This window comes from Oceanisphaera sp. W20_SRM_FM3, from assembly GCF_052119705.1.
Lineage (GTDB): Bacteria > Pseudomonadota > Gammaproteobacteria > Enterobacterales > Aeromonadaceae > Oceanimonas.
This window is the reverse complement of the sequence record NZ_JBGQOP010000019.1, coordinates 1-57,671: the sequence shown is the minus strand read 5'-3', so window position 1 is coordinate 57,671 and position 57,671 is coordinate 1. Positions and strand designations below refer to the sequence as shown.

Annotated in this window: 49 protein-coding genes, 3 tRNA genes and 1 other RNA gene (1 of these 53 running past the window's edge); 16 read left to right on the top strand and 37 right to left on the bottom strand. The window is 50.6% G+C overall.

Annotated elements, in window-relative coordinates; translation table 11 throughout:
• A protein-coding gene (locus ACEN2G_RS10815) for a cold-shock protein (RefSeq protein WP_086964892.1) crosses the window boundary here: on the top strand, window positions 1–46 show its end. It extends 164 nt beyond the left edge of the window; only the last 46 of its 210 coding nucleotides appear in the window; the start codon falls outside the window, past its left edge; its stop codon occupies window positions 44–46.
• A 291-nt stretch (window positions 47–337) separates the two neighbouring features.
• Here ACEN2G_RS10815 and ACEN2G_RS10810 read toward each other — a convergent pair whose 3' ends face one another.
• The gene (locus ACEN2G_RS10810) at window positions 338–1,510 is read right to left on the bottom strand and encodes a multidrug effflux MFS transporter (protein WP_442021500.1); all 1,173 of its coding nucleotides are present in this window, start codon (window positions 1,508–1,510) and stop codon (window positions 338–340) included.
• A 116-nt stretch (window positions 1,511–1,626) separates the two neighbouring features.
• Here ACEN2G_RS10810 and hfq point away from each other — a divergent pair, with 116 nt between their 5' ends.
• Window positions 1,627–2,007, top strand: a complete 381-nt coding sequence (hfq, locus tag ACEN2G_RS10805) for an RNA chaperone Hfq (protein ID WP_442021499.1) — start codon at window positions 1,627–1,629, stop codon at window positions 2,005–2,007.
• 201 nt (window positions 2,008–2,208) lie between these two features.
• Here the strand turns inward: hfq and dapA are convergent, their stop codons facing one another.
• The gene (gene dapA, locus ACEN2G_RS10800; RefSeq protein ID WP_442021498.1) at window positions 2,209–3,081 is read right to left on the bottom strand and encodes a 4-hydroxy-tetrahydrodipicolinate synthase; all 873 of its coding nucleotides are present in this window, start codon (window positions 3,079–3,081) and stop codon (window positions 2,209–2,211) included.
• 291 nt (window positions 3,082–3,372) lie between these two features.
• On the opposite strand from dapA, the gene rsmC reads away from it, so the two are divergent.
• The 3 genes from rsmC (at window position 3,373) to ACEN2G_RS10785 (ending at window position 4,768) form a co-directional block, all read left to right on the top strand.
• Window positions 3,373–4,395: a 16S rRNA (guanine(1207)-N(2))-methyltransferase RsmC gene (gene rsmC, locus ACEN2G_RS10795; protein ID WP_442021497.1), complete on the top strand. Its 1,023-nt coding sequence runs from the start codon at window positions 3,373–3,375 to the stop codon at window positions 4,393–4,395.
• Between the two features lie 116 nt (window positions 4,396–4,511).
• Window positions 4,512–4,596 (top strand) — tRNA-Leu (locus ACEN2G_RS10790).
• A gap of 87 nt (window positions 4,597–4,683) precedes the next feature.
• A tRNA-Leu gene (locus ACEN2G_RS10785) sits at window positions 4,684–4,768 on the top strand.
• A 107-nt stretch (window positions 4,769–4,875) separates the two neighbouring features.
• Here the strand turns inward: ACEN2G_RS10785 and ACEN2G_RS10780 are convergent.
• The 3 genes from ACEN2G_RS10780 to mscL form a co-directional block, all read right to left on the bottom strand.
• Complete coding sequence (locus ACEN2G_RS10780; protein ID WP_442021496.1) at window positions 4,876–5,085, bottom strand: hypothetical protein; 210 nt, start codon at window positions 5,083–5,085, stop codon at window positions 4,876–4,878.
• An 83-nt stretch (window positions 5,086–5,168) separates the two neighbouring features.
• Window positions 5,169–6,524 (bottom strand): 23S rRNA (uracil(1939)-C(5))-methyltransferase RlmD, encoded by a 1,356-nt coding sequence (gene rlmD / locus ACEN2G_RS10775; RefSeq protein WP_442021495.1) that lies wholly within the window; start codon window positions 6,522–6,524, stop codon window positions 5,169–5,171.
• A 260-nt stretch (window positions 6,525–6,784) separates the two neighbouring features.
• A complete protein-coding gene (mscL, locus tag ACEN2G_RS10770; protein ID WP_442021494.1) occupies window positions 6,785–7,264 on the bottom strand; it encodes a large conductance mechanosensitive channel protein MscL in 480 nt (159 codons plus the stop codon).
• Between the two features lie 355 nt (window positions 7,265–7,619).
• On the opposite strand from mscL, the gene ACEN2G_RS10765 reads away from it, so the two are divergent.
• Window positions 7,620–8,090 carry a hypothetical protein gene (locus ACEN2G_RS10765; RefSeq protein WP_442021493.1) on the top strand — a complete coding sequence of 157 codons (471 nt, stop codon included), beginning with the start codon at window positions 7,620–7,622 and terminating at the stop codon, window positions 8,088–8,090.
• A gap of 177 nt (window positions 8,091–8,267) precedes the next feature.
• Here ACEN2G_RS10765 and ACEN2G_RS10760 read toward each other — a convergent pair whose 3' ends face one another.
• Entirely contained in the window at window positions 8,268–9,428 is a 1,161-nt protein-coding gene (locus tag ACEN2G_RS10760) for a PEGA domain-containing protein (protein ID WP_442021492.1), read from the bottom strand.
• A gap of 749 nt (window positions 9,429–10,177) precedes the next feature.
• Window positions 10,178–10,262, bottom strand: a tRNA-Leu gene (locus ACEN2G_RS10755).
• Window positions 10,263–10,514: 252 nt separating this feature from the next.
• On the opposite strand from ACEN2G_RS10755, the gene ACEN2G_RS10750 reads away from it, so the two are divergent.
• Window positions 10,515–11,030, top strand: a complete 516-nt coding sequence (locus tag ACEN2G_RS10750) for an RDD family protein (RefSeq protein WP_442021491.1) — start codon at window positions 10,515–10,517, stop codon at window positions 11,028–11,030.
• 70 nt (window positions 11,031–11,100) lie between these two features.
• Here ACEN2G_RS10750 and lptG read toward each other — a convergent pair whose 3' ends face one another.
• Together lptG and lptF are read right to left on the bottom strand one after the other, a co-directional pair.
• Window positions 11,101–12,171 (bottom strand): LPS export ABC transporter permease LptG, encoded by a 1,071-nt coding sequence (gene lptG, locus ACEN2G_RS10745; protein WP_442021490.1) that lies wholly within the window; start codon window positions 12,169–12,171, stop codon window positions 11,101–11,103.
• Window positions 12,171–13,280 carry an LPS export ABC transporter permease LptF gene (lptF, locus tag ACEN2G_RS10740; protein WP_442021489.1) on the bottom strand — a complete coding sequence of 370 codons (1,110 nt, stop codon included), beginning with the start codon at window positions 13,278–13,280 and terminating at the stop codon, window positions 12,171–12,173. Before lptF ends, lptG begins: the two co-directional genes overlap by 1 nt.
• A gap of 161 nt (window positions 13,281–13,441) precedes the next feature.
• Between lptF and pepA the strand changes: the two genes are divergently transcribed.
• From pepA to ACEN2G_RS10725, 3 genes are read left to right on the top strand one after another with little or no spacing between them, the layout of a single operon-like run.
• The gene (gene pepA, locus ACEN2G_RS10735) at window positions 13,442–14,953 is read left to right on the top strand and encodes a leucyl aminopeptidase (RefSeq protein ID WP_442021488.1); all 1,512 of its coding nucleotides are present in this window, start codon (window positions 13,442–13,444) and stop codon (window positions 14,951–14,953) included.
• A 2-nt stretch (window positions 14,954–14,955) separates the two neighbouring features.
• Window positions 14,956–15,402, top strand: coding sequence for a DNA polymerase III subunit chi (locus ACEN2G_RS10730; RefSeq protein WP_442021487.1), 447 nt, complete (start codon window positions 14,956–14,958; stop codon window positions 15,400–15,402).
• Between the two features lie 4 nt (window positions 15,403–15,406).
• Window positions 15,407–18,271, top strand: coding sequence for a valine--tRNA ligase (locus ACEN2G_RS10725; protein WP_442021486.1), 2,865 nt, complete (start codon window positions 15,407–15,409; stop codon window positions 18,269–18,271).
• Window positions 18,272–18,493: 222 nt separating this feature from the next.
• Here ACEN2G_RS10725 and ACEN2G_RS10720 read toward each other — a convergent pair whose 3' ends face one another.
• From ACEN2G_RS10720 to ACEN2G_RS10710, 3 genes are all read right to left on the bottom strand, one after another.
• A complete protein-coding gene (locus ACEN2G_RS10720) occupies window positions 18,494–19,804 on the bottom strand; it encodes a methyl-accepting chemotaxis protein (RefSeq protein ID WP_442021485.1) in 1,311 nt (436 codons plus the stop codon).
• 396 nt (window positions 19,805–20,200) lie between these two features.
• Entirely contained in the window at window positions 20,201–20,422 is a 222-nt protein-coding gene (gene osmB / locus ACEN2G_RS10715; RefSeq protein WP_442021484.1) for an osmotically-inducible lipoprotein OsmB, read from the bottom strand.
• Between the two features lie 121 nt (window positions 20,423–20,543).
• On the bottom strand, window positions 20,544–20,957 hold the full coding sequence (locus ACEN2G_RS10710; protein ID WP_442021483.1) for a hypothetical protein: 414 nt from the start codon (window positions 20,955–20,957) through the stop codon (window positions 20,544–20,546).
• A gap of 129 nt (window positions 20,958–21,086) precedes the next feature.
• Here ACEN2G_RS10710 and ACEN2G_RS10705 point away from each other — a divergent pair, with 129 nt between their 5' ends.
• Window positions 21,087–21,608 (top strand): GNAT family N-acetyltransferase, encoded by a 522-nt coding sequence (locus ACEN2G_RS10705; protein ID WP_442021482.1) that lies wholly within the window; start codon window positions 21,087–21,089, stop codon window positions 21,606–21,608.
• Between the two features lie 166 nt (window positions 21,609–21,774).
• Here the strand turns inward: ACEN2G_RS10705 and rraB are convergent, their stop codons facing one another.
• The 25 genes from rraB to rsmI form a co-directional block, all read right to left on the bottom strand.
• Complete coding sequence (gene rraB / locus ACEN2G_RS10700; RefSeq protein ID WP_442021481.1) at window positions 21,775–22,119, bottom strand: ribonuclease E inhibitor RraB; 345 nt, start codon at window positions 22,117–22,119, stop codon at window positions 21,775–21,777.
• Between the two features lie 127 nt (window positions 22,120–22,246).
• Window positions 22,247–22,966 (bottom strand): 1-acylglycerol-3-phosphate O-acyltransferase, encoded by a 720-nt coding sequence (locus ACEN2G_RS10695; protein ID WP_442021480.1) that lies wholly within the window; start codon window positions 22,964–22,966, stop codon window positions 22,247–22,249.
• A 135-nt stretch (window positions 22,967–23,101) separates the two neighbouring features.
• A complete protein-coding gene (locus ACEN2G_RS10690; protein WP_442021479.1) occupies window positions 23,102–24,778 on the bottom strand; it encodes a methyl-accepting chemotaxis protein in 1,677 nt (558 codons plus the stop codon).
• 313 nt (window positions 24,779–25,091) lie between these two features.
• Window positions 25,092–26,753, bottom strand: a complete 1,662-nt coding sequence (locus ACEN2G_RS10685) for a methyl-accepting chemotaxis protein (protein WP_442021478.1) — start codon at window positions 26,751–26,753, stop codon at window positions 25,092–25,094.
• A gap of 268 nt (window positions 26,754–27,021) precedes the next feature.
• Entirely contained in the window at window positions 27,022–28,689 is a 1,668-nt protein-coding gene (locus tag ACEN2G_RS10680) for a methyl-accepting chemotaxis protein (protein ID WP_442021477.1), read from the bottom strand.
• Between the two features lie 191 nt (window positions 28,690–28,880).
• Entirely contained in the window at window positions 28,881–31,607 is a 2,727-nt protein-coding gene (gene secA, locus ACEN2G_RS10675) for a preprotein translocase subunit SecA (protein WP_442021476.1), read from the bottom strand.
• Between the two features lie 50 nt (window positions 31,608–31,657).
• The gene (locus ACEN2G_RS10670) at window positions 31,658–32,533 is read right to left on the bottom strand and encodes a M23 family metallopeptidase (protein ID WP_442021475.1); all 876 of its coding nucleotides are present in this window, start codon (window positions 32,531–32,533) and stop codon (window positions 31,658–31,660) included.
• A 94-nt stretch (window positions 32,534–32,627) separates the two neighbouring features.
• A complete protein-coding gene (lpxC, locus tag ACEN2G_RS10665; protein WP_442021474.1) occupies window positions 32,628–33,551 on the bottom strand; it encodes a UDP-3-O-acyl-N-acetylglucosamine deacetylase in 924 nt (307 codons plus the stop codon).
• A 163-nt stretch (window positions 33,552–33,714) separates the two neighbouring features.
• Window positions 33,715–34,857, bottom strand: a complete 1,143-nt coding sequence (gene ftsZ / locus ACEN2G_RS10660; RefSeq protein ID WP_442021473.1) for a cell division protein FtsZ — start codon at window positions 34,855–34,857, stop codon at window positions 33,715–33,717.
• A gap of 54 nt (window positions 34,858–34,911) precedes the next feature.
• Complete coding sequence (ftsA, locus tag ACEN2G_RS10655) at window positions 34,912–36,168, bottom strand: cell division protein FtsA (RefSeq protein ID WP_442021472.1); 1,257 nt, start codon at window positions 36,166–36,168, stop codon at window positions 34,912–34,914.
• A complete protein-coding gene (locus ACEN2G_RS10650) occupies window positions 36,128–36,895 on the bottom strand; it encodes a cell division protein FtsQ/DivIB (protein ID WP_442021471.1) in 768 nt (255 codons plus the stop codon). Before ACEN2G_RS10650 ends, ftsA begins: the two co-directional genes overlap by 41 nt.
• 1 nt (window position 36,896) lies before the next feature.
• Window positions 36,897–37,814, bottom strand: a complete 918-nt coding sequence (locus ACEN2G_RS10645; protein WP_442021470.1) for a D-alanine--D-alanine ligase — start codon at window positions 37,812–37,814, stop codon at window positions 36,897–36,899.
• Window positions 37,811–39,271 carry a UDP-N-acetylmuramate--L-alanine ligase gene (gene murC / locus ACEN2G_RS10640; RefSeq protein ID WP_442021469.1) on the bottom strand — a complete coding sequence of 487 codons (1,461 nt, stop codon included), beginning with the start codon at window positions 39,269–39,271 and terminating at the stop codon, window positions 37,811–37,813. Before murC ends, ACEN2G_RS10645 begins: the two co-directional genes overlap by 4 nt.
• A 17-nt stretch (window positions 39,272–39,288) precedes the next feature.
• Window positions 39,289–40,377, bottom strand: a complete 1,089-nt coding sequence (gene murG / locus ACEN2G_RS10635; protein WP_442021468.1) for an undecaprenyldiphospho-muramoylpentapeptide beta-N-acetylglucosaminyltransferase — start codon at window positions 40,375–40,377, stop codon at window positions 39,289–39,291.
• The gene (gene ftsW, locus ACEN2G_RS10630) at window positions 40,377–41,549 is read right to left on the bottom strand and encodes a cell division protein FtsW (RefSeq protein WP_442021467.1); all 1,173 of its coding nucleotides are present in this window, start codon (window positions 41,547–41,549) and stop codon (window positions 40,377–40,379) included. The genes murG and ftsW overlap by 1 nt, the downstream gene beginning before the upstream one ends.
• A complete protein-coding gene (gene murD, locus ACEN2G_RS10625; RefSeq protein ID WP_442021466.1) occupies window positions 41,546–42,907 on the bottom strand; it encodes a UDP-N-acetylmuramoyl-L-alanine--D-glutamate ligase in 1,362 nt (453 codons plus the stop codon). The genes ftsW and murD overlap by 4 nt, the downstream gene beginning before the upstream one ends.
• 3 nt (window positions 42,908–42,910) lie before the next feature.
• Window positions 42,911–43,993, bottom strand: a complete 1,083-nt coding sequence (gene mraY / locus ACEN2G_RS10620; RefSeq protein ID WP_442021465.1) for a phospho-N-acetylmuramoyl-pentapeptide-transferase — start codon at window positions 43,991–43,993, stop codon at window positions 42,911–42,913.
• The gene (locus tag ACEN2G_RS10615; RefSeq protein WP_442021464.1) at window positions 43,987–45,339 is read right to left on the bottom strand and encodes a UDP-N-acetylmuramoyl-tripeptide--D-alanyl-D-alanine ligase; all 1,353 of its coding nucleotides are present in this window, start codon (window positions 45,337–45,339) and stop codon (window positions 43,987–43,989) included. Before ACEN2G_RS10615 ends, mraY begins: the two co-directional genes overlap by 7 nt.
• Window positions 45,336–46,811, bottom strand: a complete 1,476-nt coding sequence (gene murE, locus ACEN2G_RS10610) for a UDP-N-acetylmuramoyl-L-alanyl-D-glutamate--2,6-diaminopimelate ligase (protein ID WP_442021504.1) — start codon at window positions 46,809–46,811, stop codon at window positions 45,336–45,338. The genes ACEN2G_RS10615 and murE overlap by 4 nt, the downstream gene beginning before the upstream one ends.
• Entirely contained in the window at window positions 46,792–48,537 is a 1,746-nt protein-coding gene (locus tag ACEN2G_RS10605) for a penicillin-binding transpeptidase domain-containing protein (RefSeq protein ID WP_442021463.1), read from the bottom strand. The genes murE and ACEN2G_RS10605 overlap by 20 nt, the downstream gene beginning before the upstream one ends.
• A complete protein-coding gene (gene ftsL, locus ACEN2G_RS10600; protein ID WP_442021462.1) occupies window positions 48,534–48,848 on the bottom strand; it encodes a cell division protein FtsL in 315 nt (104 codons plus the stop codon). The genes ACEN2G_RS10605 and ftsL overlap by 4 nt, the downstream gene beginning before the upstream one ends.
• A complete protein-coding gene (gene rsmH / locus ACEN2G_RS10595; RefSeq protein ID WP_442021461.1) occupies window positions 48,845–49,837 on the bottom strand; it encodes a 16S rRNA (cytosine(1402)-N(4))-methyltransferase RsmH in 993 nt (330 codons plus the stop codon). Before rsmH ends, ftsL begins: the two co-directional genes overlap by 4 nt.
• 1 nt (window position 49,838) lies before the next feature.
• Window positions 49,839–50,297, bottom strand: coding sequence for a division/cell wall cluster transcriptional repressor MraZ (gene mraZ / locus ACEN2G_RS10590; RefSeq protein WP_442021460.1), 459 nt, complete (start codon window positions 50,295–50,297; stop codon window positions 49,839–49,841).
• A gap of 227 nt (window positions 50,298–50,524) precedes the next feature.
• Window positions 50,525–50,907: RNase P RNA component class A (rnpB, locus tag ACEN2G_RS10585), an RNA gene on the bottom strand.
• Window positions 50,908–51,271: 364 nt separating this feature from the next.
• Window positions 51,272–52,114 carry a 16S rRNA (cytidine(1402)-2'-O)-methyltransferase gene (gene rsmI / locus ACEN2G_RS10580; RefSeq protein ID WP_442021459.1) on the bottom strand — a complete coding sequence of 281 codons (843 nt, stop codon included), beginning with the start codon at window positions 52,112–52,114 and terminating at the stop codon, window positions 51,272–51,274.
• Window positions 52,115–52,287: 173 nt separating this feature from the next.
• On the opposite strand from rsmI, the gene ACEN2G_RS10575 reads away from it, so the two are divergent.
• The 5 genes from ACEN2G_RS10575 to ACEN2G_RS10555 all read left to right on the top strand — a co-directional run bounded on the left by ACEN2G_RS10575 (window position 52,288) and on the right by ACEN2G_RS10555 (window position 57,521).
• Window positions 52,288–54,036: a penicillin-binding protein activator gene (locus ACEN2G_RS10575; RefSeq protein ID WP_442021458.1), complete on the top strand. Its 1,749-nt coding sequence runs from the start codon at window positions 52,288–52,290 to the stop codon at window positions 54,034–54,036.
• Window positions 54,029–54,415, top strand: coding sequence for a YraN family protein (locus ACEN2G_RS10570; protein WP_442021457.1), 387 nt, complete (start codon window positions 54,029–54,031; stop codon window positions 54,413–54,415). The genes ACEN2G_RS10575 and ACEN2G_RS10570 overlap by 8 nt, the downstream gene beginning before the upstream one ends.
• A gap of 9 nt (window positions 54,416–54,424) precedes the next feature.
• On the top strand, window positions 54,425–55,018 hold the full coding sequence (locus ACEN2G_RS10565; protein ID WP_442021456.1) for a D-sedoheptulose-7-phosphate isomerase: 594 nt from the start codon (window positions 54,425–54,427) through the stop codon (window positions 55,016–55,018).
• Window positions 55,018–55,596, top strand: coding sequence for a division/outer membrane stress-associated lipid-binding lipoprotein (gene dolP / locus ACEN2G_RS10560; RefSeq protein WP_442021455.1), 579 nt, complete (start codon window positions 55,018–55,020; stop codon window positions 55,594–55,596). The genes ACEN2G_RS10565 and dolP overlap by 1 nt, the downstream gene beginning before the upstream one ends.
• A gap of 326 nt (window positions 55,597–55,922) precedes the next feature.
• Window positions 55,923–57,521, top strand: a complete 1,599-nt coding sequence (locus ACEN2G_RS10555; protein ID WP_442021454.1) for a methyl-accepting chemotaxis protein — start codon at window positions 55,923–55,925, stop codon at window positions 57,519–57,521.
• The last annotated feature ends 150 nt before the right edge of the window (window positions 57,522–57,671 follow it).

The following is a 57,671-nucleotide window of genomic DNA, read 5'->3' as shown; positions in this document are numbered from 1 at the left end:
TCAAGGTCAGAAAGGTCCTCAAGCTGAGAACGTTGTAGCTCTGTAAGAGTTTACCTCAGCTAAAGAATCTATAAGCCGTGCCCTAGGGCGCGGCTTTTTTTGGCTAAAATTTATTGGCCGTGAGGAGAGAGGCGTAAGGAGTGAGGTGTAAACACACCAACCTGAAGGTTTATCGTCCATCTTCAGCCTTATACTTCCCTTGGTTGTCTTTATACCTAGATCACTCCTTAACAGCGCACTTTCACCTTCACGCCTTTGTTTCGCTTGGCGCTTTAATCTCGCCCCTCTCACGCCTCACTCTTCCCCCTCACGTTTAACCCTCACCCTTAACGAATGCTCACCAGCGCCCTACTGCGCACCATGACAAACCTTTAAGCACCACTGCACCCAGCAAGATACACAAACCTAAGCTATAAGCGGTACTTACACCTAGATAGACCAAAAGTGCGGTTAATAGACCGGCGCTTAACATCTGCAAGGCTCCCGATAAAGCAGCCGCAGCGCCAGCCAATGTATGGTAAGGCTCTAATAAGCGACTCATGGCATTAGGGAACGCCATGCCATTGCCTAATGCTTGAATGAAAATACCGGCAACCAGCCATGCTGGCTGTAACGGCACCAATAATAACCAAGCGCCTGCCGCCAGCTGTAGGTAGGGACTAAAGCGTAACACCTGTTCGGCAGCCACTCTGTGCTGAATACGATTGTTAATCACGCCGCCAAGCAAGAGTCCGAGCGCAGGTAGCAGGGCCCAAGTGCCATATTGTGCTGCCGTCATGCCTATTTGTTGTTGCATGATATAAGGCATCACTGAGATAGAGACAGTCATCAGCGCAAACTGCCCCCATAGCATGCCACCATGGCCTAAGAAATGCCGCAAACTCAGTAAGTGCCGATAGTTAGCGACAATGCTTGCCAGCTGCATCGGTTGACGAACGCCAGAATGAGTCTCTTTAAAGCTGACAAATAACAGCAGCCATAAGGTCAATAGATACAGCAACATGGCCACAAACACGCTACGCCAACCAAAATGATAGCCAATGAGCCCGCTAATGGCAGGCGCGACTATCGGCGTAAACGCCGCCGCCATAGCCACGTAAGACAGCGCATTACGCAGCGCAGGCCCGGCAAAGCTATCGCGAAGCATGGCACGAGACACCACGGCGCCACAGCCCGCTCCTAGCCCTTGTAAGAAACGCCCTAGCAGTAACCATTCAAAAGAAGCATTAGGCACTAAACATAAACCCACACCTAAAATGGCTAAGGCGAGGCCCGCAATCAGCACAGGCCTTCGCCCCTTAGCATCGCTAAGCGGTCCATATAATAATTGCACCGGACCAAAGGCAAATAAATACCCAGAAATAAGCCACTGCACTCGGTTAGGATCTTCAGCCAAACTCTGGCTGATAGCAGGTAATACTGGCAGCAGCAAACCCACACTTAATTGCCCTATGCTGACGATCAAACAGGCAAAGATAAGCCGAGTGTTATTAGTGGTTTTGATAGGCACTGATTTTCCTTTGCTAATCATCCATTGCCTCGCGTATTAAAGTGCGCTTTACTTTGACAAGTCGGGTGCTCATTGAGCACAATCAAACTTGAATAATAACAAACAGGACTGCCTATATGACTGCCCAAACAGCGAATCCCCAATCGCTTCAACAAGCGTTTTCCTTGGGTAACGGACAGGATGCGGCACTGAATTGGCTGCGTAAAAATCAAACGCATTGCGCCATCTTTCTCACCAACGGCATTAAGCTCGAAGGGATGATCAGTGCCTTCGACCAATACAGCATCTTGCTCTCTGATCCTAGAGGCCAGCAACAGCTGATCTATAAAGCGAAGATCTCGACTATATCACCGGCCACTCGCAGACCACCGCGTACCGGCCCTATCATTAGTAAACCGCGCCGTCCGCGTTATGAAAGCCATCAAACACCTCGTGAAGATAGTTATCAGCGCCACGAGGATGAATTTGATACGCCTATTGATGACGAGCAAGGCTAAATTAACGGTCACAGTGCATAAACGTCGATAATAAAAAAGGTCAGCTGCTGCTGACCTTTTTTTATTCAGTGAATAGTGAGGAGTGAATAGTAAGGAGTAAGGTGGATGAGATAAACCACACATAGTACGGCCTTTGCCCTCTCACTCTTTATCTGACTATTAGTCTTCAGCTTCTAGCTTTCAGCTGTCTCTCCCCCCAGTCTAAATTAGACCTAGCTCTGTCATTACGCGGCGAATTTCAGCCTTGCTTGATTCTTGTAGTGGTACCACAGGAATGCGGCAAAACTCACTGGCCAAGCCAAGTAAAGACAGCGCATATTTAGGACCTGCTGGATTTGGCTCTAAAAACAACACCTGATGCAGCGGTAATAACTTGTCTTGTAAGTCTCGGGCTTCTGCCCATTTACCCGCCATCATCAGCTCTTGCAGCTCAGCACACAGACGCGGGGCTATGTTGGCAGTAACCGAGATACAGCCTTGACCGCCACCTACGTTATAAGCCACGGCAGTGCCATCTTCACCCGATAACCAAGCGAATGGCTTATTGATGTGCTTACGCTCAACCCAAGGGCGCAACAGATCACCGGTGGCGTCTTTCACGCCCACTATGCGCGGCAGTTCAGCCATGCGTGCCAAGGTCTCTGGCTTAATATCGACCACGGCGCGTGGGGGAATATTATAGACAATGATCGGCAGCTTAGTGGCGTCGTGCAACATCTTGAAGTGCTCGAATAAACCATCTTGATTAGGGCGATTGTAATAACCGGCCACATGCAAGGTAGCATCGGCACCCACACGCTCGGCGCAGTTGCTGTACTCAATAGCTTCGAGTGGATTATTAGAGCCGGCACCCGCAATCACAGGCACACGACCCGCCGCTTGCTCGACCACAATTTCAATGACTCGGCAATGTTCAGCTGGGGTCAAGGTAGGGCTTTCACCGGTAGTGCCTACGGGCACCAAGCCATGAGTTCCCTCTGCAATGTGCCAATCAACCAAGCGACGCAATGCCGGCTCATCGATACCAGCACCGTCAAAGGGGGTTAATAGGGCAACTAAAGAACCGCGAAACATGGAAACTCCTTCTCCTGGTTAGAGGATGATAAATTTTAAATAAAAACCCCGGCTGCTGTTGCATCACCGGGGTTTGAAAACATCTTGTCTTAAAGAAGATCAGGCATCGGTTACGCAACTGTGGCTAGCGCTTTTCGTTTCAGCGGTTTACCCTGTTTACGTTTCACTATAAAAAGCATGTGCTGCACCTGAAAAGACCTTGAACAGCATCTTTTGCTAATGACCGACAAATGTCAAGAGCACCTTAGGTATGTATAATACCAGATCAAATAATTTACTGTGGAGCCCAAGATGTTTGAGGCCTTAACGCCGGTCAGCGAAATGCTGGCACGTAATTTGGATGTACTTACTGAACAGCCGCTGTTGGTGTGTGGTCTACTCGAAGATAACTTGCCCGGCATGTTGGCTCAAGCCGGTCCGGCGCCGCGCATTTTCACCACCGACTTTAGTTACTTTCAGTGGCAAGAAAAGCAAGGCACCAGCCAAGTTGAGTTTGGCATTCAGCCGACCCAAGCCGCCGCCGGCTTATTATTATTGATGCCTAAAGCCAAAGCCGAAGCCGAATACCTATTGGCTGCCTGTTTACCGCTGCTCGCCCCAGGCGCCCAGCTGTTTATGGCCGGAGACAACAAAGGTGGCGTAAAGTCAGCACCTAAGCTGCTTGCTCCTTATGCGGATCAAGTGAACAAGCTCGACAGCGCGCGCCGTGCCAGCTTGTACCAAGCAGAGCTAGTGCGCCCAGCCGCCCCCTTTAAATTGGCCAACTGGATCAAAGGTTACTATCTAGAGCAAGAGCAATTGCAGATTTGCACCCTGCCTGGGGTGTTTAGCGCTGGTCACTTGGACTCAGGCACCCGTTTATTGCTGGATAATTTAGGCAAGCTGAAAGGCCGCGTACTCGACTTTGGTTGTGGTGCCGGTGTGCTTGGCGCCACCTTGCTTAAGCGCCAGCCTGAATTAGAGTTAGAGTGCATCGACATTAACGCGCTTGCTTTAGAAGCCACGCGTCTGACCTTGGCTGAAAATCAGCTGCAGGCTAAGGTGTATGCCTCGAATGGCTTAAGCCAAGTAAGCGGCACCTTTAATCACATAGTGGCTAACCCGCCGTTTCATGCGGGGCTAAAAACCTTCTTTCACACCACTGAAGCTTTACTGACCTCGGCGAAGGAATACTTAGTGCATGGCGGCTCACTCACCTTAGTGGCGAATGCCTTTTTGCCCTACCCTGAGCTAATTGAAAGAAGTTTTGGTCAGTGCGAAACCCTAGCGGTGAACGGTAAGTTTAAGATTTATCGCGCCGTGCGTCGTTCATAGCGCCTGCGGATCAAAGAACGATAAAAAACCGGCCGCTTACGCCGGTTTTTTTATATTCAGGCGCAGGTTTTATTGACGTTGAGCGAAAAATCTATAGAATTCGCTGGCTTGAGTACGCGAGGGTGGCGGAATTGGTAGACGCGCTAGCTTCAGGTGTTAGTGTCTTAGGATGTGGGGGTTCAAGTCCCCCCCTTCGCACCACTCAGTTACTGAGTGAGAGTGACTCAAAGCAATAAAATGGTGGCTCATTTAAAATAGCTGAATAGTAAAGAATACACAGTTAGATGTGCGAGGGTGGCGGAATTGGTAGACGCGCTAGCTTCAGGTGTTAGTGCCTTCGGGTGTGGGGGTTCAAGTCCCCCCCTTCGCACCATTTATTGTGAATACGCTTAGTAATACTTCCTCTGTTCTGTATACCTCAACACTCGCTCGCCCTTTGCTCACCAATTTCAACTCTTGGTACTTCGCAATGACTATCTATTAAATCGCCTGCTCACTCAGCATCACTGTCATGGCCATGCCTAAACCCGCCAAGCCGCCTACGGGCAACCAATACCAGTGACGACTAACCGACGGCAACACTAATAGCAGTGCGAACAAAGCGAAGCCTGCACTGAGCCAGAGCGTTAATGCCGAACTGGGTACCCACAACACCATCAATAACCAAGTTATTACCAACAGCATCACCATAGCTATTCCTCCTCATCCGTGACGCGAATGATAATAACTATCATTAATAATAGATTCAAGCTTTTCTTCTTCGCCTTCTAAACTTACTCACCCCGCCACGTTAGTAACACCACGGCTTCGACATGCATGGTGTGCGGAAACATATCTACAGGCGTGGCCTGCTCTAATTGAAAGCCGCGCGCCGTTAACCAAGCTAAATCCCGAGCCAAGCTTTTAGGGTTACAAGACACATACACTAAACGGCTCGGCTGCATCTGTATTAACGTCTCAAGCAAGGCCTGATCACAGCCTTTACGCGGCGGATCCACCACCACCAGATCGGCACTTACTCCTTGGGCATAAAGCTTGGGCACCACTTGCTCGGCTGCGCCTTCAAGAAACTCGACATTCGTTAAGTCATTTAACTGAGCGTTAATGCGCGCATCAAGGACCGCCTCGGGCACGATTTCGATGCCATAAACCTGACGAGCATGGCGCGCCAAAAACAGACTTATAGTGCCAATACCACAATAAAGATCGAACGCTACCTCATCAGCTTTGGGTGCCGCTAAACGCAGTGCTTCTTGATATAAGGCTTCGGTCTGCTTGGGGTTGATCTGATAAAAAGACTGCGCAGAAATAGCAAACTGTAAACCAGCTAACGTGTCCATTATGACTTCTTTGCCCCACAGCAAGCGAGTATCTGGCCCCAACACTCGATTACCTTGATAGCTGTTGATATTTAGCATAATGCTGGTTAGGCCCTCAATAACACTGAGATCCTTCACCAAATGCACTAAATCTTCTGCGGCGGGCTCTGCAGCCACCACCAACACCACCATCAGCTCACTGGTATTAACGCCATTGCGCACCATAAGGTGGCGAACACTGCCTTGCTGGCTGAGTTCGTTATAAGCCGTGATCTTATGCGCTTGCATCCAAGTGCGTACTTGCGCCACTACCTCTGTGGTAACCGGCGCTTGTGCCCGACACTCTTTAACCTCGACCAACTGATGGCTGTATTTGGCATAAAAGCCAAGCTGGGGCTCAGCGTGTTCCCCTGGGCGCACCGCATACTGCGCCTTATTGCGATAGTGAAAAGGGTCGCTCATGCCTAAGGTGTCGGCCACCGCACACTCAAGGCCTTTGGCTTGCAATGCCTCCTGCAATAGCTGGCGTTTAAGCCGCAACTGCTCTGCATAATCCATCACCCGTAACTGGCAGCCACCACAGGCGGTATAGACACAAAAGTCAGCGCGTCTGGCGGCAGAGGGCTCTCGCACCTGTAGCAGCTTACCTTGGGCGAAATGGGGCTTAACCACAGTCAGCAACACCTCTACCTGCTCGCCAGGTAAGGTGCCTTCCACGTACAAGGGTTTGCCATTAAGGCGGCCAATGCCGTCCCCTTTATCGGTGAGTTCTTCTATGGTGGCACTGATCTGCTGACCGAGTTTAAACATGCAATACACTCTACGGATAAGGCTAAACAGCGCGATCAATACCACATACAGAAGTACTCAAGACGCCATCAGCTAACGAGGACAATAATGGCCACAGCTTCGCGGCCAAAAACACAACAAGTGGCCATTCTACTTGATAGTAGGGTCGACACCAATAACGCAAACTTGGGCTTTCTGCTCAGGCGACGGCCCAACTCTTGCCCATAAAAAATCCCGCAACGGCGGGATCTTTAAGCAACACTAATTGGCTTGTGCGTGTATTACGCCTTAGGCTGTTCAGGATCCTTATTTAGTGCATCACGGATTTCTCGCAGCAACTGAATATCTTCTGGCGTAGCCGTAGGTGTAACTGTGGCCGTCTCTGCTTCGCGTTGTAATGACTCGCGCATGCGGTTGATCATCTTCACCATGATAAACACCACCAACGCCAGCAACACGAAGTTAATAAACACAGTCACAAAACTACCCCAATACAAGACCACGGCGCCCACGGCACTCAGTGCCTCTTGCGTGTGTGGCCCGCTGTAACCTTCAGGCGCGCGCAGCACCAGCAACTTGTTAGAGAAATCAACATCGCCGCCCAAGATAAAGTTAATGACCGGCATAAACACATCACGCACTAAAGAGTCGATGATCTTACTGAAAGCTCCGCCTATGATCACACCCACCGCCAGATCAATCATGTTGCCCTTTACTGCAAACTGACGAAATTCAGTAATAAAACCCGTTTTTTTAGTCATTACAGTCTTCCTGTGTAAAATAACCATATAAATCGGGCTAATGTAGCACCGAATAGCGTTAAGGCGGCTCGTATATTCACCAAGGTTAAGGCTAGAGCCTTACCAATCCCCTCATATAAACCGCGCCACACCTGAGTTTGAGAGCAGTAGTGGAAAGAAACGACGAAACTCTACTGTGGTACTGCGTAACTTAGAAAATTTCCTATCCCTAGGCACAATGCGGTCTCAGCTGATTTTGGGGGTTAGTGCATATTTAGATTGTGCAGCTAACATGACGCGATCTGCTATTAAAATGAGGGGATTACTAAGGGCTAGAGCATAATGTATATCTGGCAATTAGCGTCAAGGAACAGCCATGACTTTTGATATTATCAGCTGGGTAAACGAGACTAATCTCGCACACCAAAAACAACGCCATAGCTGCCAACAACTGAGCGCACACTTTACCGGTTTTTTTAGCATTGAGTTACTTAAGCAGGCGAGCTTTGTGATCACGAATGAGCTGCCCTGCCCACCGGCAACCGTGGTCTCACAACTGGGTTTAAGCCAGTTGTTGAGCCCAACTGCGGTAGGCATCACGCTTAATGATATCTATTATTTAAAACCTCAGGTGGCAGGTCAGCTTAGGGTGCACTTTCATGAACTAATTCACGTTTTACAATGGCAAGCTTTAGGGCCAGAATTTTTTATTAAACGTTACATGAGCGAAGTTATAAAGTACAGTTATCGCCAGGCGCCATTAGAAGTAACGGCTTACAATTTTGAAGATAAATTTATCGCCGATCCTAACAGTCCGTTTTTGATCGTGGCAAAAGATACCATTTAATGATGGACTTTAATTTCAATATGTTATTTTTCACTTATTAACAACGTTAATTAATAATTTTAAATAATAATGAAGCATATATAAATTATTAGCTTTATCACTTTGTTAAAAGTAATTTTTAAATGTGCGAGATGAACATACGGCACACTAATGTGTGCCGTATTTAATTAATAAATATTAGAATACAAAATTAAGCTGGCGGTTTTCATCAAGCGTAAGCGTACGATTTTGCGTCAACTCTTGATACTTAATTTTCACGTTATACACTCCTGGATCTAGCATTATCGATAAAGGCGTAGACCCATAAGGCTTATTATTGATATAAACCTGATCACCATATTTATTACTACGCACAATCAAAGATGTTGACTGGGCCTCGCATAGATCAGCTGATGCTTTTAGCAATGAACAAGCCATCATTTTGCGCGAAACGATACTGGCACGAATCTCAACCTCAGCTGAGACAGAGCCATCTAAGTTCATGCTGGCTCCAGTAAAATTATGATTCGTCTGTGTTGAATACCAATCTGAACTTAATCTTATTGCACCTATTTTTTCAGCGAGTTCATTAGACAAAGCGATTTGGTAATGCTCTCGTACCCCATTTTGGATTATGGAGTCGAGCGGATAGTCATTTAAACAGGCAGCAAGACTCTTAGTCGTTGAGCACTTAAAAGAAATGTGTTCACTGAAACTCAGGTCACGGTCAAGAAAACGAGTAATTTCTTGTACACGCAGAATATCTTGTTCGCGCTGCTGCGCAGCATAGAGTGTGCGCATTCTTTCCAAGTCACGATTGGCTTGAATTAATAACGATTTATGTGCGGACAGCTTTTCTTCAAGTTGAGTGACTTGTTTAACGACTTCTTTTTCGTTTTTAGACAGACTTTCATGTTGGCTAAGTAGCTCATCTAAACGTTCGCGCGGTGAACCATTTAACAGAACCTCATCCATTTCTAAACGAATCGTTTTTTTACTGTCATCAATGCGAATTTTCATCGCATCATATTTGTTACGTTCGATGCGCCATGCATTATCTAGTTGTGACTTCTTTTCATCCAACTCCCCAACACGACTAACTAGCTCCTCAATACCCTCGTTACTGATCAAGCCTAGCCTAGCTGTTGAGGTGTAATTTTGGGCAGATAATGCCTTATCGTCTGTTAAGGGTGCACTACTTACTACGTCTTGGGCGAAGGCATATTGAAAAGCAAGCAGGCTCGCAATAAAAAAAACACTCGTTACTACATAGGTTATTGGGCGTCTTAAGATACCTAACAAGCTTTTTATGCGCATGTGGCTCTCTATGCCTTCCCAATAATTTATTTGAATTCCCATATTCGAACTCGCCTATTCATGTATTGATGTGTGAGTTTGACATGCTTAAAAGCACAAGTGCTCAAGAGATGTAATGTCGTTTTATTTGTTATTCATTTTGCTGAGAACACTCTATGTATCCTAAGTGCTTAGCACTACGCCGAGAGCCGTAAATAGCTATATTAGCCTTAGTCAATAGGGCATTATCATGTATACCCAATGCCAAAGCAAACCACTTATTAGCCTCTGATAATGAGTCTTGATACTAAGTAATGATGCGCCGGCATCCTAGCCACGCAGCTACCCGACTGCAAACCTTCTAATATTGCCTCTAATAGAGGTTGAATACACATGCTGTGTCGGCAACAAGCAACTCAAATTTTGTACCACTACTTGCCAGATTTGTGATGAAATAATGACCTGACCTAGTTGTTAGATAATGATGCCCATGACTTTATTCACCAGGTATTTAATCGTTCACCGCCCTGCTCTGCCATTATGAGCCCGACCCAATCTAGCTGCAGATATAGTCATCACTATGTCTAGGGTTTGCTACTGAGGAGGAAACTTATCCCAAGGAGTGACGGGAAAAATAAGAGGTGTAAAGTCTATTTATATCCGTTCCAGAATACAGAATGTTGCACGCTATAAAATAAATTATGCGGATACCTTATGTACCGGAGAATACAGTTGTAACAGGGAATAGGGCAGGGAACGCTTCATACACCAGAAACGAAAAAACCGCCCATAAGGCGGTTTTCTCTATAATTTGGTAGCGGTGGGCGGACTTGAACCGCCACGCCCGAAGGCAACGGATTTTGAATCCGTCGTGTATACCAATTTCACCACACCGCCAAATTCTACTTCTTATCTTTTGCTGCCTAGGTAAGCTACTTAGATAAGTAAGTTACTTCGCCTTGGGAACGAGTGGAATTATACGTATCCACAGCCGCACCGCAAGTAGATTATTAACTTAACGACACCGACTGCGCAAAAATTACTCAATCGCCCATTACTTAACCGTAATGCGTACAAAAATAACCATGCGCCTTAGGGTTTGCTAGAATGAGCCACCTTAACAATTAGTAACATGGCGGTAATCTAGTAGTGGCTTCTTATTCTGATTATGTAGGTTTAGAGCGAGCAGGATTGATGCGTCGCTTCGCGGCTTGGTTGTATGACCTGCTGGTCGTGGTGTCATTGCTGATGGTGGCCGGCTTTATCTACTTTAGTTTAACGGCATTGGCGTTGGAGCTGGGCTGGATAAGCTTAGGCGAGCATCAAGACATGGCAGCTATGTTAGGCGCCAGTTACTGGTATCAACTGTGCTTGCTAGCTGTAGCCTTGTTTTTTTATTGTTGGTTTTGGCGTACCAGTGGCCAAACCATCGGCATGCGCGCTTGGCGGTTGCGGGTACAAAATACCGATGGCAGTCGCTTACGCTTGGCGCAATGCGTAATGCGTGCCGCCAGCGCCTTGCTCGGCTTAGGTAATCTATGGTTGCTGTTTAACCCACGCACTAAGTTAGCGCTGCAAGATAAGATTGCCGATTGTGAGGTGATAGTAATGAGCAAACAGCTCAATAAGCAGTTGTTGGACAAAAAACCAGCGCCGAGCGCCTAGCACCCGGCGCCAAGCACAACATAAAACACCACACTATGTTTAGCTGGGCGCCGGGCGCTTGCCGCTGTATTTAAGCTCTACGATTGAGCAGCACCAGCGCAATACCAATAAACAATAAACTGGGGCCCAGCGCCCCTATAATTGGCGGCACTTGGTAGACCAAACTAATGGGACCAAACACTTGATTAGAAACATAAAAACCAAAGCCAAATAGAATCCCCAATAGCAAGCGGGCCCCCATACTCACGCTACGCAAGGCACCAAACACAAACGAAGACGCTAACAGTACCATGGCAATCACCATAATGGGCTGCAGTGCTTTGCGCCAAAACTCCAACGCATAGTTACCTGCGTCTTGACCGTTATCCGCTAAATAACCCTGATATTCCCATAAGCCGCGCATCGACAGCTCATCCGGATCTATGGCAACCACACCAAGCTTCTCCGGCGTTAGGCTAGTTTGCCAATCCCGAGTGTCTTGATGCTGGGTTTCAATAGATACACCTGCATTAAATACGGTGTCGGTAACGTTAGTTAAACGCCAATAATGCTCTTGGTAAATAGCACTTTCGGCCTGACTAATACGCTTAAGGCGAGTGTTATCGTCAAAGTAATAGAGCGTAACATCCCCTAAAGTGCCGTCACGCTTTGCTTGTCCGATATTAATGTACGCCTCATTATCTTTAGCCCACACCCCATAGATAGATTGCACCACTTGGCCGCCAGATTTAGCTTGGCTACGCAAGTCATCGGAAGCAAGCTTGGTAGCTGGTGCTACGTATTCCCCGACCAACATAACCAGCAACATTAAAGGCAAGGTGGTTTTCAGAGCGCTTACCACAATATTAAACCGCGAACGCCCTGCAGCTTGCATCACCACCAGCTCGCTGTTGCTGGCCATTTGTCCTAAGCCAATTAACCCACCGAGTAAGGCAGCAATCGGGAAGAACAGCACCACTTCTTGTGGCATCGACAGCAACACAAAATAAAACGCCGACAGCAGCGTATAGGTTCCCTCACCCACGCTTCTAAGTTGCTCCACGTAGCGGATAACCGCCGACAAGCCCACCAAGGTCAGTTCGCACAGCAAGATGGCCATTAACACGGTACGGCCAATATAACGATCAAAAATAGTGAACATTAGGCAGCCTTGTTACGTTTAAATTTTTCGCGAGTCTGACTCCACCATGCCGTTTCTCGTAAATTGAGCGGGACCCCCACCAACAACAAGAAGACAATAGGTACGGTATACAACCCAGGATAAAGGGGCAGGCTGCCGGACTCAACGGCAGAACGCGAAGCACTGAGCAATAGAAAGTACGCCAGATAAAGCAAGATAGCCGGTAATAATTTTGCGTACCGCCCCTGGCGTGGATTAATCACCGCCAGCGGTACCACTAACAGCACCAATACCAACATGGATAACGGCAAAGCCAACCGCCATTGCAACTCAACTCTATCTAACAAATCGGTTGAATGACTCAAGGTGCGCGTTTCGACTGCCGACTCTTTGCGCTCCACTTCACCGAGTTCGCTGGGGCGAATAAAAGCGCTATATTCCTTAAATTCGGCCACATCAAAAGCACGAGAACCGGGCACACCGCTATAGCGGCGGCCCTCATCCAGCGTCAACCACTGGCCGCCATCGCGCTCGTTAAGGTAGCCACTATCGGCCACCACTATACTGGGAGCCTGCTGAGTTTTACCCCGTTGCACCACGAAGACGCGATTAAGATTACTATTGTCACCGTCACTATTGAGTCGCTCTATGTAAGCGACGACGCGCCCGCCATCTAGACTCATAAAACGCGCCTGACGTAAGAGCGCAAGACCGGGGTCTGCCTTGACCTCTTCTCTAATCTGATGCACTTGGGCTTTTGACCAAGGCGTCAGCCATAAAGAGTTAGCCAAGGCGACTAGGGTCCACAAGAGGGCTAACACCAAAGTTATACCCATTATTTTGCTAGGACCTATGCCCACAGCCCGCATCACCGTCATCTCGCTATCGGCATAAAGCTTGCCATGCGCAAACAATATGCCCAAAAAAAGACTGATAGGTAGCATCAAGGTGCCCATATCTGGCATGTTAAGCAGCAACAATTTGCCAACTAAGCCGACGGGTATGGTGCCGCTGGCGGCACCGGCTAATACCTCAATAAAATTCTGGCTGACAAAAATCAGCAACAGCACGAATAACACAGCAAGCTGCGTTTTGAAGGTTTCCCAAAACAAATAACGAAATGCAATCACCGTAAATCCCAGTGTTAACTTGTCTTTTCAATGGAAACGCTTAAGAATAAGCGTAAAATCACGATTTTCGCACCTAAAGTGTACGAAAATCTGCATGTTTTTGCGACGATCATCATTATCCTTGATCTAACGCTCATTGTCTTCAAGCGGTAGGAGAATCCATGGAGTTCAGTGTTAAAAGTGGTAGCCCCGAGAAACAGCGTAGTGCCTGTATCGTGGTCGGCGTGTTTGAACCCCGTCGTCTGTCTCCGGTCGCCGAGCAGCTGGATAAAATCAGCGACGGTTACTTGAGTGCCCTGCTGCGCCGCGGCGATTTGGAAGGCAAAGCCGGCCAAATGTTATTGCTGCATCAAGTCCCTGGCGTGCTCAGCGAGCGCGTATTGCTGGTCGGTTGTGGCAAAGAGCGTGAGCTTGATGAACGTCAGTATAAACAAATTATTCGCAACACTATCAATACACTCAACGACACAGGCTCAATGGAAGCAGTGTGCTTTTTAACTGAGTTGCACGTCAAGGGCCGTGACACCTATTGGAAAGTCCGCCAAGCGGTTGAAACTACCAAAGCCAGTCTGTATAGCTTCGATCAGTTTAAGACTAATAAGGCCGAACCGCGCCGTCCGTTGCGCAAAATGGTATTCAATGTGCCCACACGTCGCGAGCTGCCCATTGGCGAGCGCGCCGTGGTGCACGGCTTGGCGGTGGCCCGTGGCGTAAGAGTGTGTCGTGATGTGGCGAATATGCCGCCTAACGTCTGTAACCCTGCCTATCTTGCTTCACAGGCACGTCAGCTGGCCGATGCCTGGGACAATATCAGCACTCGCGTGATTGGCGAAGAAGAAATGGCTGAGCTCGGCATGAACTCCTATCTGGCCGTGGCCCGGGGCTCTCGCAACGAAGCCATGATGGCGGTGATTGAATATAAAGGTCATCCCGACGCCGATGCACGCCCAATCGTCTTGGTAGGCAAGGGCCTCACCTTCGATGCTGGCGGTATTTCACTCAAGCCTGGTGAGGGCATGGATGAAATGAAATACGACATGGGCGGTGCCGCTGCCGTGCTAGGCACAATGCGAGCACTGGCCGAGCTGCAACTGCCGATCAACGTGGTGGCTGTGTTAGCTGGCTGTGAAAATATGCCCGACGGTAATGCCTATCGTCCGGGTGATATTCTGACCAGCATGTCTGGCCAAACCATAGAAGTATTAAATACAGACGCCGAAGGCCGTTTGGTATTGTGCGACGCCCTGACCTTTGTCGAGCGCTACGACCCAGAAGTAGTGGTGGATATTGCGACGTTAACCGGCGCCAGTATTATTGCGCTGGGCCACCATACCTCAGCCTTGATGGCCAACCATAACCCGCTGGCTCATGAACTGCTGAATGCCTCCGAGCAAGCCGGCGATCGTGCTTGGCGTCTGCCGATGGGTGATGAATATAACGAGCAACTGGAAAGCCCGTTTGCCGATATGGCGAACATTGGCGGTCGCCCTGCAGGTGCCATTACTGCGGCTTGTTTCTTGGCTCGCTTTACCAAAAAGTACCAGTGGGCACACTTAGATGTGGCGGGTACGGCTTGGATAAGTGGCAAGAATAAAGGCGCTACCGGCCGTCCGGTGCCCTTGTTGACCCAGTTTTTACTGAACCGGGCCGGCGTTAATAATATCGAAGAGTGAGCATGAGCCAAGGCTGTTTTTATTTGCTGCCAGCATCCGCGACGCCCGAGTCGACGGTGGCGTGGGTGTGTGAACTCACCACCGACTTCTACCGCCAAGGGTTGGGTGTGTTTATTCACGCTCAAGATAAGATCCAAGCAGAGGCACTTGACGAGGCGCTTTGGCAACTGCCCAGTGACGGTTTTATTGCCCATAACCTGCAAGGCGAAGGCCCCCCGCAAGGCGCACAAGTCGTCATCGGCTGGCAGCCCCCTAAAAATGGCCGTGCGGTATTAATCAATCTGGCGCCCACGGCGCCGGACTTTGCGCGCCGTTTTAAGCAACTAGTGGATTTTGTGCCCTCGGATGACGAGGGCAAGCAAGCAGCTCGCGAGCGCTTTAAAGTGTATCGTCAGGCCGGTTTTACGCTTATTACCGCCCCCGTCCCTTCCCAAACTCAAGACGAATAACATCATGGAAAAAACATTTAATCCCACGGCTATCGAACAAGCCATGTATCAGCAATGGGAAAACAAGGGCTATTTTAAGCCTCATGGCGACACCACTAAACCCGCTTACAGCATTATGATACCGCCACCGAACGTGACCGGTAGCCTGCACATGGGCCATGCGTTTCAAGACACCATAATGGACACCCTGATTCGTTATCAGCGTATGCAGGGCAAAAACACCTTATGGCAGGTGGGCACCGACCACGCAGGCATCGCCACGCAAATGGTAGTTGAGCGCAAGATTGCCGCAGAAGAAGACAAAACCCGCCACGATTACGGCCGTGAAGCCTTTATCGAAAAGATTTGGGACTGGAAAAAAGAGTCTGGCGGCACCATTACTCAGCAGCTGCGCCGCCTTGGTACCTCTGTGGATTGGGAGCGTGAGCGCTTCACCATGGATGACGGCCTGTCGAACGCGGTAAAAGAAGTGTTCGTGCAGTTATATGAAGAAGATCTGATTTATCGCGGTAAGCGCCTGGTGAACTGGGATCCAAAACTCAATACTGCCATCTCAGACCTCGAAGTTGAAAACCGCGAAATGAAAGGCCATATGTGGCACTTTCGCTATCCATTAGCCGATGGCGCTACCACTGCTGACGGTAAAAACTACTTGGTGGTGGCCACTACTCGTCCGGAAACCATGCTCGGCGATACCGCCGTGGCGGTGAATCCGAAAGACTCGCGCTATCAGAGCCTGATTGGTAAGTTTATCGACTTACCGCTGGTGGGCCGTCGTATTCCGATTGTAGGCGACGATCACGCCGACATGGAAAAAGGCACGGGTTGCGTAAAAATCACCCCCGCGCACGATTTTAATGATGCGGAAGTGGGCAAGCGCCATCAGCTGCCGCTGATCAATATTCTGACCTTAGATGCTCATATCCGCGACTTGGCAGAAGTGTTCACTACCAAAGGCGAAGTGAGTAATGTTTACTCCGATGCACTGCCTGCTGAGTTTCACGGTCTTGAGCGCTATGCGGCCCGTAAAGCCATCGTTAGCGCGTTAGACGAGTTAGGTTTGCTGGATAGCGTAAAAGATCACGACTTAACCGTGCCTTACGGCGATCGCGGTGGCGTGCCTATCGAGCCGATGCTGACCGACCAATGGTATGTACGCGCGGCTCCTTTAGCCAAAGTCGCCACGCAGGCGGTAGAAGACGGTGAAATTGAATTTGTGCCTAAGCAATACGAGAACATGTATTTCTCGTGGATGCGTGATGTACAAGATTGGTGTATATCTCGCCAACTGTGGTGGGGCCACCGCATTCCCGCTTGGTACGATGCCGATGGCAAAGTCTATGTGGGCCGCGACGAAAAAGAGGTGCGCGCCACTTATAAGCTGGGCGCTGAGGTTGCACTGAATCAAGATGAAGACGTGCTCGATACTTGGTTTAGCTCGGCACTGTGGACCTTCTCTACTCAGGGCTGGCCAGAAAAGACGCCTGACTTGGCCACCTTCCATCCAAGTAGCGTGTTAGTTACCGGCTTTGATATTATTTTCTTCTGGGTGGCGCGCATGATCATGATGACCATGCACTTCATTAAAGATGAAAACGGCAAGCCGCAGGTGCCCTTTAAAACCGTGTACGTGACGGGTCTGATCCGTGATGAAAACGGCGATAAAATGTCAAAGTCTAAGGGTAACGTGCTAGATCCGTTAGATATGATTGACGGTATCGATCTTGAGTCTTTGGTGACCAAGCGCACCGGCAATATGATGCAGCCTAAGCTTGCCGCCAAGATTGAAAAAGATACCCGCACTACCTTCGCCGATGGCATTGAAGCCCACGGTACCGATGCACTGCGCTTTACGCTGGCAGCCATGGCCTCCACCGGTCGTGACATTAACTGGGACATGCGCCGCTTAGACGGTTATCGCAGCTTCTGTAATAAGCTGTGGAACGCCTCCCGCTACGTGCTGATGAACACAGAAGAACAAGATTGTGGTCAGAATGCCGGTGAGAGTGCCGATGAGCTCAGCTACTCGTTGGCGGATCGTTGGATCCAAGCCCAGCTGCAAGTGACCATCAAGGATGTGCGCGAAGCGCTGGACGGCTATCGCTTCGACCGTGCCGCCAACGCCTTGTATGAATTCATTTGGAATCAGTTCTGTGACTGGTATCTCGAGCTGACCAAGCCAGTACTGTGGCACGGCTCAGAGTCTGAGCAGCGCGCAACCCGCAAAACCTTGATTGAAGTGTTAGAAACCCTGCTGCGCTTAGCGCACCCGATTATGCCCTACATCACCGAAGAAATTTGGCAGCGTGTGGCACCTCTGGCTAACCGTGCCGGTGACAGCATTATGCTGGCCGCTTATCCAGAAGCCGATGCGTCCTTGGAAGATGCAGATGCCATGGCAGATCTGGAATGGGTGAAGCGCTTTATTACCTCGATTCGTAACCTGCGTACCGAGATGAATATAGCGCCGAGCAAGGCTTTGTCAGTCTTAATACGCCCAGCCGGTGACGATGGCCGCCGTGCCCACGACAACGAAGCCTTCTTAAAGGCCATGGCTAAGCTCGATGCCATTACGCACTTAAGCGCGGACGAAGAAGCCCCAACCTCTACCAAGCAGTTGATTGGTGAGACAGAATTACTGCTGCCCATGGCCGGCTTAATCGATAAAGACGCCGAATTAGCCCGCTTAGCCAAAGAGTTAGATAAGACTCAAGGCGAAATTAAGCGTATCGAGGGCAAGCTGAATAACGCAGGCTTCGTGGCTAAAGCACCGGCCGCCGTAGTCGCGGTTGAGCAAGGCAAACTGGACGATTACCAAGCCGCCTTGGCTAAGCTAATCGCCCAGCAAGAGCAGATTGCGAGCCTGTAATGAGTGAGGCGTAAGATGTGAGGAGTGAGGTGTAAACCTCAAAGGCTTTACGGCACCAAGAACAACGCCCATAAAAAAACCGACCTGTGAAGGTCGGTTTTTTTATGGCTGCGCTAGCCGGTGTTCGGTTGAGATATTGTCTTAATTTACAGATCAAAGCTTACTGCTTCCCAAAGGGGCTTATTTTACCCCTCACACTTACCACCTCACTCCTTACAGAGCTTAAGAAAGTTCGGCTACCGCATCTTGTACCGCCAATGCCCCTTGCTGAATTTCCGCCATTATGGCTTCAACGTCTAACACCTGCTGTTTGCCCTGCTCGGCCACTACCGTCACAGCACCAATGGCCGTCGATACCTGCACGGTCAAGGCGCGGTTTTGAGCTACCACTTGCCCAATCTCTGTGGTGGCAAGGCTAGTGCGCCCCGCCAGCTTTCGCACCTCATCGGCAACCACCGCAAAGCCACGACCTTGCTCACCGGCACGAGCCGCTTCTATTGCAGCATTCAAGGCTAACAGGTTGGTTTGATCGGCCACACTGCTGATAGTGGCCACTATCTCTTCTATCTGGCGCGCTTGTTCATTCAAACTCTGAATAACTGTCATCGATTGCTCAAGATCATCAGCAATTTGGCTCGAAATTGATACAGAGTCTTCAAGCAAACAGTAACCACGGTCGGCAATGCTGGCGGTTTGAATAGCGGTCACGCTGGCCACTTCAGCTGCCGCTCTGGCTTGCTGAGCCTTTTGTACTCGCGCCGTTATATCACTGGCAAACTTCATTACCCGTACTACCTTGCCCGATGCATCGAGTATCGGGTTGTAGCTGGCTTCTAACCAGACTTCTTGGCCCTGAGCACCCAAGCGTTTAAAACGTCCGGCCTTATACTCACCCTTGGCCAGCTCCTGCCAAAAATAGGGTTGCTGTTGATAAAACTCCGGCTCACAAAATAACTTGTGCGCCTGGCCGTTAAGCTGCTCTTGGCGATAACCCATAGTGCTTAAAAAATTGCTATTGGCGGTAATAATATCGCCATCGGGCGTAAATTCGATAATAGCCGATGATAACTGCAAGGCATTAAGCACGGCTTGCTGGCTAGCTGACTGTTGCTCAGTGGCAGTTACATCTTTCACCAGGCTCAGTACCTTTACTACTCGGCCTTGTTCATCAAGCACGGGCATAAAATCCGTTGCCAGCCAAACCGACTCGCCTTGGCCATTAATACTTAAATAAGTGCCACTCTGCGCTTGGCCTTGTTTTAAGTCGGCCCACAGCATTTGATACGCTCGCGATTTAACCCATTCGGCCGCACCAAGCACACTGTGTTGTTCACCTTGGAGTTTTGCTGCTAGCTCAGCATCATTAAAGCCCATTACAGCCAACCAAGTCGCATTGGCGGTAATAATGTGGCCATCAGGTGTTAACTCGAGCACCGCAAGATGTGCACGCAGCGCCTGCTGCTCGGCTTGCATTGATTGGTATTGCTGGCGAGCGATGTCAAGTTCACGCTGTAATTTGCGGTTAAAGAGCATGCAGTTTTCTCCTGCTTGGGAGCTAAGATTGATATCACGGATAGAAGACCGTAAGCCGATTATTTACTTTCATTTTAAATTGAATTTTTGCTCTAATTTTGAAAATAATTTTTTATTCGGCTCAAAAGTGTAACGGCTACAGGATGGATGTTAGGAAGAAAAGCAGTAAAGATAAGTGTAACTAGCAATGAGAATGAATAGCAATTAAGCAATTTAAAACAAGGCTCACCTGTTAATTAAAAAACTACTTCATTATGATTTCTATAAAAAATAAAAGTCAAAAGATGACTTATAAAAAACAATGTAGCCGGAAAATAATTAATAAACTAAAAAGGCACATTTAAATAAACATGCCTTTTCTATCACTAATAAACTATCGCTAATAAAAGTTAGCGGTTATTTATTTTTACCCACTTGGTTACCAATTACACCACCCACTACGGCTCCACCTACGGTACCCATAGTGCTACCGCCGGTTAATACAGAACCTGCCACACCACCCGCACCGGCACCAATGGCCGTGTTACGGTCTCGGTCCGACATATTGCTACACGCAGTTAAGCCAAGCACTAAGGTGGAAGCCAGTATCATGGTTGATATCTTTTTGCTGTTAGTCATAGTGATTACCTCTGTGCAGTGAACGTTACATTAACGCTATCTTAAGCAGTTTACTCCCTTTAACACAAAACCACTGCCTTTATGGTGTTCCTTGTGTCTGGGCCTGTCGTGGTGTGATCGTTTACGCTAACGCGTCCAGCCATAGCCTGTGGATCACGAGTACGTTTGCTATGCTGACCAACAACAAAAAGCTTACGTAAGTCATTACCATATATCGAAAATAATTATGCTTGCTGTGATTCAGTAAGCCTTGTAGTTCTTGATGTTGGCGATGGGCCGCGGCAATCTTGGCAAATAAAGTCAGTTCAAAATGCATCAGCACTAAGGTAATCAGCGTCAGCATGCTACCCAGTAAAGGGGCTATCAGGATCCAACTGCCTAATACTTGGCTAATTTCTGGTTTAAGGTAAGGCACAGCACCCAATACCACCACGGCGATAGTAATTTGAAATAATTTTTGCCAGATGTGATCGTGACGATATTTATATTCATCCCACAGCAAGACGTAGGGATCGGGATTATGAGGGGGATACATGTAAGCGTTCCTTGGCTCTAATTTTATTCACTATAGCATGAGTTATGTATCGTCAGACTAGTGGCCAAAGCACGCTTAGCTCATAATTGTAGCCTTATTTGCTTACCCTTATTTTTAGGAGAAAGTCCTATGACTCTCTATGCTCAGTCGATTGATATATACCCGCCCCTTTCTTGTCGCTTGCGCGCACTGACTGGCGAGTATGATGCGCCGCTGGCGAGCGTCATTCGTACCGTATCTGCTGAATATGGCTTAACCGCAGACAAGGGCTACAGCGTAGCCGACCCGCAATTAGACGGCTTAAGTCAACTGTATCAAACGCCAGACACCGGATATTTTCTATTAATAACTGAAGATGGCGAGCTAATGGGCGGAGCAGGCTTTGCACCTGTGCCAGAGCATGAAGGAGTCTGTGAGCTACAAAAGATGTATTTACTGGCCAGCGCCCGCGGCAAAGGGTTAGGCCGACAGTTGGCAGAAAAAATATTTGCAGAGGCACGCTTACGGGGTTATCAACACTGTTACCTTGAAACTACGCCGCTCTTGCCCGAGGCGCTACATTTGTATCGGAAACTGGGTTTCACACCCTGCCCCCGCTTAGGCAACTCGGGGCATGATGATTGCGAGATTACGCTAATGTTGGGATTGTGAAGGGTCAAGTGGACAACACAAAAACCAAATATAACGCTATTTCTTACCACGGCATACACGGAAGTAAAACCGAAACTTCGCCTTTTTTAATACCAGATCAAGCATAAATTAGTCTTAAGTGAGCACTTTTCCGTGCAATTCCGTGTATTCCGTGGCGAAGAAGTTTTTATTCTTCGAAGTAAGTGCCCCAACCGTCGTATTCGAGGCCGTATTTTTGAGCGATAGGCAGTAACTCTTTGATCTGCTCCATAATGGCTTCAACTTCAAGCGGGCCGTCTGTGATGGCATCAAAGCTCAATAAGGTCTGCCCTGTTTCCAGTTCTATCTCTTCTGCATCCGTCACTTCATATTCTAATTTAAAGCAATCAAGCGCGGCTTTTTCGAGCTTATCGAAGTCTTGGCCAGAAAAATGATGCTCTAAGGTATATAAAGCGTCGGGCTTACTGCCATCTTCTAATAGCGAGGCAATAATCTCATTCGTTTCATCTTGCCACTGTTGTAACTCACTCATAGCAGGCTCCTTGGCCAGTAAAAATTGTAAGGGGTGAGGCGTAAAGTGGGAGGCGTAGATATAAGCTCCCAACGTTTGGCGCTATGGGGTAACCCTTCACGCCTCACTCTTCACTCCTCACTATAATTCAGGGACGTCGTGCTTCCAGATCCAGTTCGGCAATGCGTTCGCTCAAAATACGGCGGCTGTGTTTGAGCAGATCTCTAATTTCCTTAGGCTCATAGCCCTCCACCGAAATCGGCGGCATAATCTCGACGATCAACTCACCGTTATCCCAACGATTTAAATCTACCTGGCCAAAGTAGCTGGAGCAGGCAATGGGCACGAGCGGCACCTGAGCTTGTAAGGCAATATGAAAGGCGCCAGTTTTAAAGGGCAATAAGCCTTTGCCTTTACTGCGTGTGCCTTCAGGAAACATCCAGATCGACATATTACGCTGGCGGATCTTATCCACCACAGTACCGATAGTGCTGGCCGCCTTGGCCTTGTTTTCACGATTGATCAACAAGTTACCACTCAACCAAAATAATTGCCCGAACAGGGGGATCCAAAACAAGCTGCTCTTGCCGATAGCCACGGTGCGCGGCATCACGGCACCTGTCAGCGCAATAATGTCCCAGTTACTTTGGTGATTCGCGATATAAACCGCCGATTGTAAACCGTTAACATGCTCATAGCCGCGAAAGGTGACCTTCAAGCCCACCAAAATACAAGCCTTGTTAAATAAGCGGCCTAGCACATAGACATTATTAGGATGGCGTGGGCGCAATACGCAAACTAGCGTACCTAGGATAAACACCAATACCATGGCCAGTGCCAGTAAGATGATTCGCAACAGCTTTAACATCGGAAAACCTCGTATTTTCAGAGTCGGCAGTATACTGAGCAGCCCTGATCTGAACAAGCCCAGTGGTGAATGTTCACGACTGGGCTTGATTTTATGGCTGACTAAAGTGCTTAAGTACCGGACAAAAACGCGCGTTTAGCGCCGATATCGCGCACCTGGACTCTCTGACTCTAATTTAAAGCCTTGCACCAGTTGCTGTAAGCCTGACGCCAACTCGGTAAGCTCGCGGCTGGCGCTGGCGGTTTGAGTGGCACCGGCGGCGGTTTCATCACCCATCTCATGAATACCGGTCAAGTTACGGCTGATGTCTTCGGTGACGGTCGCTTGCTCTTCCACCGCAGTGGCTATTTGGGTGTTCATGTCATGAATCGTGTGCACCGCCTCACTGATCAACTCTAAGGCTTGTTCGGCCTCTTGGGCCTGACCCACCGTCAGCTCTGCCTGCTGACGACCACCGGCCATGGCCGCCATGGCCTGTTTGGCATCTTCCTGCAACTTGGCAATAGTAGTCACTATCTCTTGTGATGAATGCTGGGTTTGCTCGGCCAGATTTCGCACCTCTGAAGCCACGACCGCAAAACCACGACCTTGCTCACCGGCGCGGGCCGCTTCAATGGCGGCGTTCAATGCTAGTAGGTTAGTACGATCGGCAATGTCTTGGATCACTTGTACCACTGAGCTAATTTGAGTACTGCTGTCGGCGAGCGATTGCACCACTCTGCCCGTCGCAGTTACGTCGTCAGCCAAACGGCTAATAGAGGTAACCGTTTGCTGGACCACCAGTTTACCTTGCTCGGCGGCCTCATTCGCAGAGCGCGCAGAAGAGGCGGCTAAGCTGGTGTTCTGTGACACTTCTTGCACGGTAGCCGACATTTGGTTAATGGCCGCGGCTACTTGATCTGTGTCTTGTTGCTGGCGGCTAAGGTTGGCGCTGGTTTGCAATGACACGGCTGACGTTTCTTCTGCTGCCGCCGATAAGCTGTTGCTCGACTCATGGATGTGACCAATCAGCTCGCGCAGATTGTTATTCATATACTGTAACTTACCGTATACGCCGGTGGCATTAGCGGCAAACTGTGAGCTTAAATCACCGTTGGCAATGGCGTTGGCGACCCGCTCCATTTCACTGGGCTCAGCACCCAAGGGCATCAAGACCATGCGCTGTAATGCCCAGCCGAGTAATAAGCTAAAGGCCACTAACAACACCACTATCAACACCATAATGGTCACCATAGTGCTATTACGCTGTTCTTCTTGAGCCAGAGTGCCAAACAGGCGTTCTAGAAGCAGGGTAATAAATTCATCCGCTGTGGCCACATTTTCTAAACGCGCGCTGTCGTATTCCGCACTGAGCACCAGCTTCTGTGCCTGCTCTTGACGGCCCGACTGCATCAATTCAATGGCTCGCTTTTCCAGCTCATCCATCACTCCGACTGCTTTTTGCCCTCTGTCTAAGGTATTACGCTCGGCGGGCGTCATATTCATACCCGCTAACATTTCTTTATCAGACATAGTGCTGCCATCAACGCGAATCGCACGTCCCTCGGTAACGTCGTTAACTTTTTTATAAACACTCAGCTGCGCTGCATTGCCGGTCACCACATAGTCACGAATAGCGGTAGATTTTTCCGTAGAATAAAGACGCACCATGCCTGCTTTATTAAAATAATCGAAGCGATCATTTTGCGCTTGATGCACAGCAGCTTGTGATTGCAACAGCAAATACAAACTACCACCTAAGATCAGTGCCAACGTCAGCACCACCAGAAATACCAGACGGATCACCGTCTTTAAGGTTAAATTTTTATACATTGCAGGGCTCAATTTATCTAGGAGGGGGTTATATTCGGGGCTGGCATTATATCAATGATTCATTATCTAATAGAGCTAAATTTGAGTCTGTAGTCAGGTTAATTGTATATCAAATGCAAGGAAAGGCTCTTATCTTCACGTAAAAACAACAACCGTAACAAGCTGTAAATACAACTCCTTTTATTTTCACATTTTTTCCGTGGTTCGAAGCTCGAGCCTTGATCTAAATGGCCATAAAAAAAGCCTTTACCGTTAACGGTAAAGGCTTAATAAATGCCGAATTAAATATCGCTAAGAGAAAAGTTACCCGGCTTTAATTGCGTAACGAGCCCAAACGAAAACCTTGTACCAGTTGCTGTAAACCAGACGCCAGTTCAGACAACTCTCGGCTGGCACTGGCCGTTTGCTCTGCTCCCGTCGCGGTTTCCTCACCCACACCTTGGATAGTGGTCAGGTTACGACTGATGTCCTCCGTTACCGTGGCCTGCTCTTCGACTGCGGTGGCGATTTGGGTGTTCATATCATTGATGGTTTGTACCGCATGGCTGATCAGTGCCAACGCTTGCTCGGCTTCTTGCGCTTGGCTCACCGTCAACTCTGCTTGTTCACGACCATTGCTCATAGCCGCCATCGCCTGCTTGGCATCATTTTGGAGCTTGGCAATGGTGGTAACTATTACCTGTGAAGACTTTTGGGTTTGCTCCGCAAGATCGCGCACCTCAGAAGCCACCACCGCAAAGCCGCGACCTTGGTCGCCGGCACGCGCCGCTTCAATGGCCGCGTTGAGTGCCAATAAGTTAGTGCGGTCGGCTATGTCTTGGATTACTTGCACTACTGTACTGATCTGCTGGCTGCTATCCGCCAAAGATTGCACCACACGCCCGGTCGCCGAGACATCGTCTGCCAGTCGAGCAATAGACTGCACGGTTTGCTGTACCACGACTTTGCCCTGCTCGGCCGCGTCATTCGCTGAGCGTGCCGACGACGCCGCCAAGCTAGTGTTATGAGATACCTCTTGCACAGTGGCCGACATTTCATTAACAGCGGCGGCAACTTGCTCGGTATCTTGCTGCTGACGGCTTAAGTTAGCGCTAGTCTGCAAAGAGATAGCCGAGGTTTCTTCCGCCGCCGCCGATAGGCTATGGCTATGGCTAGATTGATGAATATGACCTATCACTTCACGTAACTTTTCGGTCATGTGCTGCAGCTTGGCATAGACACCCGTGGCATTGGCATCAAAAGTCAGACTTAAATCCCCTTCACTGATAGCGGAAGCCACCCGCTCCATTTCACTAGGCTCGGCGCCCAATGGCAGTAACACCATGCGCTTGAGGGTCCAGCCCAACACTAAGCTTAATAGTACTAATGAAGATACCAGCACTATCATCAAGATGACCATCTGCTCATTGCGCGCATTTGCCTGCGCCAGTTGCGTCGCTTGGCGGCCTAATAATTCGCTAATGGCCGCATTTACCGAATCGCCCATCAGCTGGCGGCCCGCATCGTACTCGGGGCCAAACACCAAGGGGATGGCCTCTTGGCTACGACCGGCTTTCACCAAGGCGATGGCCTTATCTTCCAGCTCACCCATCACTACCGTGCCTTGGCGACCCTTTTCTAATAACGTTTGCTCAGTCGCCGTTAACGGCAGCTCTGCCAGCATGGCTTCATTGGAGATAGTGCGGCCGCTATGGCGAGGCGCCTTACCAGAGGTGATGGCCATAGTATCAAGATAATGATCTAGCCTTTTCGCATTACCCGTGACCACATAGTTGCGAATATCGTTGGATAATTCGAGGGAATACATGCGCACCATATTACTGGCGTTAAAAGACTCATAACGTATCTCTTGAGTACGACTCACATTTTGTTGCGACTGCAATAAAAAATATAAAGCACCGCCAAACACTAGCGCCACCGCTAACACCACCAAGAACACCAAGCGGATCAACGCTTTCAAGGTTAAATTATTCAAATTAGCACTCCATTTGCCAGATCAATAAGAACTCTATTTCGCGCGTATCATATAGACAAGTTGCGCAAATTACAGACAAATAAATTCACCATACAATAATTATTCTTTCTCGGCAAATGAGAGGTCACTATTAACAAACAAGCAATTTCTAACGCGACCAATAAAAAAGCCCCCACCGTTAACAGTGGGAGCTTAATAAGCTTAGTTAAATCTAGTTCTGTAAATAAACCTAACTGGCTAATAATAGATAATTAGCACTGTGATTAGATTAATAGTGAGCGCGTTTTATGGATTCTAAACGAAACCCTTGCACCAGTTGTTGCAGCCCCGCCGCTAGTTCTGATAACTCACGACTCGCACTGGCTGTTTGCTCGGCACCAGTGGCGGTTTCTTCGCCTACACCTTGGATTAAAGTGAGGTTACGGCTGATATCTTCCGTTACCGTGGCCTGCTCTTCTACTGCTGTAGCAATTTGGGTATTCATGTCGTTGATAGTTTGCACTGCCGCGCTAATGAGTTCGAGGGCTCGTTCAGCTTCTTGCGCCTGCCCTACCGTAAGCTCTGCCTGCTTGCGACCATGATCCATGGCTTTTAGCGCCTGTTCGGCATCGCCCTGCAGCTTGGCAATCATAGTTACTATTTCTTGAGATGACTTTTGGGTTTGCCCTGCGAGCTGACGTACTTCATCGGCTACCACTGCAAAACCACGGCCTTGCTCACCGGCGCGCGCAGCTTCAATGGCGGCATTTAGGGCTAAAAGATTAGTTCTGTCGGCAATATCTTGGATAACCTGCACCACAGTACTGATTTGGGTACTACTATCGGCCAGAGACTGCACAACCCGACCGGTCGAAATAACGTCGTCTGCCAGCTGGCTGATGGAAACCACAGTCTGCTGTACTACTTTCTTCCCCTGCTCTGCCGCATCATTGGCCGAACGGGCGGAGGCCGCCGCTAGGCTAGTATTTTGCGAGACTTCATTTACCGTCGCCGCCATTTCATTGATAGCAGCGGCGACCTGATCCGTGTCTTGTTGCTGACGACTTAAATTGGCGCTGGTCTGCAAAGAAACGGCTGACGTTTCTTCTGCCGCCGCCGATAGACTGCTACTAGACTGATGGATATGGCCAATAACTTCACGTAGCTTTTCGGTCATATGCTGCAACTTGCCATATACTCCTGAACTATTAGCAGCAAAGTTCAAACTCAGATCACCATCAGCAATCGAGCCCGCCACTCGCTCCATTTCGCTTGGCTCAGCACCCAAGGGTTGCAATACCATGCGTCGTAGGATCATGCCCAGTAACAGGCTCAAGACGACTAGCAGGACGACCAAAGATGCCATCAACACCACCATCTGATGGTTGCGTGCTTCTTGCGTCTGCAAACTCTTCGACTGACGAGCAAGCAGCATAGAGACAAATTGATCCACCGAATGACTGAGCGTTTTGCGCGCCTGATCATATTCAGTACCCAATACCTGTTGCTGAGCCAGTTCTTTTTGCCCCATGGCCATCAGCCGCAGAGCTTCCTTTTCCAGAGTGGTCATGGTGACGGTTGCCTGACGTCCCTGCTCCAACAGTGTCATTTCACTGGAGGTCAGATCCATCTGCGACACCATGTCTTCATTAGATATTATGAGTCCATTAACCCTAGGAGCTTGTCCCTCGGTAATAGCCAGTACCTCGCGATAGGCATTCAGCTTTTCCTGATTATCGGTGACCACGTAATTACGAATATGGGTCGATAGCTCACTCGAGTACATGCGCATCATATTGCTGGCATTAAAATAGTTAAAACGCTCTTGGTGAGCCTTTCCCACATTCTGCTGAGACTGCAACAAAAAATAGAGGGCAAGGCCCAACACCAGCGCCAGTGATAACACCACTAAGAAAATCAGGCGAATCAATGACCTCAGGGTCAAATTTTTATACATTCGGGCACTCCAATTGCCAAATACTACGAAAAATTATTGGCGATATTATATGCTATTTATTTGATAGAGCGCATAGATTTCAAATAAAAACACTGCTAATGGCATATATTATATTGCTGTTTTACGCCCATAAAAAAACCGCCCTCGCGGGCGGCTTTCGGTAGCAGCTTTCGGTAGCAGCAATGAGTGTCTTAACTCAGTTTACCGTGACACTGCTTGTACTTTTTACCTGAACCACAGGGGCAAGCATCGTTACGGCCAATTTTTTGACCATCACGGACGAAAGGCACCGCCTCGGCTTCTGCTGCGGCCTGAGACTCCTCTTCGAGTAAGCTATCGCCCGATGCATGGCTATAGCTCTGAGGCTGACTCTCGGCTGCGGCACGACGCTGTTCTTCCACTGCCTCTATTTCTTCTTGGCTCTGCACCTTAACACGGCTCAGTATGCTCACTACTTCGCGTTTGAGGTTTTCTAACAGCTGGGTAAACAACTCATAAGACTCGCGCTTATATTCTTGCTTAGGATTCTTTTGTGCATAACCGCGCAAATGAATGCCTTGGCGCAAATGATCCATGGCCGCTAAGTGCTCTTTCCACAGCGTGTCTAAGGTTTGCAGCATCACCGAGCTTTCAAACTGACGGATCACCTCAGGCCCTACTACCGTTTCTTTATTTACATAGGCTTGGTCGGCAATGGCCAAAATTTGCTCGCGAATTTGATCGTCGTGCAGCTTATCGTTTTCTTTTAACCAAGTGCTCACCGGCACTTCAAGACCGAAGTCGGCCAGCAGACGGTGTTCAAGGCCCGGTACATCCCACATTTCTTCCAGTGACTGAGCGGGAATATATTCATCGACGATGCCATTGATCACGTCTTCACGGATCACGGTAATGGTTTCGCTGATGTCGGTGGCATCCAGCAACTCATTACGCTGTTCATAAATCACTTTACGTTGATCGTTAGCTACATCATCAAATTCGAGCAAATTCTTACGAATATCGAAGTTGCGGGTTTCTACCTTGCGCTGGGCGTTTTCGATAGCGCGGCTCACCCAAGGATGCTCTATAGCCTCCCCCTCTTCCATGCCTAATTTCTTCATCATGCCGGTCACACGATCTGAGGCAAAAATTCGCATCAAGGCATCTTCCATCGACAGATAGAAACGACTCGAACCCGCATCACCCTGACGACCCGCACGACCGCGCAGCTGGTTATCGATACGGCGTGATTCATGACGCTCAGTACCCACAATATGCAAACCACCGGAAGCAACAACAGTATCGTGGCGCACTTTCCAGGCCGCCTTAATATCGGCAATTTGCTCCGTGGTGGGCGCTGCTAACTTATCGATTTCTGACTGCCAGTTACCGCCTAAAACGATATCGGTACCCCGACCCGCCATGTTGGTGGCAATGGTCACCACGCCGGACTGACCCGCTTCGGCAATAATTTCCGCTTCACTTTCGTGGAATTTGGCGTTCAACACCCGATGTGCTATGCCTTCTTTGTCCAAAATACCGGATAACAGCTCAGAGTTTTCAATGGAAACTGTGCCCACGAGCACCGGCTGACCACGCTCAACGCAGCCTTTAATGTCTTCCACTATGGCGAGATATTTCTCAGCCGCAGTCAAATACACCAAATCACCCATGTCGTTACGTACCATGGGCTTGTTGGTGGGAATAACAACCGTATCTAGGCCATAGATATGTTGAAATTCAAAGGCTTCGGTGTCGGCGGTACCCGTCATGCCGGCCAGCTTTTCATACAATCTAAAGAAGTTCTGGAAGGTAATGGAAGCCAAAGTTTGGTTCTCGTTTTGGATCTTTACCCCTTCACGAGCTTCCACTGCCTGATGCAGGCCTTCTGACCAACGACGCCCCGGCATAGTACGGCCGGTGTGCTCGTCCACTATGATGACTTCGTCATCTTTGACTATGTAGTCGACGTCGCGCTCAAATAAGGTGTGGGCGCGCAGGCCCGCATTCACGTGAGCCAACAGCGTAATATTGCTGGCCGAGAACAGAGAATCATCTTCTTCGATCAGGCCCATGCGCTTGAGTTCGTCTTCGACGAAGATCTGGCCGTTTTCGGTCAGTAGTGCCTGCTTGTTTTTTTCGTCCACCGTATAGTGGCCATCACCTGTGTATTCTTCGGTGTCTTCTTTGTCTTGCTTCACCAATTTCGGGATCAAGGTGTTGATGCGAATATACAGCTCAGAGCTGTCTTCGGCGGGGCCAGAAATAATCAATGGCGTACGCGCTTCATCGATTAATACCGAGTCCACTTCATCGATCAGGGCGTAATACAGTGGGCGCTGTACGCGTTGCTGCGGTGAAAACGCCATGTTGTCACGCAGATAATCGAAACCAAATTCGTTATTGGTGCCGTAAGTAATATCTGCCGCATAGGCTGCATGCTTTTCTGATGAGTCCATGCCGGCTAAGTTGCAATCCACCGTCATGCCTAAAAATTCATACAAAGGACGGTTGGCTTCGGCATCGCGGCGCGCCAAGTAATCGTTGACCGTGATCACGTGTACGCCACGACCGGTGAGCGCATTCAAATACACGGGCAAAGTACCGGTTAGGGTTTTACCTTCACCGGTTTTCATTTCGGCGATTTTATTGTTGTGCAATACCATGCCGCCAATCATCTGCATATCGAAGTGGCGCATCTCAAACACCCGACGCGAGGCTTCTCGTACCGTAGCGAAGGCTTCGGGCAGCAACTGGTCTAGGGTTTCACCTTGCTCTAGGCGCTGGCGAAACTCGGCGGTTTTAGCCTGCAGCTCACTATCGGATAAGGCTTCAAACTTAGGCTCCATGGCATTGATTTCATCTACAATCTTGCGCAGTCGCTTAAGTGTTCTGTCGTTACGGCTACCAACTAGCATGGTAAAAAATTTAGTGATCATGTTTGGCCAATTATGCTGATGAAAGAGAAAGCCCCTGAGGGGACCGAGATCTAATTAGGTATAAACCGCGCTGGATTAAGCTGTCTATTGCCTTTTAATACTTCGTAATGCAAATGAACACCGGTTGCACGTCCGGTACGCCCCATGTGGGCGATAAGTTGCCCTTGCTCAACATGCTCACCCACTTCGACTAATTGCGAGTCTAAATGCGCGTAGCGAGTGATCCAACCTTGGCCATGGTTTATCTCCACCATATTGCCAAAATCAGGATGACGCTCCGACAAACTGACCACACCTGCAGCCGTCGCGGCGATAGGCTCACCTATCTTACCCCTAAAGTCTAAGCCTCGGTGCCAGCGAGCACGACCGCTAAAAGGATCGCGGCGCTGGCCAAAGCCTGAGCTCATTTCACTATACCCAGGTACTGGGTGACCCTGAATTTGAGTTATTTCATTGATATGGAGATTCAGAAGCATAGATTCAAGTGCTACCAGCGTGATGCCGTACTCTTGGGTTTGGCTCATCACCAGCGCCAAGGTCTGATTAAGATCGGCAAAACCGTTAAAGGGGCGCTGTAACAGATTACTGTCAATGCGCGGCACCGGCAGTTCATCCACTAAATCATAATTACTCACCAGACGATTGCCCATCAAACTCACTTGCGCTAACTCGGCTTGCAACTGTCCTAAGCGTTGACCTATGCGGCCTAATTCCCGCTGTTGCAGACGCTTTTGTTGTTCGAGCTGTGCACTTAGCAGCAGTTGCTGGCGCTGACTACTTTGCCATTGGCTATAAAAAAATACGACCGCAAACAGAGAAATCAGCACCAGCAGCAGTGACCAGCGAGATTGTGACCAAAGGGTAGACCAAAAAAAGTGGTTAGTGGGAGCAATAAGGGGGGATTTTTGCATCGTTTTTTTTTGCATAGCGGCGTTTTGCATAGGGGCTTTTTACATAGGAGAGTAGCGACTGAAAAGAAAAAAACACGTCAGCAGGGGCTGGCGTGTTTTTTATATCAGCTTAAGCGGGGCTGAAGGCGGTGTCGTAGTAACGAATAGGCGACTCGGCACCTTGTTCATCAAAGGTGACCATCTCCCAAGCTTGGGCATCCGCTAACATGGCGCGCAGCAAGGTATTGTTTAGCGCGTGGCCAGTTTTGTAGGCGCAAAACTCACCCAAGATACTGTGATTACACATATACAGATCACCAATGGCGTCCAGCATCTTGTGTTTAACGAACTCGTTTGGATAACGTAATCCGTCTTCGTTCAGCACCTTGTACTCATCGAGCACCACGGCGTTTTCTAAACTGCCGCCCAGTGCCAAGTTTTGCGAGTGCAAGTACTCGATGTCGCGCATAAAACCAAAGGTGCGGGCTCGGCTCAGCTCTTTCACGAAGGCGGCACCGGAGAAGTCCAAGACCAAATGCTGACTTTCACCAACAAAAGCGGGGTGATCAAAGTCTATGGTCAAGTCCATCTTAAAGCCGGCATTATAGGGTCTAAATTCCGCCCACTTATCGCCGTCTTCTACGCGTACCGTCTTCTTAATGCGAATAAAGCGCTTTAACGCGTTGAGCTCGCGAATACCACCGGACTGTAACAGATAAATAAACGGATGAGAGCTACCATCCATTACCGGTACTTCAGGTGCATCCACTTCGATAAACAAGTTATCTATGCCAAGGCCAGCTAGCGCCGCAGATAAGTGTTCTATGGTCGACACCCGCACGCCGTTCTCATTAACGAGTGCGGTGCACAGCATGGTGTCTTTTACCAAGGCCGCATCGGCCTTGATTTCGACCTGCGGGCTCAGATCGGTACGACGAAACACTATACCTGTGTTAGCCGGCGCAGGAATAAAGGTCATTTGTACCTTATGGCCGGAGTGCAGCCCTATTCCTGTGGCTTGCACGGTATTCTTTAACGTTCGTTGTCTAATCATAAGATTGTCCGCCAGTAGCTTATCTGCCTACGAGTCTGCACTTAAGGCCAGATCCGAACCGAATTCAAGTGGTCCAATATGTTAGCACAATAATCCGCCACCGCAAATTACACCATTTTTTGCAGGCTAAAAGTTTGTCTGCTAATAGCTAAATGGCCAATTGTTAGTCCGCTTGCTTGCGCAAAAACGCCGGAATATCCAGGTAGTCCATATCTGACTTCGCCTGAGTCGCGTCTGCGTTCACCACCATCTTGCCAGGTTGTTCTTCACGGGTGCCTTCCATTTGACGAATGCCGTTGTCATCGCGATTGCTAGAACCTGATTTCACTAGCGTGATATCGGGCTTACGCTCGGCACCAATACCTGTGGCCACTACCGTCACGCGCATTTCATCGGTGATCTCGGGATCCAGTACTGTACCCACGACTACGGTGGCATTTTCTGAAGCGAAGGCCTTAACGGCATTGCCCACAGTTTCAAACTCTTCAATAGTCATGTCGAGGCCGGCGGTAATATTTACCAAGATGCCACGCGCACCTGCCAAGTCCACATCTTCCAACAGCGGGCTAGAAATCGCTTTTTCAGCCGCTTCTTCGGCGCGGTCTTCACCTGTGGCGGTGCCGGTACCCATCATAGCGGTACCCATTTCGCGCATGACGGTACGCACGTCGGCGAAGTCGACGTTCATCAGACCTGGGCGCGTGATCAGCTCGGCTATGCCTTGTACTGCACCCAGTAATACATCGTTGGCGGCTTTAAAGGCGTCCAACAAAGAAATACCACGACCCAATACTTTCAATAATTTATCGTTAGGGATAGTGATCAAGGAGTCGACGTGTTTTACCAGCTCATTGATGCCCTGTTGCGCGTAGTTCATGCGCTTCTTGCCTTCAAAAGCAAACGGCTTAGTAACGACGGCGACGGTTAAAATACCCAACTCTTTAGCAATTTGCGCCACCACAGGCGCCGCACCAGTACCGGTACCGCCACCCATACCGGCGGCGATAAAGACCATGTCGGCACCTTGCAGCAATTCGCGAATGGCGTCTATGTCTTCCAGTGCGGCGTCGCGACCTACTTCAGGATTAGCGCCCGCGCCTAAACCTTTAGTGATCTCGCCACCAATTTGCAGCGTGCTATCGGCGCTGGAGTTACGCAACGCCTGTGCATCGGTATTGATGGTTAAAAACTCTACGCCTTGCAGTTTTTCGCGCACCATGTGCTCGACAGCATTACCGCCGCCGCCGCCCACGCCGACCACTTTAATTACTGCTTCTTCATCGTGATCATTCATCAGTTCAAACATAAGAGTCTCTCCGCTTGTACTTGGGACCTTACCCCTTAGGGTGCATCCGCAAGCTTAAAATTCGCCACGCAACCAGTTGCCCATGCGTTTAAACAAGGAGCCAAAACTGGATTTGCCGTTATAGTCCTGTTGAGGCATTGATTGGTGCTCCTTACCGTAATGCAGCAAACCCACTGCGGTGGAGTACACGGGTGTCTCAACGTAATCTGACAATCCTTTCACACCAGCGGGTTGGCCGATACGTACCTGACACTGAAAAATCTGCTCGGCACACTCAACCAAACCTTCTATTTGTGCAGCGCCCCCAGTTAATACCAAGCCCGCCGCCAATTGATGCTTAACACCGGCTTTTTTCAGCTCACCTTGAACCTTGCTCAACTCTTGGTTGATCATGCCTAACAGTTCGCTGTAGCGCGGCTCTATTACTTCCGCCAAGGTTTGGCGTTGTAGGCTGCGCGCCGGCCGTCCGCCCACACTCGGCACCTCTATGGTGTCTTCTTTGCTCACCAATTTACTAAAGGCGCTGCCGTGGCGTATTTTAATGGCTTCGGCATCCAAAGGCGGAGTACCAAAAGCATAGGCGATGTCGCTGGTGACCGTACTACCCGCATACGGGATCACCTTAGTGTGGCGCAGCGCACCACCGGTAAACACCGCCATATCCATGGTGCCGCCGCCAATATCGACCACGCACACCCCGAGCTCTTTTTCATCGTCGGTTAATACCGCATAGCTAGAAGCTAGCGCACTAAAGATCAACTGGTCTACACGTAGCCCTAAGCGCTCCACACATTTTTCGATATTACGTGCCATATCGTTATGGCAGGTAATTAAATGCACTTTGGCATGCATGCGCACGCCCGACAGACCAATGGGGTTTTTTATGCCCTCTTGAAAGTCGATTGAGTATTCTTGGGGCAATACATGCAGCACCCTGTGCTCGTCTGATAAGCGCACCGACTTGGCGGTGTGGATGACGCTATCTACGTCTTCCTGGGTCACTTCTTCATCAGAAATGGGCACCATACCTGTTTCGTTACGACACTCGATATGCTTACCCGATAGGCCAAGGTACACAGAGGTAATTTGGCAATCAGCCATCATCTCTGCTTCGTCCACGGCGCGTTTCAGTGATTTAACCACTGATTCGAGATCGTTAACGCCGCCTTTATCCATTCCCTTTGAAGAATGGCTACCAATACCGATAACATTTAAATCGCCATCTGGTAGTAATTCACCTACCAGGGCCGTGACCTTAGCCGTGCCGATATCAAGCCCGACGATCAGATTTCTTTCCGTGCTTTTGGTCATTATCCGTCTCTTCGTCCTGCTTCCATCCCACTGCCAGCCCAGTATCGTAGCGCAAATCGAGATATGCTACTCGCTCGCGCTGATCAATATCTGGATAGACATCTACAAATCGTTGTAACCGAGCCGTGATATCTTCACGACCCAGCAATAAAGTTATGCCGCCATCAAGCGTTAATTCCCAAGACAGGCGAGGCGTTAAATTAATCTGCTCTATCTCGTAACCCTTGGGCTGTAAATATTTTTTTATCTTCTTATATTCGGCCAATACCCGCGCCGCTTCTTCATCGGGCCCAGATAAAGACACCAGATCTAACTGTTCAGATGTGGCCTGAAACACCTCACCGTGCACATTAAGCATGGCGTTATAGTTCCATTGGGCCACCGGCTGCTGCTCGACTATATAGACTCGCACCGTGTCCGGCCATTGTTTGCGCACCGAAGCTTGATAGACCCAAGGCAGCGCCTGCAGCTGTTGTTGTACCTGATCCACTTCCAGGGCAAAGAAATTACCGACCCCAGGTAGCTCAAGTACCGAATCGCGTACCGCCTCGCGACTTAAATAATGATGCTCACCTTGGATCATCAGATTATTTACTGGCACTTGATTGGCTGCCGTCATCCAGACAAACACCTGCCACAACCCCCACAGCAGCGCCGAGAGCACGACCAAGAAAACGGACAAACCGCCAAGAAAGGCGAGTCTGGTACGAGTTGCGGCAGACGCCATATTAGTGTGCCTGCTCCAATACCGTCATCACTAACTGCTCAAACGTTAAGCCTGCCACCTTGGCCGCTTTGGGCACTAAACTGGTTTCAGTCATACCCGGTACCGTATTCACTTCCAGCAAACACCAATGACCATTTTTGTCGCGCATCACATCCACCCGGCCCCAACCGCTAGCGCCCACCGCTTTAAACGCGGCAACACAGAGCTCGCCCAACCTTTGTTCGTCTGCCTCGTTTAAGCCACAAGGACACAGATATTCGGTGTCGCCAGACTGATACTTGGCTGAATAGTCGTAAAAATCATGAGTAGTGCGCAGGCGAATGGCTGGCAGCGCTTTCTCACCCAAGATGCTGACCGTGTATTCGTCACCGTCGATAAAACGCTCGAGCAAGACTTCGGCGTCAAATTTAAAGGCTTCTTCGATGGCCGCTATGAGCGTAGGCGCGTCAACGGCCTTGGTCATGCCGATACTTGAGCCTTCATTGGCCGGTTTAACGAAAATAGGACCATCAAATTTAGTCAGCAAAGCGCTGGCATCTTCGGCCTTAAATTGCCCTCTGTGCACCACGCTAAATTCTGCCGTCGGTAAGCCTAAGGTTTTCCACACTTGTTTGGTGCGAATTTTATCCATGGCCAGTGCCGAACCCAACACCCGAGAACCAGTATAGGGCAAGCCTAAATGCTCTAATGCCCCTTGCAAGGCGCCGTCTTCACCGCCACGGCCGTGCACCACGATAAAGGCGCGGTCAAAGCCATCGGCCTTAAGTTGGGCTAGCGGATAATCTTGGGTATCTATGCCATGGGCATCGACGCCGGCTCTTTGTAAGCCGCTTAATACCGCAGCTCCCGAGCGCAAGGATACTGCTCGCTCCGCCGCATGGCCGCCAAACAATACCGCAACTTTACCGAATGATGTCATGCCTGCTCTCCTTGCTGCATAGCAGCTATCGATAATTGTAATTGGCTTAAGGTGCGCGCTAAGCCGCCGACGTTACCGGCGCCTTGAGTTAGCACTAAATCGCCGTCTTGCAGCAACTCAGCCAAAATCTGTGGCACCTCATCTGGGCTGGCCACATAAATAGGTTCCATTTTGCCACGGCTGCGAATGGAGCGGCATAAAGCACGACTATCGGCTCCCGGAATCGGCGTTTCGCCGGCACTGTACACCTCAAGCAAGATCAGTACATCGGTTTTCGATAATACATCGACAAAATCTTCATAAAGATCTCGGGTGCGGCTGTATCTGTGCGGCTGGTAAATGGTCACCAACCGCCGCTCTGGCCAACCGGCCCGGACCGCATTTTGGGTGGCACGTACTTCGCTGGGGTGATGACCATAGTCATCGACTAGCTTGGCATGGCCTCGGCCGGTCTCATATTCACCGTATTGCTGAAAACGACGACCCACGCCTTCAAACTTGATCAGCGCCGCCAAAATAGCCTCATCGGTCACGCCATCTTCACAGGCCACGGCGATGGCGGCGGTGGCATTTTGCGCGTTATGGCGGCCGGGTAAATTCAATTGCACGACCAAGCTGCTACCATCGGGACGACACACAGTAAACTGACAATTATCACGCTGCTGGCTAAAGTCGGTAATGCGATAATCCGCATCATCCACAAAGCCATAGGTCACGCATTGGCGACTGATGCGTGGCATCAGATCCCGCACCACTTGATCGTCCACACACAATACGGCTAAGCCATAAAACGGCAGATTATGTAAGAAATCGACGAAGGTGGCTTCCAGCTTGCTGAAGTCGCCGCCATAAGTGTCCATGTGATCCGCTTCGATATTGGTAACAATCGAGACCATAGGCTGCAGATGCAAGAAGGAGGCGTCGCTCTCATCGGCTTCAGCAATCAAGTAACGACTGCTGCCTAAACGCGCATTACAACCGGCACTATTGAGCAAGCCGCCAATCACGAAGGTAGGATCGCGCCCCGCTTCACCGTAAATGCTGGCAATCAAGCTGGTGGTGGTGGTTTTACCGTGAGTACCGGCTACCGCCACCCCGTGGCGAAAGCGCATCAATTCCGCCAGCATTTCTGCACGGCGCACCACAGGAATACGCAGCTCTCTTGCTGCCATCAATTCTGGATTATCTTCTCGAATGGCGGTCGAGGTCACCACCACACTGACATCTGCCACCTGCTGTGCTGCGTGACCTAAGTAAATTTTTGCGCCCATGGCCAGCAAACGATCGGTCACCGGGTTATGGGCGATATCTGAGCCAGAAATAACATAACCTTCATTGGCCAGCACTTCGGCAATGCCGCCCATACCGGCGCCACCTATGCCGATAAAATGAATACGACGCACCCGTCTCATCTCGGGAACCGTACTTCTCAATTTTGCTAGTTCAACTTTGGTCATGCCATTCTCTCGTTTATTTAGCTTAAGGCGCGCAGGTTTTCGACCACTCGCTCGGCCGCGTCTATGATCGCCTGCTTACGTGCAAGCTGAGCCATGGTCAGCAAGCGCGCTCTGTTGTTCGTTAATCGCTGCAGCTGGTCGGCCAAGTGGCGTGCCGTTAACTCAGACTGAGGCAGCAAAAGTGCCGCTTCATGCTCAGAAAGCACGCGGGCATTTTTCGTTTGGTGGTCGTCTACCGCGTGCGGCAGCGGCACAAAGATGGCGCCTACACCTGCGGCGGCAATTTCTGACACCGTTAAAGCACCGGCGCGGCACACCACAAGATCCGCCGCCGCATAAGCGCCTGCCATGTCGTCGATAAAATCGCTGACGTCAGCTTCAACGCCCAGATCTTGATAGGCGGCACGCACGGCTTCGCTGTTACCCTTGCCGGTTTGATGACGAACCTTAATATTGCCAGCCAACGCCACCGCGTGTGGCACCACTTCATTTAAAATTTTGGCGCCTAAGCTGCCACCCACCACCAGCAAGCGCAGCGGTTGCGGATCCAGTGAGATACGGGTCTCGGGCGAGAGCAAAGCCAAGACCTCGGCGCGCACCGGATTGCCCACCAGCTGGGTGTTTTTAAAGCTATCAAACGGACCAGCAAAGGCGATCAGTACTCGCTTGGCGAGGCGCGCCAATAACTTATTAGTCATACCGGCGGCGGCATTTTGCTCATGCAACACCAAGGGAATGCCTGCCAACCAAGCTGCCACGCCACCGGGGCCGGAAGCAAAGCCACCCATACCCAACACCACATCTGGCTTAATCTGTTTTAAGATGCCGCGGGCTTGCCAAGTGGCACGCAAAATATGCAGTGGCGCCAGCAACTTACGTTTTAGACCATTACCGCGTACCCCGGCGATGGCTATGGTGTGCAAAGGGTAGCCGTGTTGCGGAACCAATTGAGCCTCCATGCGCTCTGCGGTACCCAGCCAATGAATATCCCAGCCTTGATTGCGCAGCAGCGCGGCTACCGCAAGACCGGGGAACACATGGCCACCGGTGCCACCAGCCATCACTAATAAGGTTTTGGTAGACTGAGCCTGCTTATCTACTGACATTAACCCAGCTCCCTTTGTCTGGCCTGCATATTATCGCGCCGCCATTCGAAGTCGATGCGCAGCAAAATCGCCACCGCCGTGCTCATTACCAATAAACTGGAGCCACCGTAGCTGACCAAAGGCAAGGTTAGGCCTTTGGTAGGCAGCATGCCCGAGGCCGCGCCCACGTTCACTACGGTTTGAAAGCTAAACCAAATACCGATACCCATGGCCAGATAACCCTCGTATTGACGGCCACCTAATAATACTTTTTGACCAATATGCAGCGCCTTAAAGGCTAACCAAGCTTGCAGCAAGAGCACGGCGATCACGCCGGTATAGCCCAACTCTTCGCCCAAAATCGCAAACACGAAGTCGGTATGCGCTTCCGGTAAATATTCTAATTTTTGAATCGAATTACCCAAACCCTCACCAAACCAGCCACCGCGCCCGAAGGCCATTAAAGATTGGGTTAGCTGATAGCCACTGCCGAACGGGTCTTCCCACGGATTCAAAAACGAGGTGACGCGGCGCATCCGATACGGCGCGCTCAAGATCAGAAACACCAACAAGCCCACCCCTAAGCCCACTAGACTCAAGAACTGACTCAAACGGGCGCCGGCCAAAAATAACATGCCGAGCGTCGTCACAAACAGCACCACCACCGAGCCTAAGTCGGGCTGTTTTAATAACAGCAAAGACACTATGCCCATCACCGCCAGCGGCTTGAGAAAGCCTTTCCACTGGCCGCGCACTTCATCTTGACGGCGTACAAGATAACCCGCCAAGAAGGTAAACAGCGCCAACTTAGCAACTTCAGCGGGTTGCAGATTTAAAAAACCCAGCGGTAACCAACGCTGGCTGCCGTTAATTTCACGCCCTACTATCAACACCAGCACCAGCAATACAATCGCGAAAATCAAAAAAGCGGTGTTAAATTGCTGCCAGCGCTCCATGGGCACCTGCAACATAAAGGCGCTAACAATCAAGCAGATCACTAAAAAGACGCCATGGCGCTTCACGAAGTGAAAGGCGTCATTGCCGACATTAATGCCTTCGGCGATAGACGCCGACGACACTATGATGAGGCCTATGATCATCAGGCTCAGCGCCAAAATCACCAATTGGCGGTCGTAAATTAAGCCTTGCGAGGGGCGCAGCAACCAGTTGCTACCAAAGGTTGGCCATTTCATAGGGCTTTCACCAAGCTAATAAAGTGCTCACCGCGCAGTTGATAGTTGCCATACATATCGAAGCTGGCACACGCCGGCGCAAACAGGACTGTATCGCCTGCCGATGCCTGTGCCGCACACCAAGCCACGGCTTGCTCTAAGTCTGGTACTTCTTCGGTATTGCTCGCCAAAGCCAATAGCTGTTGGCGGTCTTGACCAAAACAGACCATGGCTGCCAGCTTGTTTTTTAGTAAGGGGATAAGCGGAGAAAAGTCCTGCCCCTTGCCCTGCCCACCGGCGATCAGCCATAAGCGCCCGCTTGCTTGTTTAGCCGTGTCGGCACCACTCGCCAGACCATCAATCGCCGCTAAGGTAGCGCCGACATTGGTGGCCTTGCTGTCATTTATCCAGCGTACGCCATTCTTATCCGCGACAAATTGGCAACGGTGTTTTAAACCGCTGAAACGGCGCAGCACAGTAATTTGTGCCCACTGTGGAATAGCGGCTTTATCGGCCAGTGCCATGGCGGCTAAGGCGTTGAGCTGGTTATGGCTGCCTAAAATCTTTAACTCGGACACCGGCATTAGCGGCTGACCTTCGCGACTCAACCACAGCTGGCCATCATGCTCGATGCGGCCATAGGCTTGGTCATCTAAGCCAAAGCTGCTGGTTGGTACTGTGTTGGTGGCCAACAAAACTGAGGGCCACGTTTGGTCGTCTTCGCGATTAAATACCGCCAGCTCCGTATTACGATAGATGCCGAGTTTGGTATCACGGTAATGGCTCAAGGAGTCATAACGGTCGAGATGATCTTCGCTGATATTGAGCACAGTCGCGGCGCGGGCGGCTAAGCTCGGCGTGGTTTCTAGCTGAAAGCTCGATAGCTCCAATACCACTAACTCAAGTTCTGTGGACAATAAATCCAGTGCAGGGATGCCTATGTTGCCACCCACGCCCACCTTAATGCCTGCTTCGGCTGCCATCTCGCCCACTAAGGTGGTGACTGTGCTCTTACCGTTAGAGCCTGTGATGGCAATAATCGGCACCTGCTTATCGCCTCTAGCGCAGTCCCGCACTAATAACTCGATATCACCGATAATCTCTACGCCAGCACTCAGCGCTTGTTGTAATTCAGGGGTAGCCAAAGGCACACCTGGGCTGGCAATAATCAGCTCGGCTGCCAATAAAGGCGCCAACGGCAGACCGCCCTGCCCTAGTTCACCAAAGTAGTGCTCAATAGTGTCAGGTAATTGGTCGGCACCCGGCGGGTAGCTACGGGTATCCATCACCACAGGCGTAATGCCACGGGCTAGACAATAGTTAAGCACAGACAGTCCAGTCTGCCCTAAGCCAAGGATCAGGATACGCTCAGGCAACATGCTTTATCTTACCTTTAAGGTGGCGAGGCCAACCAAGACTAATACCAGACTAATAATCCAGAAACGGACGATAACTCTGGGCTCGGGCCAGCCTTTCAATTCGTAATGGTGATGAATGGGCGCCATGCGAAAAATACGCTGGCCGCGCAGCTTATAAGATCCCACTTGCAAGATAACCGACAAGGTTTCAATCACGAAAATCCCGCCCATGATCACCAGCAAAAACTCTTGGCGTACCAGTACCGCTATCACGCCTAAGGTCGCGCCCAAGGCTAATGAACCCACATCACCCATAAACACTTGTGCTGGATAGGTGTTAAACCACAAAAAACCTAAACCAGCACCGACGATGGCGGTACAAAATACCATTAGCTCACCCGCATGAGCCACATAGGGAATATGCAGATAAGCGGCGAAATTCACATTACCGGTTGCCCAGGCGACTAAGGCAAAGCCCGCCGATACCATCACCACCGGCATGATGGCCAAGCCATCTAAGCCATCGGTGAGGTTAACCGCATTGCTTGAGCCAACAATGACGAAGTAGCTAAAGATGATGAAAAATAAGCCCAGTTGCGGCATCACATCTTTAAAAAATGGCACCACTAGCTGAGTTTGTGCCGGATCGTGCGCCACCGCATAAGCGGCCACGGCGGCGGCTAGGGCGGCGGCAGACTGCCAAAAATACTTCCAGCGCGCCACCAGCCCATCTGTATTCTTGCGCACCACCTTGCGATAGTCATCGACGAAGCCAATAGTGCCAAAAGCACCCAGCACAAACAGCACTATCCACACATAGGGATTATCTAAACGCGCCCATAACAAGACGGTGACAAAGATGGAGATCAATATCATCAAGCCGCCCATGGTAGGCGTACCGGCCTTGCTAAAATGGGACTCGGGGCCATCGTTACGCACCACTTGGCCTATTTGTAGGCTTTGTAAGTGGCGAATTAAGTGCGGACCCAACCACAAGCAAATCACTAAACCGGTTAAAATCGCGATCACGGCTCTAAAGGTCAGATACGAAAACACGTTAAAAAAGCTGAAATAAGGGGTCAGCCACTCCGCCAGCCAAACTAGCATTGACCTTCCTCCTGAATCGCTCGCACTATGTCTTCCATGCGAGCACTGCGTGCGCCCTTGATCAAAACCACTACCTTATGCTGTTGTGCCAGCGTCTCAAATAAGACAGGCGTTAATTGTTTTTTATCGGCAAAGTGCTTGCCCAGCGCGGCCTGCGCCGTGAATTGGCTGTCTTTGCCTACCGTCAGCACGCAATCGATACCGAGTTTTTTAGCATGCTCACCCACTTGAATGTGCATCTCTTTGCTATAAGTACCCAGCTCGGCCATGTCGCCAAACACGAAGATACGAAAACCCGGCAGACTGGCTAACGTATCCAGCCCCGCTAAGACTGACGCCACGCTGGCGTTATATGTATCATCTAGCACAGTCAAACCCGGTCGCGTCCACACCTGTAAACGGCCATGAGACGACACAACTTGACTTAAACCTTCGGCAATTTCACCTAAACTGGCTCCTAAGGCTTCGGTACCGGCGGCGGCGGCCAAGGCATTGGCTACGTTATGCTTGCCCGGCACGGTTAACTTAATCGCTACCTCGCCTTGGGGCGTGAGTAGTCGAAACTGAGCGCAGCCGGCTTTATCCAGCTGAATATCGCGCGCCTGATAATCTTTATGGTCGCCAAAATAAACTAAGTCGTGCTGTTCTTTCCACAGCTTGCAAAACGGGCTGTCGCCGTTAGCGATGGCCACGCCACCTTCTACCAGTCCAGAATAGATTTCGCCCTTAGCTTGGGCGACACCTTCCAGCGAACCAAATCCTTCAAGATGCGAGGCTTCGACGTTATTGATAATGGCCACATGAGGCTGAGTTAACGAACTGGTCCAGGCGATTTCGCCCACGTGATTGGCACCAAGCTCCACTACCGCATAGTCGGTATCTGTGGTCAGCTCACACAAGGTCAGCGGCACGCCTATTTCATTATTCAAATTGCCTTTGGTGGCTAGCACAGTGCCTTTTTGGCGCAAGATGGAGGCAGCCATTTCTTTGACCGAGGTCTTGCCGCAGCTGCCGGTAATGGCCAACACCTTGGCCGAGCTCAGCTCCCGTACTAAGCCGCCCAATACGCCAAGTGCGAGACGGGTATCGGCCACCTTGATTTGAACCACGCTTGCTGTTGGTTCTGTATCAAGCCAGCGTTCCACCAATAAGGCGCTGGCACCTTGGGCTACGGCCGCTTCCGCAAAATCATGGCCATCGAAGTTCTCACCCGCTAGCGCTACAAACAAACCGCCTTTCTGCAAGGATTTGCGGCTATCGGTAGTGACGTGAGTGATCTGGCCATCCAACCCGCGCAGCTCACCGCCCGAGGCGTCGGCTAATTGACTTAAATTAAGCGTTATCATGCGTTTAGTCCCAAGAGAGCGGCCACTGTTTCTCGGTCGCTGTAATGCATTTTTTCGCTACCCACTATCTGGTAGTCCTCATGGCCTTTGCCTGCCACTAAAATAATATCGTCGGCGCCCGCTTGTGCAATAGCATATTGAATGGCATCGCGCCGGTTGTGCACCACCTGCACGGCATCAGGGGCAATTAAGCCTTGGCGCATGTCATCAATAATGGCGCTGGCGGATTCGGTGCGCGGATTATCGTCGGTTAACACCAATACATCCGCACCAAGCTCTGCGGCAGCCGCCATTAACGGCCGCTTGCCTTTATCCCTATCTCCACCACAGCCGACCAAGCACCATAAACGGCCTTTGCAATGCTGGCGCAACGCTTCGAGTACCTGCTCCAGCGCATCCGGGGTGTGCGCATAATCCACCACCACTAAGGGTTTTTCGGGTGCACTAAAGGGCTCCATTCGCCCATCAACACCAGATAACAGCGGTGCCGTAGCCAGCAAACGCTCAAAGGGTTCGCCGAGCGCCAACAAGGCGCCCATGGCCGCCAATAAGTTAGCCACATTGAATCGCCCCATTAGGGGTGCGGATAATACACCATTCCCCCAGTCGGAGTTAATGGTCACTTGCACGCCATCAGCATAAAAGTGCACGGTTTCGGCGATTAATTGCCGACCGGTAAAGTCGCTGAGTCGGCCATGTAGGCTGTAAGCAATAGCGTCGGTATAGCGGCTCAACCAACGACGCCCCACGGCATCGTCGGCATTAATCACATGCGCCTGCTGACACAAGTCAAATAATTGCCGCTTAGCCTCGCCGTATTCCGCCATGGTGGCATGATAATCCAGATGATCGCGACTGAGATTGGTAAATACCGCCACCTTAAAGTGCAACGCTGCCACGCGCTGCTGGTGCAAACCATGAGAGGAAACTTCCATGGCAATACGCTTCGCACCCAGCGCCTGTTGACGGGCCAATTCTTCTTGTACTGCCAGCGCCGAGCCTGTGGTGTTGATGGCAGGCTGCAATTGGCCATAAAGCCCATTGCCAAGTGTGCCCATCACGCCGGCAGGCTGGCCGAGCAAACCGCTCCAGTTAGCGATTAACTGGCTAACTGTGCTCTTACCATTGGTGCCGGTCACGCCGATGAGCGGCACGGTTGCCGAGGTATCGCCATAAAAAAGACCGGCTAGCAGCGACAAGTATTTAGGCAGCTGATAGACATTCAGCAAACGGTGGTCGTGCTGCACTAAGCCCGATTGCTGGGGGGTGTCGACCTCCACCAATACGGCGGCGGCGCCCTTTTCCAGCGCGGCTTCAATAAACTGACGACCATCTTGGGCATGGCCTTGTACGGCAATAAACAGACAGCCAGGCGTCACGGCTCGGCTATCTAGCGTCAAACTGGTAATGGCAATGGCCGGCGCAGACAGGCCCAGCGGTACCGCTAAATCTCTAAGTGTGAGGGACACGATTTGCCTCCTGAACGACCAGATTAAATTGCTCTTGTTTCGCGCCGTCGGGGCGAATATTCATGAGTTGCAGCGCGCCACTCATCACTTCGGCAAATACCGGTGCCGACACTTGGCCACCATAATACTGTTCACCTTGGGGTTCGTTCATGACCACCACCATGGCTAAACGGGGGTTGCTAATCGGTGCCACACCGGCAAACAAACCCACATAATCCTTGCCATAACCGCCGGCGACCGCCTTACGTGCGGTACCGGTTTTACCGCCGACTCTATAGCCAGGAATGGCCCCATTGCCTGCGGTTCCACCCGGGCCCACCACAGCTTCTAACATATGCAACACTGCATCTGCATGCTGCTTAGCGATCACTTGCTCGCCCCTTGGCGGCTGGTCGCGCTTGATAATACTTAAGGGATAACGCACGCCCCCGTTGGCAATTACCGCATAGGCTTGCGCCAATTGCAGCGGCGTCACCGTTAAGCCATAGCCAAACGACAGAGTGGCTTTTTCAATATCAGACCAACGGCGGCGTTGTGGTACTAAACCGGGACTTTCGCCCACTAGGCCAGAGCCTGTGTCTATGCCTAAACCAAAGCGATATAAGGTATCGATCAGCTGCTCTGGGGTTTCTTGCAAAGCCATGCGCACCATGCCCATATTGGAGGAGCGCATCAGCACCATTTGCACGCTGATAGGACCGAGATTTCGGGTATCTGAAACTCGCTTACCGCCGAGGCGTAACCAGCCGGGGCTGGTATCAATAATGGAATCCGGCTGTACTATGCCATTTTCCAGCGCGCTGACCACGATCAAGGGCTTTAAGGTTGAACCCGGTTCGTAAGCATCGGTAGCGGCACGGTTACGCGCACGAAAGCTTTGATATTGGCCGCGATTATTGGGGTTAAAAGAGGGCGTGTTAACCATAGCCAATACTTCACCGCTTTTTACATCGATAAGCACTAACGAGGCGGACGTGGCGCGATGGTATTCACTGGCGCGCTTTAACGATCGATAGGCCAGCGCCTGAATGCGCTGATCAATACTGAGGTGAATATTGTTGGCTTGGCGCGCTTCTGAAACCACGCCTAGGTCTTCAATAATACGCCCCATGCGGTCCTTGCGCACCCGACGCTCGCCAGCCTGCGCGGTCAGCCAATCGTTATAGCTGCGCTCTATGCCCTCGGTGCCGTGACCGTCGATATTGGTCATGCCCACCATGTGGGCATTAATTTCACCGGTTGGATAAAAGCGACGCTCTTCTGGGCGCAAATGCACACCGGGCAGGCGTAGCTTACGAATATATTCGGCTACCGCGGGCGTTACTTGGCGCTGTAAATAAACGAAACGACGTTTGGGATTTTCCACTTGTTTCAGTAACTTATCTCGCGGCTCGCCCAACACATCGGCGAGCGCCTGCCAAGCCTGCTCTTTTTGCAAACTCAGCTCTGCATGTATTTGCTTGGGATCCGCCCACACCGCTTGTACCGGTACCGACACCGCCAGCTCTTCACCATGGCGGTCCATGACCATGCCGCGCGTGGTGCTGGTCACGGCGGTGCGCAAAGAACGCATATCGCCTTCCATGCGCAACCTATCGGGAGACACCACTTGGATCCAAGCGGCACGGGCAAATAAAGAGCCAAACGCCAATAAGATCACCCCACACACGGTGAGAAAGCGCCAGCTAACGAGTAGCGGCTCTTTTTTTGTTTGCTTGCGCCGTCTCATTTTTGCATCACCAGTTTTTCCTCGGCCGGAGCGGGTCGCTTCATGCCGAGTTTATCTCGGGCCAACAGTTCAATCCGGCTATGTTCCATTAGGGTGTTTTGTTCTAATAAAAGGTGGCGCCACTCGATATCTAATCTATCTTGCTCGGCCATTAATTCGTTGTATTCACTGGTCAGTTGACGCGTGCCTTGGGTGGTCACTATCACTAACAGGGCGGAGCAAACGGTAACAATGACTAGCAGCAGCAGCCATTTATAGCGCAGTAAATCTTGGCCAATTTCTTTGGCGAGATTAAAACGCCCATCTCTCACAGCTCGCTGTCCAAGCGCTGTGCGACGCGCAGTACTGAGCTACGCGATCTAGGGTTAGCCTCTACTTCGGCCGCGGTCGGCTTTTGCGCCTTACCCATGCTTTTCAATAAGCGTCCGCCAGATAACTGAGCTTCGGTTAGTGGCAAGCCCGGTGGCACTTCAGGCCCCTGCTCATGCTTGCGAATAAAGCGCTTCACTATGCGGTCTTCCAGAGAGTGAAAACTGATCACCGACAGGCGGCCGCCGGTGGCCAGCACCTCTAACGCGCCATCTAACGCTTGTTCAATTTCATCCAGCTCACCGTTGATATGAATACGGATCGCTTGAAAGCTGCGGGTAGCCGCGTGCTTATGTTTATCTTTGCTGGGGCTGACACGCGCTATCATTTGCGCCAAAGCGCGGGTGCGGGTGTAGGGCTCGGTGGCGCGATCAAAAACAATGGCACGGGCAATTTTACGGGCAAATTTTTCTTCGCCGTAATTTTTCAACACCCAAGTGATGTCGTCCTCACTGGCCGTGGCCAACCATTCGGCAGCACTTTGGCCGGTCGTGGTGTCCATGCGCATATCCAGTGGGCCGTCTTTTTGAAAGCTAAAGCCACGCTCGGCTTCATCGAGCTGCGGCGAAGACACGCCTAAATCCAGCAAGACGCCGTCGATTTGCTTGGTTAACCCCAGCTCCGCCATCATGGCGGCCAGCTGTGAGAAGGGGCCGTGTAAAATTTGAAAGCGCGGGTCGGTAATGGTAGCGGCTTCGGCTATGGCTTGCGGATCGCGGTCGATAGCATACAAGCGGCCTTCGGGGCCGAGCTGAGATAAGATATGCCGCGAATGACCACCGCGACCAAAAGTACCATCGACGTAAATACCGTTGGGCTTGATGTTTAAGCCATCTACAGCTTCATGCAGCAGTACCGTTATGTGTGCTGGGGGCTGTGTTAAAGACCCAGCCAAAGGCTGGTCAGAATGTTCGCTCGTGTGTTGGCTCATGTTATAATCCAAAATCCCGCAGTCGTGCCGATGAACCCCAGTCTTCATGAGGAAGAGCCTGCAAGTCATCGTTAATTTGTTGTTGCCAGCGCGACGCATCCCAAATTTCAAATTTATTGAGTTGTCCCACCAGCATAATTTTTTTCTCAAGTCCCGCATGTTGGCGCAAGGTACTGGGCAATAACACACGGCCTTGCCCGTCCAGCTCACATTCGGCTGCATGACCCAGTAATACTCGCTGTATGCGACGCTCTTGCGGGTCCATACGAGAAAAAGAACGGAGCTTTTTTTCTATCAGCTCCCATTCCGTTAGCGGATATAACAGCAGACAAGGCTCAAATATATCGACGGTGCACACCAGAATACCGTCAGCATCGTCACGACACTGATCGCGAAAGCGAGTCGGTATCGCCAATCGCCCCTTAGCATCCAGGCTGATGGAGTGTGTACCACGCAGCATTATGAGTCCTTAACGAGCAAATTGTTCCACAAAAAACCACTTTCCCCCACCGCGCTTGATTGTAAGGAGCCAAGGAGCCCTTTTCAAGCAAACCGTACAGAAAAAGACCATGAACCCACTAAGCTCACCGCCTTTAATGAAGAGCGCCTGAAAAAGACGCTATCGAGAGAATGCGGTGCTTGAGTCGCGCTAACGAAAAAACGCAGCCGAAGCTGCGTTTTTAAAGTAGGTGGAGTTGGCCTGTAAGCCGGGTTTTGTATCGAGCAAGCTCGATAGATAATCATTCCTCTAGGCCAGCAATCGCTCACTGGCTCAAGCAACCTACCCGCCTCCAGCGCGGGCCGCGCCCATGGAGGCCTATTTGGTCTTGCTCCGGGTGGAGTTTACCGTGCCACGAACTGTTGCCAGTCGCGCGGTGCGCTCTTACCGCACCCTTTCACCCTTACCTGTGCCCTAAGGCCATCGGCGGTTTGCTCTCTGTTGCACTGGTCGTGAGCTCGCGCTCCCCAGGCGTTACCTGGCACCCTGCCCTATGGAGCCCGGACTTTCCTCCCCTCCGCCCGTATGCCCGAGGGCACAACGACGAAGCAGCGATTATCCGGCCAACTCCGCCGCAGATTGTACACCAGCGCCGCTTTGATACCAATGTTGAATGCTGAATTTTTAATGTTAAATGCAAAGACAAAGCATCAAACCTAAAGGCCTAGATCTTTTTCGCCACGGAATCCACGGAAGAACACGGAAAAATAGTGATCAGATCTGAAAAAGCTAGAGCTAAGATAAAAGTTTTAAGGGGTAAGGGCTAAACACCCTGTTTGGAGTGGCGAGCCCTTACCATTAAAGATCTTAAGTTCTTGTCGCTTGTGAACTACGTCCGTGCTTTGCGTGTTCTTCCGTTGCAAAAAATTTTGTTTTAGGCTTTTTAGCTCTTAATTCAACATTAAAAATTCAACACTCAACATTATCTCTAGTGGCTAAAGCCCATTCTCCAAGCCGTACTTGTACAAGGCATTTTTCTTGGAGCCATGAATATCGGCGGTCAGTGCTGCCGCCTTCTTTAAGGGCAACTCACTGCACAGCAAGTTCAGGGTGCGCAACACCTCGGCCGACAGCTCGTCCTCTGAGCTTGGTCGATAGCCCGCCACCATCAACACGATTTCGCCGCGGCTGCGGTTGGTATCTTCACCTAGCCACTGCAACATTTCACCGGCGGGCAGACTATGAATCGACTCGAAGGTCTTGGTGATTTCTCGCGCCACGACTAACTGGCGATCTTCGCCCAGCACTTCTACGATTGCGGCCACACTGTGCAGCAAGCGCCGAGGAGACTCATAAAAAATTAAGGTGCGCGGTTCGTCTTTTAATTGTTCGATTTTATCGAGCCGCGCTTTTTCTTTGCTCGGCAAGAAACCCTCAAAAGCAAAGCGGTCAGTGGGCAAGCCCGCGGCCGACAAAGCAGTGATAGCGGCACAAGGGCCAGGCAAGGCGATGACTTGAATACCCGCTTCACGGCAGCGGTTAACCAAGTGATAGCCGGGGTCACTGATCAAAGGCGTGCCAGCATCCGATACCAGAGCTACACTTTGTCCGCCCACTAGACGTGCTACGAGTTGGTCGGACTTATATTGCTCATTGTGGTCGTGTAATGCCCAAGTCGTGGTATTAATCTGGTAATGGGATAGCAGTTTCGCCGTATGACGGGTATCTTCACAGGCTATTAAATCAACCTCTTGTAATGTATCCAGTGCACGCTGGCTGATATCATTCAGGTTTCCGATGGGGGTTGGCACTATATAAAGTGCAGCGGCTTGGCTCATGAGAACTCCTGTCGAGCAATTGTTTCACCGTCATGGCCCTATTAGAATTAGGACTAGAATGACACAGCTTGGGATTAAAGGGATTGGCAACATTACAGCAAAGCAAGAGTGTAACACGGCTATTATGCACCTTGGTGCTTTCATATTTACTACTAGCCTGTAACTCAGGAATCATGTCGCAGCGACTGTCTGATACACCGCCAGACATGTTCAGCACCATAGAGCACAGTGGCGAGCAATACCTCAAACAAGCACGCGACGCAAAACCCGCCGATGCGTTTAGTTGGCAGGTATTAGCGGTTCGCGCTTGGCTACAAGAAAATAATGTGCTGGCAGCCAAAAACCTGCTGACTCAACTACAAAAAGTCGCCAGTCCAGAACAGCGGCCCATAGTGAGCTTGTTAGACGCAGAGCAGGCGCTATTAACCGGCCACGACAAGCTCGCCGAGCAGCAATTGGCAAGCATTAAGCGCGAGAGCTTAGCGCCCAATGCCTTGAGCTATTATCTGTTGTTGCAAGCCAACCGCTTAGAGCAACAAGGACTGCCCATTGCCGCTGCCGACATGTTAACCCAGCGTCATCAAAATTTATCCGGCTCGGCTCAGCAGGCCAATCTGGAGCGCATTTATGCGCTGTTAGCGCCTATCTCCAGCGATACGCTACGCGGCGCGCTGGCAGAAAATTATCAGCCCGACACCCAAGCCTGGTTGCGGTTAATGGCCATTTTAAACAGCCAACATGCCAGTGATGAGCAGCGTAATTGGCAGCTCAACTCTTGGCGCAATAGCTACCCTCAGCATGCCGCTAACTATTACCTGCCTGAAGGTTTGGCAGAGAGCAGCCTACTGGCACTCAATAGCTATCAGCCCAACCACATTGCGGTGTTATTGCCGTTAACCGGACAATTAGCCACGCAAACGGCGGCCATTCGCCACGGCATAGAGCGCGCCCATCAAGGCCAAAGCTCGCGCTTAAGCTTTTTTGATACTCAGGCCAACGACATGGCTAAGATTTATCAACAAATCCAAGCCGCCGGTGCCGACTTTATTATTGGGCCTTTGGTGAAAGGTGATATCGCCGCCTTGGCTAATTTAGATCCTGCTATGCCGCAGTTGGCGTTAAATATGCCGCCAAACAGCCAAAGCTCGGCCCATCACTATTACTTTGCCCTGTCACCGGAAAGTGAAGCTGCCGATGCCGCTCAGCATATGTGGGAGCAAGGCCATCAACAGCCATTGGTGTTTGTGCCGGGTAATGAACTGGGCAAGCGCAGCGCCACCGAATTTAATCGCGTTTGGCAACAACTGAGTGGACATAGCACACGTATCGCCTACTTTAGCAGCCAGCAAGCCATAGAAAGCGACGTGCGTCGCGCACTGAACACGGCCGGCGGCAGCGGCCCCATCGACTCGGTGTTTATGGCCTCTAACGCCACCGAAACCCGTTTTATCTTGCCTTACTTTGATTTTGTACGTGACGCTCGTGCCAAGCGCTTCCCCACTTATGTCACCTCGCGCAGTTTTATACCTGGCGGTTCGGCGCCCATCAGTGAGCTTACCGGGCTCCATTTGGCAGACATGCCTTGGTTATTTGGCAGTGATCCACAGCTCATGAGCCAAGTAGAGCAGCAGTGGCCTAATAGCAGCAGCACTTGGTTGCGCTTGTATGCGTTCGGTTACGACGCCGTGAACCTGATCCCACAACTGCCTGACTTGCGCCAAGGCACGGCGGCCGTTTCGGGTTTAAGCGGTGAGCTGAACGTAAATCAGCAAGGCTTGGTCGAACGACGCTTGCAATGGATGGAGTATCAGGATGGTGACTGGCAAACCGAAGGCTATCAAGCCACTCCTGACTCGATTGAAGGACTTAATCTCGAGCGCGAGCAAGAGCTTGAGCGTGCGTTTGAGCGAGAGTTTGAGTAATAAGACTAAGCCCTCCACCGCTCAGGTGGCTCGCGGCGCAACACAAGACCAAGGCGAAAAATTTGAACGCCACGCCGAGCAGTTTTTACTGAGTCAGGGCCTGACTCTGGCGGCGCGCAACTACTGGTGCAAGCTGGGCGAAATTGATTTAATCATGTATAGCGGTCAAACCTTAGTATTTGTGGAGGTACGCTATCGCCGTCATGGTTATTTTGGCGGCGCAGCCGCATCGGTCACCTTAGCCAAACAACAGAAACTACGCCGCGCCGCCTTATGTTATTTGCAAGCACAGGGGCTTAATGAAGCGCAACAGCCCTGTCGTTTTGATTTAATTGCCTTTGAAGGCTCTGAACTTCATTGGCTAGAGAATGCTTTTTAAGGAACAGCAATGCAGGATGAAATAAAAGCCAGTTTTACCGAAAGTATTCAAACTAAAATTGCCGCTGCCGAAGCGCTGCCCGATGATATTTTAGCGGCGGCGCAGATGATGGTGATGTGTTTATTAAACGGTAATAAGTTACTGGTATGCGGCAATGGTGGCTCTAATGCGTTGGGGCAATTATTTGTTAGTGAGTTAATGAATCGCTACGAAACCGAACGCCCCGCCCTGCCCGCCATTTGCTTAACGCTCGATACCAGCAGCATCAGTGCTATTGCCGTGGATCAACACTTTGATGAAGCCTATGGCCGACAAATTCGTGCGCTTGGTCAAGAAGGCGATGTGTTGGTCGTGATCTCCACTAGCGGTAATAGTCGCAACCTGATTAAGGCAGCAGAAGCCGCACTGAGCCGCGACATGACCATAGTCGCGCTCAGCGGCAAAGATGGCGGCGAGCTGGCGGGTTTACTCGGCCCTAATGACGTGGAAATTCGCGTGCCGGCGCTGCGCGCACCTCGCATTCACGAGGTGAATTTGCTCACCTTGCATTGTTTGTGTGACCTGATTGACCGCACCTTGTTCCCTCAGGAGGAAACCGACTGATGAATCCTAAAATTATCGCCTTATTATCCGCAACCCTGCTGCTGCAAGGCTGCGCGGGAGTGCTGTTCGCCGGTGCTGGCACCGGCATCGCCTCTGTGACCGATCGCAGAACCGTATCCACTCAAATCAGCGATCAAGCCATAGATGTGCGTGCCACCCATAGATTAGGCACCTCTAAGCCGCTGTGGGAGCAAAGCCGGGTGGTGGTGATCACCACTAATGGTAAGAGTTTATTAATTGGCCAAACCCCGACTCAAGCTTTTAGCCAACAAGCCGAGGCGATTGTCAAAGGCGTGCCCGGTGTGACTGAAGCGTTTAATGAGTTGCGGATCATGGCGCCACTCGACATAACAGCGCGCAGTCAGGATTCTTGGATCACCTCTAAGGTAAAAAGCACCTTATTGGCCGAAAAAAATATCGATGGCAGCAAAGTTAAAGTGGTGACCGAAAATAGCGAAGTATTCTTAATCGGCTTAGTCACGCAAAGAGAAGCGGATATTTCCGTGCAATTGGCCCGCAACATAGCCGGTGTAAAACGCGTCATTACTGTCTTCGAATTTATTCAAGCGGCTCCCTAAACAGCCCTAACGCAAAGGCCCTGCATACTTTTATTAGCCAAGGCTGCCTTGCCTACTCGCTGATAAAGGGATGCAGCTGCTATTGCGCGCTAGCTGCTGTACTTATCTAGGTGTTTATTAACGCTACGCTGCTCTTTTACTGATATTAAGGTTTGCTTTAGCTAAGCCCCGATATATGCTGCTTAGCTAACAAAATAGTGCTGTAAGTTAATGTGGTTATTAACCACTAGGCCGATGAGACTCTTAGGCACGTTAGGCGTGGATGCTTAGCTCGCTTTTATCAGTACATTTTGTCAGCCACATAGGGTTAAGACAGGGAGTTTTATATGACATCTCAGGCGCCGCTTACCGGCAGAGAAAGGACCATAGACAGTGCAGCTGTACTGATCTCCAGCACAGATCTGGCAGGAAAAGTCACTTTTTGTAACGAGCAACTATATCAATTTACCGGCTACCCCAAAGAGCAGGTGATAGGTGAGTTGCAGATGCATTTAGGCGCCGGCGGCGTGCCCAGTTCGATTTTCACCGATCTCTATAGCTCGCTGCAGGCGGGTAAAGCCTATATCGCCGTCTTAAAAAATCGCTGTCACAACGGCGACCATTATTGGGCCGACGTTTATTTCACTCCTAAATACGATGGCGACAAGTTAGCCGGTATCGACTCTATTCGTACCCAGCCCAGCCCTGAGTGCGTGGCGCGAGCCAAAAAAGCCTACCCCAAACTAACCAGCGCTAAGAAACCCAGCTTCAGCTTACGAAACTGGTGGGCGGGCTTGAGTTTGCATAGCAAGTTTAGCGGCATAAGCGGCCTGTGTTGTGCGGCAAGCTTAGCCCTACTGGCAACCTTATTACCGCAGGCAACGCTGGCTCTAACGGGGGTCTTCGCGATCCTTTGGCTAGGCTTAGTCTTGAGTGGCTATGCACTGACCGCAGGCTTGCGCCAATTAGAACACAGCTCGCGTCAGGTCATCGACAATAAGCTAGCCACCTTGATTTATACCGGCCGCCAAGATGAAGTGGGCCAACTGCAGCTCACCATACAGGTGTTGCAAGCCAAGCTTAAGACGGCACTGGGTCGGGTGGGTGATGCCGCCGATGACTTAGTCACCCAAGCCTATCAAGCGGAGCAAGCCATTAGTTCAACCCAGGCAGAAATCAGCCGCCAAGAGTTAGACATAGACCAAATAGCCGCGGCCATGGATGAAATGACGTCGACCGTGTCCGAAATTGCCCGCAATACCACTAACGCCTCCAACAGCGCCGGTAAGGCCCATGAAGTGGCCCGAGAAGGCCGCATCAACGTGCATCACACCAGCCAACAGATAGCGACGCTGGCCCAAAACGTGCGGCAATCCACGACTGTCATAGAGTCACTGGAAAAAGACAGCCACGAGATCAGCGACGTACTCACAGTGATCCGCAACATTGCCGAGCAAACTAATCTACTTGCACTCAACGCCGCCATTGAAGCCGCCCGCGCCGGAGAGCAAGGTCGCGGCTTTGCGGTGGTGGCCGATGAGGTGCGTAGCCTTGCTGGGCGCACTCAAGGCTCAATTGCCGACATAGAGCAAACCATAGCGCGGCTGCAAGCCACCACCCGTGAGGCGGTCGCCGTGATGGCGGAGAGTTTAGCGCTGGCCAACCATGGCGTGGCTCAAACTGAAACCTCAGAAACCTCCATCGAAGAGATCAGTCAGCAAATTAGCGTAATGAATGACTTAAATATGATGATTGCCAGTGCCGCCGAAGAGCAGTCTTGCGTGTCCGCCGAAATCACCAACAAGGTGCGTCTGATCAGCCAATCTGCCCAAAGCACGTCGGGACATGCCCAAAATAATATGCAAACCAGCTATGAAACGGCCCAACTCACGCAGCACCTAAAAGACATTATCGATAGCTTTAGCGTACGCAAGCGTGAAGCGTGAAGCGTGAAGCGTGAAGCGTGAAGCGTGAAGCGTGAAGCGTGAAGCGTGAAGCGTGAAGCGTGAAATAATACAAATGGAATGGCCCGACTAAAGTAGACACCAGTTTAAGCAGCATTAAGTTGCTGCGCATATGCGTTGGGGGTTAATCCT

Coding starts and splice junctions, on each gene's coding strand:
- hfq (WP_442021499.1), top strand. CDS start 1,627: ATGACTGCCCAAACAGCGAATCCCCAATCGCTTCAACAAGCGTTTTCC.
- dapA (WP_442021498.1), bottom strand. CDS start 3,081: ATGTTTCGCGGTTCTTTAGTTGCCCTATTAACCCCCTTTGACGGTGCT.
- rsmC (WP_442021497.1), top strand. CDS start 3,373: ATGTTTGAGGCCTTAACGCCGGTCAGCGAAATGCTGGCACGTAATTTG.
- ACEN2G_RS10780 (WP_442021496.1), bottom strand. CDS start 5,085: ATGGTGATGCTGTTGGTAATAACTTGGTTATTGATGGTGTTGTGGGTA.
- rlmD (WP_442021495.1), bottom strand. CDS start 6,524: ATGTTTAAACTCGGTCAGCAGATCAGTGCCACCATAGAAGAACTCACC.
- mscL (WP_442021494.1), bottom strand. CDS start 7,264: ATGACTAAAAAAACGGGTTTTATTACTGAATTTCGTCAGTTTGCAGTA.
- ACEN2G_RS10765 (WP_442021493.1), top strand. CDS start 7,620: ATGACTTTTGATATTATCAGCTGGGTAAACGAGACTAATCTCGCACAC.
- ACEN2G_RS10760 (WP_442021492.1), bottom strand. CDS start 9,428: ATGGGAATTCAAATAAATTATTGGGAAGGCATAGAGAGCCACATGCGC.
- lptG (WP_442021490.1), bottom strand. CDS start 12,171: ATGTTCACTATTTTTGATCGTTATATTGGCCGTACCGTGTTAATGGCC.
- pepA (WP_442021488.1), top strand. CDS start 13,442: ATGGAGTTCAGTGTTAAAAGTGGTAGCCCCGAGAAACAGCGTAGTGCC.
- ACEN2G_RS10730 (WP_442021487.1), top strand. CDS start 14,956: ATGAGCCAAGGCTGTTTTTATTTGCTGCCAGCATCCGCGACGCCCGAG.
- ACEN2G_RS10725 (WP_442021486.1), top strand. CDS start 15,407: ATGGAAAAAACATTTAATCCCACGGCTATCGAACAAGCCATGTATCAG.
- ACEN2G_RS10720 (WP_442021485.1), bottom strand. CDS start 19,804: ATGCTCTTTAACCGCAAATTACAGCGTGAACTTGACATCGCTCGCCAG.
- osmB (WP_442021484.1), bottom strand. CDS start 20,422: ATGACTAACAGCAAAAAGATATCAACCATGATACTGGCTTCCACCTTA.
- ACEN2G_RS10710 (WP_442021483.1), bottom strand. CDS start 20,957: ATGTATCCCCCTCATAATCCCGATCCCTACGTCTTGCTGTGGGATGAA.
- ACEN2G_RS10705 (WP_442021482.1), top strand. CDS start 21,087: ATGACTCTCTATGCTCAGTCGATTGATATATACCCGCCCCTTTCTTGT.
- rraB (WP_442021481.1), bottom strand. CDS start 22,119: ATGAGTGAGTTACAACAGTGGCAAGATGAAACGAATGAGATTATTGCC.
- ACEN2G_RS10695 (WP_442021480.1), bottom strand. CDS start 22,966: ATGTTAAAGCTGTTGCGAATCATCTTACTGGCACTGGCCATGGTATTG.
- ACEN2G_RS10690 (WP_442021479.1), bottom strand. CDS start 24,778: ATGTATAAAAATTTAACCTTAAAGACGGTGATCCGTCTGGTATTTCTG.
- ACEN2G_RS10680 (WP_442021477.1), bottom strand. CDS start 28,689: ATGTATAAAAATTTGACCCTGAGGTCATTGATTCGCCTGATTTTCTTA.
- secA (WP_442021476.1), bottom strand. CDS start 31,607: ATGATCACTAAATTTTTTACCATGCTAGTTGGTAGCCGTAACGACAGA.
- ACEN2G_RS10670 (WP_442021475.1), bottom strand. CDS start 32,533: ATGCAAAAAAAAACGATGCAAAAATCCCCCCTTATTGCTCCCACTAAC.
- lpxC (WP_442021474.1), bottom strand. CDS start 33,551: ATGATTAGACAACGAACGTTAAAGAATACCGTGCAAGCCACAGGAATA.
- ftsZ (WP_442021473.1), bottom strand. CDS start 34,857: ATGTTTGAACTGATGAATGATCACGATGAAGAAGCAGTAATTAAAGTG.
- ftsA (WP_442021472.1), bottom strand. CDS start 36,168: ATGACCAAAAGCACGGAAAGAAATCTGATCGTCGGGCTTGATATCGGC.
- ACEN2G_RS10650 (WP_442021471.1), bottom strand. CDS start 36,895: ATGGCGTCTGCCGCAACTCGTACCAGACTCGCCTTTCTTGGCGGTTTG.
- ACEN2G_RS10645 (WP_442021470.1), bottom strand. CDS start 37,814: ATGACATCATTCGGTAAAGTTGCGGTATTGTTTGGCGGCCATGCGGCG.
- murC (WP_442021469.1), bottom strand. CDS start 39,271: ATGACCAAAGTTGAACTAGCAAAATTGAGAAGTACGGTTCCCGAGATG.
- murG (WP_442021468.1), bottom strand. CDS start 40,377: ATGTCAGTAGATAAGCAGGCTCAGTCTACCAAAACCTTATTAGTGATG.
- ftsW (WP_442021467.1), bottom strand. CDS start 41,549: ATGAAATGGCCAACCTTTGGTAGCAACTGGTTGCTGCGCCCCTCGCAA.
- murD (WP_442021466.1), bottom strand. CDS start 42,907: ATGTTGCCTGAGCGTATCCTGATCCTTGGCTTAGGGCAGACTGGACTG.
- mraY (WP_442021465.1), bottom strand. CDS start 43,993: ATGCTAGTTTGGCTGGCGGAGTGGCTGACCCCTTATTTCAGCTTTTTT.
- ACEN2G_RS10615 (WP_442021464.1), bottom strand. CDS start 45,339: ATGATAACGCTTAATTTAAGTCAATTAGCCGACGCCTCGGGCGGTGAG.
- ACEN2G_RS10605 (WP_442021463.1), bottom strand. CDS start 48,537: ATGAGACGGCGCAAGCAAACAAAAAAAGAGCCGCTACTCGTTAGCTGG.
- rsmH (WP_442021461.1), bottom strand. CDS start 49,837: ATGAGCCAACACACGAGCGAACATTCTGACCAGCCTTTGGCTGGGTCT.
- mraZ (WP_442021460.1), bottom strand. CDS start 50,297: ATGCTGCGTGGTACACACTCCATCAGCCTGGATGCTAAGGGGCGATTG.
- rsmI (WP_442021459.1), bottom strand. CDS start 52,114: ATGAGCCAAGCCGCTGCACTTTATATAGTGCCAACCCCCATCGGAAAC.
- ACEN2G_RS10575 (WP_442021458.1), top strand. CDS start 52,288: ATGTCGCAGCGACTGTCTGATACACCGCCAGACATGTTCAGCACCATA.
- ACEN2G_RS10565 (WP_442021456.1), top strand. CDS start 54,425: ATGCAGGATGAAATAAAAGCCAGTTTTACCGAAAGTATTCAAACTAAA.
- dolP (WP_442021455.1), top strand. CDS start 55,018: ATGAATCCTAAAATTATCGCCTTATTATCCGCAACCCTGCTGCTGCAA.
- ACEN2G_RS10555 (WP_442021454.1), top strand. CDS start 55,923: ATGACATCTCAGGCGCCGCTTACCGGCAGAGAAAGGACCATAGACAGT.